48 protein-coding genes and 1 pseudogene are annotated in these 57671 nt (G+C 38.3%); 29 read left to right on the top strand and 20 right to left on the bottom strand.

The annotated features are described in order from the left end of the window. Positions 1-6 precede the first annotated feature (6 nt). The 3 genes from GAB14E_RS11750 to GAB14E_RS11760 all read left to right on the top strand — a co-directional run bounded on the left by GAB14E_RS11750 (position 7) and on the right by GAB14E_RS11760 (position 7683). A complete protein-coding gene (locus tag GAB14E_RS11750) occupies positions 7-1134 on the top strand; it encodes an efflux RND transporter periplasmic adaptor subunit (protein WP_033082341.1) in 1128 nt (375 codons plus the stop codon). A gap of 128 nt (positions 1135-1262) precedes the next feature. Beyond that, on the top strand, positions 1263-4541 hold the full coding sequence (locus GAB14E_RS11755) for an efflux RND transporter permease subunit (protein ID WP_033082340.1): 3279 nt from the start codon (positions 1263-1265) through the stop codon (positions 4539-4541). 7 nt (positions 4542-4548) lie between these two features. Beyond that, the gene (locus GAB14E_RS11760) at positions 4549-7683 is read left to right on the top strand and encodes an efflux RND transporter permease subunit (protein WP_033082356.1); all 3135 of its coding nucleotides are present in this window, start codon (positions 4549-4551) and stop codon (positions 7681-7683) included. Between the two features lie 105 nt (positions 7684-7788). On the opposite strand, the gene GAB14E_RS24535 is transcribed toward GAB14E_RS11760, so the two are convergent. The 4 genes from GAB14E_RS24535 to aroQ all read right to left on the bottom strand — a co-directional run bounded on the left by GAB14E_RS24535 (position 7789) and on the right by aroQ (position 10489). Then, entirely contained in the window at positions 7789-7956 is a 168-nt protein-coding gene (locus GAB14E_RS24535) for an oxidoreductase-like domain-containing protein (protein ID WP_081967806.1), read from the bottom strand. A gap of 150 nt (positions 7957-8106) precedes the next feature. Beyond that, entirely contained in the window at positions 8107-9453 is a 1347-nt protein-coding gene (gene accC / locus GAB14E_RS11765) for an acetyl-CoA carboxylase biotin carboxylase subunit (protein WP_033082339.1), read from the bottom strand. A 45-nt stretch (positions 9454-9498) separates the two neighbouring features. Further along, complete coding sequence (gene accB / locus GAB14E_RS11770) at positions 9499-9939, bottom strand: acetyl-CoA carboxylase biotin carboxyl carrier protein (RefSeq protein WP_033082338.1); 441 nt, start codon at positions 9937-9939, stop codon at positions 9499-9501. 100 nt (positions 9940-10039) lie between these two features. Then, complete coding sequence (gene aroQ / locus GAB14E_RS11775) at positions 10040-10489, bottom strand: type II 3-dehydroquinate dehydratase (protein ID WP_033082337.1); 450 nt, start codon at positions 10487-10489, stop codon at positions 10040-10042. Between the two features lie 328 nt (positions 10490-10817). Between aroQ and GAB14E_RS0122985 the strand changes: the two genes are divergently transcribed. From GAB14E_RS0122985 to GAB14E_RS11785, 3 genes are read left to right on the top strand one after another with little or no spacing between them, the layout of a single operon-like run. Continuing rightward, a complete protein-coding gene (locus GAB14E_RS0122985) occupies positions 10818-11291 on the top strand; it encodes a hypothetical protein (protein ID WP_197061201.1) in 474 nt (157 codons plus the stop codon). Next, a complete protein-coding gene (locus tag GAB14E_RS11780) occupies positions 11269-12561 on the top strand; it encodes a hypothetical protein (protein ID WP_033082336.1) in 1293 nt (430 codons plus the stop codon). The genes GAB14E_RS0122985 and GAB14E_RS11780 overlap by 23 nt, the downstream gene beginning before the upstream one ends. A gap of 13 nt (positions 12562-12574) precedes the next feature. After that, complete coding sequence (locus tag GAB14E_RS11785) at positions 12575-15046, top strand: putative bifunctional diguanylate cyclase/phosphodiesterase (RefSeq protein WP_052093671.1); 2472 nt, start codon at positions 12575-12577, stop codon at positions 15044-15046. A 171-nt stretch (positions 15047-15217) separates the two neighbouring features. On the opposite strand, the gene GAB14E_RS11790 is transcribed toward GAB14E_RS11785, so the two are convergent. Together GAB14E_RS11790 and cutA are read right to left on the bottom strand one after the other, a co-directional pair. After that, positions 15218-17047 carry a protein-disulfide reductase DsbD gene (locus GAB14E_RS11790; RefSeq protein ID WP_033082335.1) on the bottom strand — a complete coding sequence of 610 codons (1830 nt, stop codon included), beginning with the start codon at positions 17045-17047 and terminating at the stop codon, positions 15218-15220. Between the two features lie 5 nt (positions 17048-17052). Beyond that, positions 17053-17364: a divalent-cation tolerance protein CutA gene (gene cutA, locus GAB14E_RS11795; RefSeq protein WP_033082334.1), complete on the bottom strand. Its 312-nt coding sequence runs from the start codon at positions 17362-17364 to the stop codon at positions 17053-17055. 144 nt (positions 17365-17508) lie between these two features. Here cutA and GAB14E_RS11800 point away from each other — a divergent pair, with 144 nt between their 5' ends. From GAB14E_RS11800 to groL, 3 genes are all read left to right on the top strand, one after another. Further along, positions 17509-18027, top strand: coding sequence for an FxsA family protein (locus tag GAB14E_RS11800; RefSeq protein WP_033082333.1), 519 nt, complete (start codon positions 17509-17511; stop codon positions 18025-18027). 155 nt (positions 18028-18182) lie between these two features. Then, complete coding sequence (locus GAB14E_RS11805) at positions 18183-18473, top strand: co-chaperone GroES (protein WP_033082332.1); 291 nt, start codon at positions 18183-18185, stop codon at positions 18471-18473. 183 nt (positions 18474-18656) lie between these two features. Continuing rightward, a complete protein-coding gene (groL, locus tag GAB14E_RS11810) occupies positions 18657-20303 on the top strand; it encodes a chaperonin GroEL (RefSeq protein WP_033082331.1) in 1647 nt (548 codons plus the stop codon). 283 nt (positions 20304-20586) lie between these two features. Here the strand turns inward: groL and GAB14E_RS11815 are convergent, their stop codons facing one another. Both GAB14E_RS11815 and GAB14E_RS24850 read right to left on the bottom strand, forming a co-directional pair. Beyond that, the gene (locus GAB14E_RS11815) at positions 20587-21384 is read right to left on the bottom strand and encodes an HNH endonuclease (protein ID WP_033082330.1); all 798 of its coding nucleotides are present in this window, start codon (positions 21382-21384) and stop codon (positions 20587-20589) included. Continuing rightward, entirely contained in the window at positions 21384-21530 is a 147-nt protein-coding gene (locus GAB14E_RS24850; RefSeq protein ID WP_156115726.1) for a helix-turn-helix domain-containing protein, read from the bottom strand. Before GAB14E_RS24850 ends, GAB14E_RS11815 begins: the two co-directional genes overlap by 1 nt. 427 nt (positions 21531-21957) lie before the next feature. Here GAB14E_RS24850 and GAB14E_RS11820 point away from each other — a divergent pair, with 427 nt between their 5' ends. Next, positions 21958-22500, top strand: coding sequence for a recombinase family protein (locus tag GAB14E_RS11820; protein ID WP_033082329.1), 543 nt, complete (start codon positions 21958-21960; stop codon positions 22498-22500). 187 nt (positions 22501-22687) lie between these two features. Then, positions 22688-24511: an AAA family ATPase gene (locus GAB14E_RS11825; protein WP_033082328.1), complete on the top strand. Its 1824-nt coding sequence runs from the start codon at positions 22688-22690 to the stop codon at positions 24509-24511. A gap of 406 nt (positions 24512-24917) precedes the next feature. Here GAB14E_RS11825 and GAB14E_RS11830 read toward each other — a convergent pair whose 3' ends face one another. Continuing rightward, positions 24918-26210: a tyrosine-type recombinase/integrase gene (locus GAB14E_RS11830; RefSeq protein WP_033082326.1), complete on the bottom strand. Its 1293-nt coding sequence runs from the start codon at positions 26208-26210 to the stop codon at positions 24918-24920. 334 nt (positions 26211-26544) lie between these two features. On the opposite strand from GAB14E_RS11830, the pseudogene GAB14E_RS24845 reads away from it, so the two are divergent. From GAB14E_RS24845 to GAB14E_RS11840, 3 genes and pseudogenes are all read left to right on the top strand, one after another. Then, positions 26545-26703, top strand: a pseudogene (locus GAB14E_RS24845) (recombinase family protein); the annotation flags it as partial. 395 nt (positions 26704-27098) lie between these two features. Continuing rightward, the gene (locus GAB14E_RS11835; RefSeq protein ID WP_033082325.1) at positions 27099-27446 is read left to right on the top strand and encodes a hypothetical protein; all 348 of its coding nucleotides are present in this window, start codon (positions 27099-27101) and stop codon (positions 27444-27446) included. A 947-nt stretch (positions 27447-28393) separates the two neighbouring features. Then, on the top strand, positions 28394-28828 hold the full coding sequence (locus GAB14E_RS11840; RefSeq protein WP_033082324.1) for a hypothetical protein: 435 nt from the start codon (positions 28394-28396) through the stop codon (positions 28826-28828). A gap of 113 nt (positions 28829-28941) precedes the next feature. On the opposite strand, the gene GAB14E_RS11845 is transcribed toward GAB14E_RS11840, so the two are convergent. Together GAB14E_RS11845 and GAB14E_RS11850 are read right to left on the bottom strand one after the other, a co-directional pair. Beyond that, positions 28942-29505, bottom strand: coding sequence for a hypothetical protein (locus GAB14E_RS11845; protein ID WP_033082323.1), 564 nt, complete (start codon positions 29503-29505; stop codon positions 28942-28944). Between the two features lie 121 nt (positions 29506-29626). Beyond that, entirely contained in the window at positions 29627-31384 is a 1758-nt protein-coding gene (locus tag GAB14E_RS11850) for a substrate-binding domain-containing protein (RefSeq protein WP_231562036.1), read from the bottom strand. 291 nt (positions 31385-31675) lie between these two features. Between GAB14E_RS11850 and GAB14E_RS11855 the strand changes: the two genes are divergently transcribed. The 3 genes from GAB14E_RS11855 (at position 31676) to GAB14E_RS11865 (ending at position 34636) form a co-directional block, all read left to right on the top strand. Then, on the top strand, positions 31676-32242 hold the full coding sequence (locus GAB14E_RS11855; RefSeq protein WP_033082322.1) for a DUF4136 domain-containing protein: 567 nt from the start codon (positions 31676-31678) through the stop codon (positions 32240-32242). A gap of 83 nt (positions 32243-32325) precedes the next feature. Beyond that, entirely contained in the window at positions 32326-32829 is a 504-nt protein-coding gene (locus GAB14E_RS11860) for a DUF3016 domain-containing protein (RefSeq protein WP_033082321.1), read from the top strand. A 139-nt stretch (positions 32830-32968) separates the two neighbouring features. After that, on the top strand, positions 32969-34636 hold the full coding sequence (locus GAB14E_RS11865; RefSeq protein ID WP_033082352.1) for a mechanosensitive ion channel family protein: 1668 nt from the start codon (positions 32969-32971) through the stop codon (positions 34634-34636). A gap of 110 nt (positions 34637-34746) precedes the next feature. Here the strand turns inward: GAB14E_RS11865 and GAB14E_RS11870 are convergent, their stop codons facing one another. Beyond that, the gene (locus tag GAB14E_RS11870; protein WP_033082320.1) at positions 34747-35052 is read right to left on the bottom strand and encodes a hypothetical protein; all 306 of its coding nucleotides are present in this window, start codon (positions 35050-35052) and stop codon (positions 34747-34749) included. Positions 35053-35091: 39 nt separating this feature from the next. Beyond that, the gene (gene epmB, locus GAB14E_RS11875) at positions 35092-36132 is read right to left on the bottom strand and encodes an EF-P beta-lysylation protein EpmB (RefSeq protein WP_231562035.1); all 1041 of its coding nucleotides are present in this window, start codon (positions 36130-36132) and stop codon (positions 35092-35094) included. A gap of 98 nt (positions 36133-36230) precedes the next feature. On the opposite strand from epmB, the gene efp reads away from it, so the two are divergent. The 3 genes from efp to GAB14E_RS11890 all read left to right on the top strand — a co-directional run bounded on the left by efp (position 36231) and on the right by GAB14E_RS11890 (position 38825). After that, positions 36231-36806, top strand: coding sequence for an elongation factor P (efp, locus tag GAB14E_RS11880; RefSeq protein WP_033082319.1), 576 nt, complete (start codon positions 36231-36233; stop codon positions 36804-36806). A gap of 63 nt (positions 36807-36869) precedes the next feature. Further along, positions 36870-37535: an outer membrane beta-barrel protein gene (locus tag GAB14E_RS11885; protein ID WP_231562034.1), complete on the top strand. Its 666-nt coding sequence runs from the start codon at positions 36870-36872 to the stop codon at positions 37533-37535. A 267-nt stretch (positions 37536-37802) separates the two neighbouring features. Then, on the top strand, positions 37803-38825 hold the full coding sequence (locus tag GAB14E_RS11890; protein ID WP_033082317.1) for a LacI family DNA-binding transcriptional regulator: 1023 nt from the start codon (positions 37803-37805) through the stop codon (positions 38823-38825). A 108-nt stretch (positions 38826-38933) separates the two neighbouring features. Here the strand turns inward: GAB14E_RS11890 and GAB14E_RS11895 are convergent, their stop codons facing one another. The 3 genes from GAB14E_RS11895 to GAB14E_RS11905 form a co-directional block, all read right to left on the bottom strand. Further along, positions 38934-40415, bottom strand: coding sequence for an MFS transporter (locus GAB14E_RS11895; RefSeq protein WP_033082316.1), 1482 nt, complete (start codon positions 40413-40415; stop codon positions 38934-38936). A gap of 230 nt (positions 40416-40645) precedes the next feature. Next, on the bottom strand, positions 40646-41698 hold the full coding sequence (locus GAB14E_RS11900; protein WP_033082315.1) for a glucokinase: 1053 nt from the start codon (positions 41696-41698) through the stop codon (positions 40646-40648). A gap of 3 nt (positions 41699-41701) precedes the next feature. Beyond that, positions 41702-44242, bottom strand: a complete 2541-nt coding sequence (locus GAB14E_RS11905) for a glycoside hydrolase family 31 protein (protein ID WP_033082314.1) — start codon at positions 44240-44242, stop codon at positions 41702-41704. A gap of 280 nt (positions 44243-44522) precedes the next feature. On the opposite strand from GAB14E_RS11905, the gene GAB14E_RS11910 reads away from it, so the two are divergent. Both GAB14E_RS11910 and GAB14E_RS11915 read left to right on the top strand, forming a co-directional pair. Continuing rightward, positions 44523-46175, top strand: a complete 1653-nt coding sequence (locus GAB14E_RS11910) for an alpha-glucosidase family protein (protein ID WP_033082350.1) — start codon at positions 44523-44525, stop codon at positions 46173-46175. A 60-nt stretch (positions 46176-46235) separates the two neighbouring features. Next, complete coding sequence (locus tag GAB14E_RS11915; protein ID WP_033082313.1) at positions 46236-48068, top strand: alpha-amylase family glycosyl hydrolase; 1833 nt, start codon at positions 46236-46238, stop codon at positions 48066-48068. A 171-nt stretch (positions 48069-48239) separates the two neighbouring features. On the opposite strand, the gene GAB14E_RS11920 is transcribed toward GAB14E_RS11915, so the two are convergent. From GAB14E_RS11920 to GAB14E_RS11930, 3 genes are all read right to left on the bottom strand, one after another. Then, entirely contained in the window at positions 48240-48626 is a 387-nt protein-coding gene (locus tag GAB14E_RS11920) for a RidA family protein (RefSeq protein ID WP_033082312.1), read from the bottom strand. Between the two features lie 64 nt (positions 48627-48690). Then, a complete protein-coding gene (locus GAB14E_RS11925; protein WP_197061198.1) occupies positions 48691-49545 on the bottom strand; it encodes an alpha/beta hydrolase in 855 nt (284 codons plus the stop codon). A 19-nt stretch (positions 49546-49564) separates the two neighbouring features. After that, positions 49565-49942 carry a nuclear transport factor 2 family protein gene (locus tag GAB14E_RS11930; protein ID WP_033082311.1) on the bottom strand — a complete coding sequence of 126 codons (378 nt, stop codon included), beginning with the start codon at positions 49940-49942 and terminating at the stop codon, positions 49565-49567. Between the two features lie 88 nt (positions 49943-50030). On the opposite strand from GAB14E_RS11930, the gene GAB14E_RS11935 reads away from it, so the two are divergent. Further along, on the top strand, positions 50031-50936 hold the full coding sequence (locus tag GAB14E_RS11935; protein ID WP_033082310.1) for a LysR family transcriptional regulator: 906 nt from the start codon (positions 50031-50033) through the stop codon (positions 50934-50936). Between the two features lie 219 nt (positions 50937-51155). Here the strand turns inward: GAB14E_RS11935 and GAB14E_RS11940 are convergent, their stop codons facing one another. Then, complete coding sequence (locus GAB14E_RS11940) at positions 51156-52811, bottom strand: AMP-binding protein (RefSeq protein ID WP_231562033.1); 1656 nt, start codon at positions 52809-52811, stop codon at positions 51156-51158. Positions 52812-53388: 577 nt separating this feature from the next. On the opposite strand from GAB14E_RS11940, the gene GAB14E_RS11945 reads away from it, so the two are divergent. The 6 genes from GAB14E_RS11945 (at position 53389) to GAB14E_RS11970 (ending at position 57637) form a co-directional block, all read left to right on the top strand. Continuing rightward, complete coding sequence (locus GAB14E_RS11945) at positions 53389-53829, top strand: hypothetical protein (protein ID WP_033082309.1); 441 nt, start codon at positions 53389-53391, stop codon at positions 53827-53829. Between the two features lie 140 nt (positions 53830-53969). Continuing rightward, entirely contained in the window at positions 53970-54563 is a 594-nt protein-coding gene (locus GAB14E_RS11950) for an SMI1/KNR4 family protein (protein ID WP_033082308.1), read from the top strand. Positions 54564-54709: 146 nt separating this feature from the next. Continuing rightward, entirely contained in the window at positions 54710-55186 is a 477-nt protein-coding gene (locus GAB14E_RS11955; protein WP_156115725.1) for a hypothetical protein, read from the top strand. A 13-nt stretch (positions 55187-55199) separates the two neighbouring features. After that, a complete protein-coding gene (locus GAB14E_RS0122975) occupies positions 55200-55763 on the top strand; it encodes a hypothetical protein (protein ID WP_156115724.1) in 564 nt (187 codons plus the stop codon). A gap of 120 nt (positions 55764-55883) precedes the next feature. Further along, positions 55884-56381 (top strand): P-loop nucleotide/nucleoside kinase family protein, encoded by a 498-nt coding sequence (locus GAB14E_RS11960; RefSeq protein ID WP_033082305.1) that lies wholly within the window; start codon positions 55884-55886, stop codon positions 56379-56381. Between the two features lie 75 nt (positions 56382-56456). Beyond that, a protein-coding gene (locus GAB14E_RS11970; RefSeq protein WP_156115705.1) for an IS3 family transposase occupies positions 56457-57637 on the top strand; the annotation gives its coding sequence in 2 pieces (ribosomal slippage) (positions 56457-56742 and positions 56742-57637; 1182 coding nt in all). Positions 57638-57671: the final 34 nt, after the last annotated feature.

Genomic DNA, 57671 nt, shown 5'->3' with positions numbered 1-57671 from the left:
TACCCCATGTTTACTTTTTCTAAAACATTATTACTCTCTACTACTATACTTGCCGCTGCTTTTTTAACAGCATGCTCTGAACCAGAGGCTAAGGAAGAAGACAAAGAAGTTGCCGAATTTGCCATACCTGTGATGGTGGCCAGTATTGAACGTAAAGATATCTCATCAAATTTTCATACTACGGCGACGTTAGAGTCTCGAAATGAAGCTGATATTATTACGCGTGTTACCGGCATTATTGAAGAGTTGAGTGTTGAAGAAGGCGACTTTGTTGAAAAAGGTCAACTGCTTGCTAAAGTTGATGCCAGACGTTATCAATTAGCACTTGATAAAGCAGAGGCCGAACTAGCGGGCCTTGATCAAGAGTTAAAACGTTTATCTTTAATGGCTGAAAAACAATTAGTGAGTGCACAAGCGTCAGATAAGTTGAAATACCAACATAGAGCTGCAGTCGCGGCAAAGGAATTAGCCGCACTAGATTTAAAAGATAGCCAAATCGTTGCACCTATTTCGGGTTACATCGCTAAGCGCCATATTAAAACCGGCTACTTTACTCAAGGTTATCAAAAATTATTTCATATTGTTGACCAGTCAAGTTTACAAGCTGTGGTTTATTTACCTGAACATAAACTGAGTTATGTTGAATTAGGACAGCAGGCAGTATTACAATTTAGTGCACGCCAAGATAAGCAGTTTGTTGCGAAAATACGCTCAATTTCCCCTGTAATCGATAGTCGTAGTGGTACCTTCAAAGTTATTTTATCTATTGCCAATGACCAGTTGCAATTAAAGCCAGGGATGTTTGCCCAAATAGCACTGACTTTTGATACTCATAAAGACACGTTAACTATTCCAACGGATGCAATCATTACCCTTGATAACATAAGTAAAATCTACTTAGTAAAAGAGAATAAAGCGATAGAAGTGTTAATCAACAAAGGTTTTGTACAAGAGCAACTCACCGAGATAAGCGGAGAGCTGCAAGAAGGTGATAGCGTGGTGGTTAATGGTCATCATAACCTCAAAGAAAATGCCTTGGTTGAAATATTAAATGCTAAAACAAGCGATGAAGACAGTCTTAATAATGATGAATTAGCTGAGACAGAAACAGCCATAGCAAAAACCACTAAATAGAGAATCGTAAACATGAATATTTTGATTGATAGTCTGTTCTTTGTGGTTGTAAAACACCCAGTAGTCACCGTAATTTTGATCTGTACCGTATTGCTAATGAGTAATGTAAATACTAATGGAGCTTTATCATGAGCATTGTTGATGTGGCAATAAAACGTCCTGTGACGGTATGGATGTTTACTTTTGCGGTAATGCTGTTCGGTTTAGTTGGTTTATCTCGCCTTGCAGTGAATTTATTACCTGAACTTAGCTACCCAACGTTAACTGTACGAACCAACTATACTGGCGCAGCGCCCGCTGAAATAGAACAGTTAATTACTAAACCCATTGAAGAAGCTGTGGGTGTGGTAAAAGGTTTAAGAAAAATCAGTTCAGTATCTAAAGCAGGCCAGTCAGACGTATTACTGGAGTTTGAGTGGGATGTTGCTATGGACATCACCAGTTTAGAAGTCAGGGAAAAACTCGATCTTATTCGTCTACCCTTAGATGTGCAAAAACCACTGATTTTAAAATTTAATCCGTCTTTAGATCCCATTATTCGCTTGGGTTTACAAACATCGGACAACTCGGTTGCTGGCTTAACTCAGCTTCGAACATTTGCAGAATACGATGTTAAACGCCAGTTAGAGTCATTGCTTGGTGTTGCATCGGTTAAGCTAGGTGGTGGTCTTGAACAAGAATATCAAGTGGTTATTGATCAACATAAATTGGCGCAACTTAATTTAAGTAGCCAAGAGATCATTAATCGCATCAATGCTGAAAACATTAATATCTCTGCGGGTAAATTAATTGAAGGTAATACCCAATATCTAGTTCGTACACTAAACCAATTTACCAATATTAATCAAATTGGCGAATTGGTGGTTTATCGGGAAAATGAGCAAATTATTACGCTAAACGATATTGCTACCATTGTTGATGGTTACAAAGAGCGTACTGATGTAACTCGTATTAATGCTGTTGAAGCCGTTGAATTAGCCATATATAAGGAAGGGGATGCTAATACGGTACAAGTGGCTAAATTAATTAATAAGAAATTAGACGCGATTAATAAATTATTGGGGGATCGTTATCAATTAACCGTAGTCTATGACCAATCGACTTTTATTAGTAATGCCATTAGTGAAGTGAAATCTGCAGCAATTATTGGTGGCTTGCTAGCTATGTTTATTTTGTACCTTTTCTTACGATCAATTATCCCGACGTTGATCATTTCACTGTCAATTCCAGTCTCTGTGATTGCTACTTTTAATATGATGTATGGTAACGGCATAAGTCTTAATATTATGTCTCTTGGCGGCATTGCGCTTGCAACAGGTCTACTGGTCGATAATGCCATTGTGGTGCTTGAGAATATTGCCCGCTATAAAGAACAAGGACTTAATGTTGTTGAAGCTGCGAGAAAAGGCACTAAAGAAGTCAGCGGCGCTATTATTGCTTCAACGTTAACTACGCTGGCGGTTTTTGTGCCGTTAATCTTTGTTGAAGGTGTTGCTGGTCAGTTATTTGCAGATCAAGCGATGACCGTTGCCTTTGCTTTAGTTGCTTCATTAGTTGTCGCGTTAACATTGATTCCAATGTTGGCTTCAAGGCAGGCTTCTCAAGAATTAGAGCCAAACAGTCAAGAACCCGCGCAAGAGCGTATTGGTTTTAAAGCCTTGGTTTGGTATAAAAAAATTAGCTTTATATTAACCTTACCGTTTAAAGCCATTTTTATTTGGTTACCAATGCTGATCATGCGTATTGTACTTTTGGCTTTTCATGGTGTGAGTAAAATCACCTCTTTTGTGATGAAACCACTTACGGCAGGTTTTAACTTTATCTTTGATAAATTAGCCGCGCTTTATTCGACATTGTTATCACTCTCTTTGAAACACAGCATTAGTACTTTATTGATAAGTTTGAGCTTTGCTGGCTCTGCTTTTTTCATCTTACCTAAAATTGGCGTAGAACTATTACCGCCTCTTGCTCAAGGAGAGTTTTATCTTGAACTGGAGCTTGCGCCAGGTACACCACTGGCAGTAACTGATAGCACTATCAATAAAATAGCGCTGCAATTACAAAGTGATGAGCGTATTAAAAGCAGCTATTCATTAACTGGACGAGGCAGTTTGATGACCAGTAATGCCGATAAAGGTGGTGAACATCAGGCTAGGTTACAAATAATGTTGCATGATAGCCAAGATGAACAACAAGTGATGGCTGATATTCGTCAATATACACAAAAACTTGTTGGCGCAACAACACAGTTAAACCAACCTGAGTTATTTACTTTTAGTAAACCAATCAGCATAGAATTGGCAAGTTATGATCTTAATTTACTAACAACTTACTCTAAGCAACTAACTCAGTTGATGGAACAAGATGCTCAATTTGTTGATGTTGCCAATAGCCAAAGGAAAGGGCAACCAGAGTTAGCCATTCATTTTAATCAGCAAAAAATTGCTCAGTTAGGTTTAAATGCTCCGGATATAGCACAGCTTGTTGCTGTTAAAATAGGCGGTAATATAGCCAGCAAATATACCCTACTTGATCGCAAGATAGATATATTGGTACGTAGCGATGAAAAGCAACGCGACTCAATTGGTGATTTACGAGAGCTGGTGGTTAACCCTAATGATGACTTCCCCATTACCTTAGATAGCATCAGTAATATAGTTGAAACTGTTGGCCCAGCGCAAATCAATCGCATTAACCAACAGCGTGTTGCCGTTATCAGTGCCAACATAGCTATAGGTGATCAAAATAGCGCTTTGGCCAAGGCAAATGAGTTAATAAAACAATTAAAACTGCCTTTAACTGTTATACCAACTTTTGGCGGCCAAAGTGAAGAGATGCAGCAGTCATTTAACTCTATGTTAATGGCATTAACCTTGGCGGTATTTTTAGTTTATTTGGTGATGGCATCTCAGTTTGAGTCATTATTACAGCCATTATTAATTTTGTTCAGTGTGCCGTTAGCAGGCGTAGGCTCTATTTATGGTTTATATTTTTTCGGCAGTAATATTAGTGTCATTGTCTTCATTGGTTTGATTATGTTAGCGGGTATTGTCGTTAATAATGCCATTGTTTTATTGGATAGAATTAACCAATTACGCGAACAAGGTTTGGATAAGAGTGCCTCGATAAAGCAGGCTGCCGAGTCTCGATTACGGCCAATAATTATGACAACACTAACTACGGCACTTGGTTTATTACCAATGGCTTTAGGCATGGGCGAGGGCGCTGAATTAAGAACGCCAATGGCGATCACCGTCATTAGTGGTTTACTGTGTTCAACATTATTAACCTTGGTTGTACTACCTGTACTATATCAGTTGTTTGATCATAAGAAGTTTGCATCAAAGACCGCTGAAGATGAAAAATCGTCTGCAATAAGCTCATTACCGGAGCCACAAAATGTCTAATAGCAAGTTGAACTTAACTGCGCTGGCTATTAAAAAGCCGGTAACAACATTTATGCTTTGTTTGACTATGTTGATGATGGGCGTGGCTGCAACTCAGCTATTGCCTCTAGAGAAATGGCCAGGTATCGACATTCCTGAAATGATGATCAGTGCTCCATATCAAGCATCTACCCCTGCTGAAGTTGAGCGTTTAGTGACCAAGCCACTTGAAGAAGCACTGGCAACAATGGGCGGAATACAACGATTGAGTTCTACCTCAACAGAGCATGGCGCCGAAATAGGTATCGAGGTTGAATGGGAAAGTAGTTTAACCGGTAAAGCGATTGAAGCGCGGGAAAAAATAGATGCAGTTCGACACTTATTGCCAGAAGATTTACAACGGGTTTTTGTTTATCAATTCTCAACCGCGGATATGCCTATTTTAACACTGCGTATTTCGAGTGAACGTGAATTACAAAATAGCTTTCAACTACTTAATAATTATTTGAAAAAGCCACTTGAACGCATGCAAGGGGTGTCAAAAGTTGAACTTTATGGCGTTGACCAAAGGCAAATATCTATCCGTTTATTAAGTGAACGCGTGGCAAGTCATAATGTTGATATTCTGCAGTTAACCAAGTTACTGCAAGCACATAATTTTACTATTAATGCTGGTTCATTGAAATCAGCGACCAATACCATTCGTATTAGCCCTAAAGGAGAATATACCCAGCTAAAAGATATCAGAGAGCTGATGGTTAAAGATAATGTTTACCTTGGTGATATCGCTCAGGTGTTATTTGAGCAACCTGAAAGAATCGACGGTCGACATTTAGATAGAAGTTACGCTATTGGCGTTAATATATTTAAAGAATCAAGTGCTAACTTAGTTGATGTTGCTGGTCGAGTTGTTACTGCTGTTGATGAAATATCGCAAAGCCCCCAGTTTGATGGCATCAATATCTTTATGATGGAAGATCAAGCGAAAGGTGTGACCGATTCTTTGGCTGATTTGTTAATGGCCGGTGGTATTGGTGCTGTTTTATCATTCATTGTGTTATTTCTATTTCTTCGAAATACTACCGCAACAATTCTTGTGGTTGCTTCAGTTCCTTTTTCAATTTGTATCACCTTAGCGGTTATGTACTTTTTAGGCTACTCACTTAATATTTTATCCATGATGGGTTTGTTATTAGCAGTAGGTATGTTAGTTGATAACTCGGTGGTGATTACTGAGTCAATTGCCGCCGAGCACCGCAATAATCCGGCGAGTACTAAACAAGAAAAAATTAGAAACATATTGAATGGTGTTGATAAAGTATCACTAGCGGTAATGACGGGTACGTTAACAACTATGATAGTCTTTTTGCCTAATATCATTGGTGAAAAGGTACAGCTGACTGTTTTCTTAGAACATGTTGCTATTGCCATTTGTATTTCATTAGCGGCATCGTTATTAATTGCCAAAACCTTATTACCGTTATGTTTATCTAGAATGTCACTAGAAAGTCTTGCCGCAAAACCTAGTAAAGCAACAGCAAAAAAACTAGCGAATGCAGCGAATAATATAACGAGTAGTACAATGCCCAATAAAGACGGAGGGGACACGACTCAAAAAGGCATGCGCTATAAAAAAAGCCTTTCCTGGGTACTTGCTCACCCAAAAATTACTAGCTTTGTCGCTTTGCTAATTTTAGCAAGTTCTGCAATTCCTATGGGAGTCATTACTTCTGATAATAATGACAATCAAGACGGCACACGCTTGTTTATGCGTTATCACGTTGAAGGGCAGTTCCCTGTTGAACATGTTGAAGCTATGGTTAATCGTATGGAAGACTACCTGTATAAAAACAAGGAAGAATTTTATATTGAGTCTGTTTATAGCTACTACAGTGGTGAACGTGCATCTTCTACTTTGTTACTGAAAGAAAGTCGCGATATTTCAATGAACGACTTAAAAGAGCGCATTAGAAAAAACCTACCGGTATTTGCTGAAGCTAAGCCAGACTTTGGTTGGCAGAGTGCTAAAAGTGGTGGTGTTAGTGTCACTTTATTGGGCGCTTCAACAGAAATGTTAATGACTCTATCTGAGCAAATTGTACCTGTGCTTGCCCATGTTGATGGCTTAACGGATGTAAAAAGTGATATATCTCAACATCAAAAAGAAATGGTGGTAGTGATAGACCGTTTTAAAGCGAATCAATTGGGACTCGACTCACGGCAAGTGGCACAAATAGTAGGTACGGCATTGCGAGGTCTTGAACTACGTAGTTTCCGTCATGATCCCAATGGTGAAGTAAATATTCGTTTGCTTTATGATGAAAGGCTGAAGTACTCGTTAGATCAATTGAAAAAACTACCTATTACTGAAATTGATGGGCAAAGCATTAGCCTAGAAAGTGTGGCTCAATTTCATGTTCAGCCAAGACTCTCGGCAATTTATCGTGAAGAACGACAAACCGCTTTGACCATAGGGGCAAACATGAATGATATAACCATGGAGCAAGCCCAAGAACGTATTGAGCAAGCCATGGATACTTTGAACTTACCAGCAGGTTACACTTGGAAATTAGGGCGTGGTTTTAATCGTCAACAACAAGAGCAAGATATTATGCTAGTGAATATGCTGTTGGCTTTAGCAATGATATATATAGTGATGGCGGCTTTATTTGAATCGTTACTGTTACCCGCGGCAATCATCAGCTCTATTCTCTATTCAATTGTTGGTGTCTTTTGGTTTTTCTTACTTACCGGTAGCAGCATGTCGGTCATGGGTATGATTGGCATATTGATACTGATGGGCATAGTGGTTAACAATGGCATTGTGCTCATTGATCAAATAAACCAGATGTCGCCAAAAATCGAAGAGTTAGAGACAGTGATCGCTGATATATGTATAACTCGATTGCGCCCTGTGTTGATGACTGTGGCTACTACTGTGTTGGGTATGGTGCCACTGGCACTCGGTTCTACACAAATTGGTGGTGATGGTCCATCTTATGCACCGCTGGCAGTGGCAATTATCGGCGGTTTAACTTTCTCAACCGTGACGAGTTTATATCTAGTACCTTGGTGTTATTTGATGTTTAGCAGGTTGGCTAGGAATTCTAGTATTGGTTTTAATAAAGCAAATACTTTTGCCAAGCGTATCGTCAAGGTGTAATGAAAATCTGAGATGTTCTTCATAGAAAATAGTGGGAAATAAAAAGCCAGTAATAGCTTAATATTACTGGCTTTTTACTATACTTCTTTTAGCTGAAGTAAGGAACTATTCTGACTTTATCTCAGCTTCCGCTTGTTCCCTGCGCTTTGCTTCCTCAATACGCCATGATTGTAATTTAGCGTAGTAGCCATCCCATACACAAGGATTACAGGCACCACCGCCACAGCAATCATCGTCGGCAGGAGCAATCGGTTTTACATGGGGGTCTGACATAACTTTTTAACTCAAAATAAGTGAAAGGTTTTCTAAAATATACTTAGGCTTAGAATAACAAAAAAGCCCTGCAATTGCAGGGCTTTTAATAGCTAGGCTAGCTCAAACAGACAAGATGTCTAGGGAGAGCAATGCTAGTTTCTAGCAAAACTAATCAAGTTCAGCTAATTTGTGCTCTAAATAATGAATGTTAGCGCCGCCATTAACAAAACCTTGATCACTTAAAATATCTTGATGCAAAGTAATATTAGTTTTAATACCATCAATCACTAGCTCAGATAAAGCGTTACGCATACGCGCAATTGCTACATCACGGTTATCACCCCAAGTGATTAGTTTACCAATCATAGAGTCGTAATGTGGTGGTACTGAGTAACCAGCATAAATATGAGAGTCCCAACGTACACCTAAACCACCTGGTGGGTGGAAACGGGTGATTTTACCCGGTGAAGGGATAAATGAACGAGGGTCTTCAGCATTAATACGACATTCAATAGAATGACCTGAAACTTTAATGTCTTCTTGCGTATAAGATAACGGTTGACCAGCAGCAACACGAAGTTGCTCTTTGATCAAATCAACACCAGTGATCATTTCAGTTACTGGATGCTCAACCTGAATACGGGTATTCATTTCAATGAAGTAGAATTCACCATTTTCATACAAGAATTCAAATGTACCCGCGCCGCGGTAGTTAATGTCAATACAAGCTTTACAACAACGTTCACCAATTTTAGCGCGCATTTCAGGAGTAATACCTGGTGCAGGAGCTTCTTCAACTACTTTTTGATGACGACGTTGCATTGAACAATCACGTTCACCTAAATGAATTGCCGCGCCTTTGCCGTCAGCCATTATTTGAATTTCAACATGACGTGGGTTTTCAAGGAATTTTTCCATGTAAACCATGTCATTCTTGAAAATAGTGCCGGCTTCTTTTTTGGTTAAGGCAATAGAGTCAACTAATTCTTCTTCGCTGCGCACTACGCGCATACCACGACCACCGCCGCCGCCAGCAGCTTTAACTATAATAGGGTAACCTATACGTTTAGCATGGGCCTTGTTTACTGCATCATCGTCATCTAATGGTCCATCTGAGCCCGGTACACATGGCACACCGGCAATTTTCATTGCTTTGATAGCTTGAACTTTATCACCCATGATACGGATGCTTTCTGCTTTTGGACCAATAAAGGCAAAACCAGAATTTTCAACTTGTTCAGCAAAATCAGCATTTTCAGCTAAAAAACCATAACCAGGATGAATGGCTACGGCATTAGTTACTTCTGCAGCAGTAATGATTGCAGGAATATTAAGGTAGCTATCAGGTGCAGGTGCTTTACCAATACAAATGGTTTCATCGGCCAATAAAACGTGTTTCAAGTTTTTATCAGCAGTTGAATGAACAGCTACTGTTTTGACACCAAGCTCTTTACAAGCTCGTAGTATTCTTAAGGCAATTTCGCCACGGTTGGCGATAACAACTTTCTCTAACATGGAATAACCCTTATGTTTGAAATCTTTTATTTAAGATCAGTGGGTTTATTCAATGATGAATAGCGGTTGGTCAAATTCAATGGCATCTTCGTTTTGCGCTAAAATTTCTTTAATAACGCCAGACTTGTCTGCTTCAATTTGGTTCATCATTTTCATTGCTTCAACAATGCATAATGTATCGCCAGCATTAACATGTTTACCTACTTCAGCAAATGCTGGAGCATCAGGTGAAGCGGATGCATAGTAAGTACCAACCATAGGAGAACGAACAATATGGCCAGAAATTACAGGAGCAGCGGCTTCAGCAGGAGCTGCGGCAACTGGAGCTGCGGCAACAGCGATAGGAGCAGCTTGCATTACTGGGGCAGCAACGACAGTACCACCACGACATATGCGTACTGACTCTTCACCTTCAGAGATCTCTAGTTCATTGATACCAGACTCTTCAACAAGCTCGATAAGTTTTTTTATTTTACGAATATCCATGGGACACCTTAATTTGGGTTGTTAAAATTATATTTTTCAATATAGGTTAATGATCAGTCATTAACTGTAATGCTTTGTTATTTGTTTTGATAAGCTAGTGTTAGCTTTTATTTAGATAGCAATAAGCTGAGTCAAGTGCAAAGCTATAACCTTGCGCGCCAAACCCACTAATAACGCCAATGGCAATATCAGATAAATAAGAGTGTTTTCTAAACTCTTCGCGAGCATGTACGTTTGATAAATGCACTTCTATAAAAGGTATAGAGACAGAAAGTAAGGCATCTCTTAAAGCGACACTCGTATGAGTGAATGCAGCAGGGTTTATGATGATAAAATCTACTTTTTGGAAACTGTGATGTATTGCATCGATTAATTCATGCTCAGCATTTGATTGCAGGTGTTGTAGCTCAATACCTTTTTCGGCAGCTTGTAAACTAAGTTCATCGATAATATCTGATAAGCTTTGCTTACCATAAATTGTCGGTTCCCGTTTACCAAGCATATTTAAGTTTGGACCATTTAACACTAAAACCGTAAACTTTGCGCTCATCTTCTGCTAAATCACTACTAAATAATAATTGGCGCTAATAATTACATAAAATAGCGTCACTGTGAACCCAAAAAGTTACTTTTTAGCTTTTTTTTTCTTATTGACGACAATGCCTGTGTTTTCGTGGAATATAGCAGCAAAGTACTGGTCAAACCTCTTTAGGGCTAATGTAGATGTTGATCTTTTAGTGATTTGGGCTATCATTATCACGTTAGAGTTATTACTTTATTGATTTTTAAAAGTTTTTTTACATTTGTTCAGCTTTATTATATAGGGCCTCCTTATTAAACACTATTCCCTAATTATTATGCTCATACTTGCTTGTCTTGTGAATCCACAAGCTTTAGCAATTGAGATAGTAACTCACCCGCAAGTTGCTGAAAGTAGTTTAACTAAATCACAGTTACGGCGTATCTATACTATGCGTCAATTACGCTGGAGTGATAACCGCGCTATTACCGTATTTGTATTACCAAGCCAGCACTCACTGCACCAGCGTTTTGCTAAAGAACGTTTGCAAATTTTTCCTTATCAACTAAATCGTGTTTGGCATAAATTGACCTATTCAGGCTTAGGCGTGGCACCAACAATTGTTCAATCTGAACAGGAACTCATTCAAGCCGTTATCAATACACCAGGTGCTATTGGTTATGTCGGCGATAAGACATTAATAAAACTAAGGCAACAGCACGAACAAGGCTTAATTTCGGCCTTTAAAATCAGTCAAAAAGTTACAAATATGGAAGAAGAACAGAAGGTTAGTCGTAAAGGAGTAGTGAATGTTGTTAAAATTAAAGACTAATGCTGCAGTAGAGCTAACTAGCAGGGTTAATAATTTGTATTGTTCTCGAAGTTTGCTTTCTAGAACACTTTTATGCACTTTTTTAGTGGTTGCTTGTTTTGCTACTAAAGTTCAAGCAGAAGAGGGGAAGACTTATGCTAACTCGAAAGACTTTCAATTGCATGGCTTTATTTCTCAAGGCCTTATTGATGTAAACGGTAGTGATTTTGTTAATGATGATGGTGAACTGTCGACGGAATTAACTGAAATTGGTCTTAATGCCACTTACCAATTAACTGATACATTTCGCTTGGCTGGCCAGGTGGTTTATTTAGACGGTGGTAATCGTTATGCGCAAGGCGCTCGGGTAGATTATGCACTGTTAGACTGGTCAGCGTTTACAGACGAGCAGTGGCAAGCGAATATTTATTTAGGCCGCTTTAAAAACAATCACTGGCTTTATTCAAGTTCTCGAGATATCCCTTTTGCTAGACCAAGTATTATTCTGCCGCAATCTGTTTATTTTGATGGCTTTAGAGATATTGCCGTAGGTAGTGACGGTATCGCGGCGAAATTAAGCCACAGTACCGATGAATATGGTAATTTTGATTTGCAACTTAGCTATGGTTCATCGCCAATCTCTGATGAACAGACGAAGAATATATTGAGTGAACATGCCCAAGGTAGTGCCGAGCAAGATTACGATGCACAAGCTAGTTTATATTGGCAACCAGCGTTTTCACCATGGCGTTTTGGTGTGTCTCTGCTTGAGGCTGGTTTCACCTATGACAGTGCTGGTCAAGCGAATGGTGACTTCTTTTTTGATAGTGACTTTACCTTTCAATTTTATACCATGAATGCGATCTATGAAGGTGAGGCGTGGGAATTTAGTGGTGAGATTTATCAGCAACGTTTTACCATCGATGGTTTCTATTTTCCTGCTTTTCAGCTTGATAATGTCGGCCAAGGTTTTTACTTACAATCGCGTTACAAGCTAACTCAACAATTAACTTTGTTAGCTCGATATGAAGATTTCTACCTAGATAAAGATGATAAAGACGGAAAAGAAATGGAAGAAAGCACAGGAGGAGCTATTCCATATTATTTTGGTTTTCATAAAGATACCACTATTGGTGTTAATTATGATATTACCAGTAACTTTAGTGTTCGGGCGGAATATCACTGGGTCAGAGGTGCTGGTAGGTTAACGCCTGTGGTTGCTCCAAACCCTGCGATTAATGACTCCGAAGATTGGCAAATGTGGGCCGTGCAATTGATGTACTGGTTCTAGAAGTAGTATTGTAATGAATAAAAAATTTATCGGTGTGCCAACTAAGTTGTTGATATTAATTGTATCGACGTTGCTCTTTTTAGCAGTGGGGTTTTCCTCTTTATCCTATTGGCGTTTGCAGCAAGACTATAGTGAATTTCAGCAAAACAATACAGTGCAAGGTCAGCTGCAAGTCAACCTACACAATGATATATTACGCACTAAGTTGACTGTTTGGTTAGAGTCTTTTACTGACTTGATCCAATTATCTGAGCAAGATGATTTTTCTACGCTAACCAAACAGCTTGAAAAGCAATACGATGCCTTGCAATTACACCTCAATGTAGAAGATATTTGGCTGGTAGATGACAATCAAAATATCTTGTTCGCAACTAATGACTTCCCGCAAGCTGTACGAAATAACATCACACAAGTATTTAGACTACAAGAGCCAGAGCACCGGATTTATTGTCCGAAAAGCTGCAAGTTGTTACTGAGTTTACCTTTACTCAATAAAAATGGTGATATGGTTGTTGTCACTATGAGTACTTCACTAGTTGATATGCTGTTTGCCCTAAAGACAACCTTAGATCGCGATGTGGCGGTTATTCGACTCGCTAGCAAAGTTGATAGTGGCATGAATACTTCTGATGCGCAGGTTATTTCTGCGTCTAATATGACACTAACAGAATCATTGTTAGCATTAGGCAAGCCAACTGACACACTGAGTGCAATGTTGGAGCAGGGACTGCAAATAGATAGTGACAATAATAGCTACTTGTTAAATTTACTTGAGCTGGCAAAGCAAGGGAATCAGGGTTTTTTTCTAGTACTTATTGATGATGTAACGGCATTTAGAGCTAAAAATGATGCTTATCAGTTACGGTTTATTTTATCTTTAAGCCTTATTTTTAGCTTGTTGGCAGGTTTTGTTTATTTTATCTCTAGTCCGTTTACCAAACGACTATTATTACTTTCTAATGCATTACCTCTGTTAGCGCAAAAAAAGTTTGATGAATTTCGCCAAGTCGATTTGAAAAGGCCACGAATGTTTGCTGATGAGCTAGATGTGTTAGCGCGTTCATCACAAGAGCTTAGTTTTGAATTAGAGCAACTCAACTTAGTGGTTGAGCAAAAGACCAAAGAGCTAGAAAATATCGCCATGTATGATCTGCTGACAGGCCTACCTAATAGAAATATGCTCAACTATCAGTTACGTAAATCTCTTGCCAATATTGCTCGCCATAAAAGTGGCGTTGCAGTGTTGTTTCTCGATTTAGATGATTTCAAAAAGGTTAATGATAGTAACGGTCATAATATTGGCGATAAGCTTCTCATTCAAGCAGCTGAGCGTGTCAGGGTGAGTGTTGGTGAAATAGATTTAGCTAGTCGTTTTGGTGGTGATGAATTTGTCATTGTACTAAGTCATCTTAAAAGTATTGACGAGGCTATAGAAGTTGCTGAGAGGGTACTGTTACAGTTCAAAGAATCTATTAAGCTCGGCTCAAATATTTTTTATGTCTCAACCAGTATCGGCATTGCTTATACAGAGTCAGTAACTGAGAAGTCTGATGATTTGATTAGTCATGCAGATATAGCTATGTATGAAGCAAAAGATAATGGTGGTGGTCAATATCATGTTTATCATCAAGAAATGTTTCAACGTGTTGCTCATCGAGTTATGCTCGAAGGTGAAGTAAGGCAAGCCCTAGCCAAACAACAATTTAGTTTAAGCCTGCAACCACAAATATGTGCTAAAACTAAAAAACTTTATGGTTTTGAAGCGCTATTACGCTGGCAGCATCCTGATAGAGGCATGATCTCTCCTGAGGACTTCATTCCTATATTAGAAAACTCACAACACATGATTGAGTTAGGGTATTGGATTATCCGACGATGTTTTGAATTAACCAAAGCAATTAATAAATACGGATTAGCTGATATACGCATAGCTATCAACTTATCTGCGGGACAATTTATTGATGCAAATCTTCCTCATTTTTTACGTGAGCTTTTGTCAGAGTTTTCTTTGTCGGCACATAGTTTTGAATTAGAGTTAACCGAGCAAACGTTGGTTAAAGATATGGATCATACTATTGCCATGATGCAGACTCTAAAAAAGATTGGTTTTAGTTTTGCTATTGATGATTTTGGCACAGGTTACTCTTCTTTAGCTTACTTAAAGAAAATGCCAGTTGATGTTATAAAAATAGATAAAAGCTTTGTCTTTGGCATGCTTGAAAATCACTCAGACTTTCAAATTATTACTTCAACTATTGCCATGGTTAAAAACCTAGGTTTAATGGTGGTAGCTGAAGGGGTTGAAACTAAGGCGCAATTACGTAGTTTGAGTGAAAATGATTGCGATATCATTCAAGGTTATTATTACTCTAAGCCAATCCCAGAAAAAGAATTATTCGTTATGTTAGATAAACAAACTACGGAAGGGTATTGGCGAGTAGCCAAGGAACTCCCTGATAATTTATCAGCAGGTAAGTCAGCTTAGTTATATAGTGACAGTTGATCTTAATAAGTCAGCCTTACTAGGCTAGAAAAGCTGACTACTCTCTATTCCTCTCTAGGTAAAAGCTAAGTTACCAGCACCTAAGTAGCTATACCTAGGTGACTATCATTTAAGTCATTATCTACCGTAGTTATCTTAGTAAGTCTGCAAAGATTATTTGAATATAGCTTGAACATGGGCGCTAAACTCACTAGCACCCATAAATCCAGTTGTACGTTGCTTGGTTAATTCATTACCTTGTAAATCAAAAAATAAAATGGATGGTAAGCCTAAGATTGTATATTTCTGCACAAGCTCATCGTTATCGACTGAGTCAAAGTCTGTCATATCGATTTGTAACCACACACTGTTGCTGAGGGCTTGTTGTACCTGAGCATCAACAAAAGTGTATTTTTCAAACTCTTTACAAGCAATACACCAGTCAGCATACAAATCTACCATCACGGTTTTCCCCTGATTATTGGCATTTTTCACTTCTTCTTCCAGTTGCGTTAAAGAAGATACTTGTTTAAAGCTGGGATGCTGAGTGTCATCGGTAACAATGGTACTGTTTGGGAATACCAGCTGGTAGGTAAGATTAGCGCCAAAAAATAACATTAGAAATATCACTAACGAACGTAAACCATACCAAAATCCTTTAACTTGCTGAGGGTTTTGCGCAGCAGCATGGTTTTGGTTGGCAACATAAAAATAACTAGCACTCGCTAATATCAGTATTGCCCACAGCGCTTGACTAGCTACTTCAGGAATGAAACGTTCCAGTAAAAATATTGGTACCGCCAGTAATAGTAAACCGAAGATGTTTTTGATGATATTCATCCATGCGCCAGCTTTAGGCAGTAACTTGCCGCCTGAACTGCCTAGTACTAATAAAGGTAAACCCATACCTAAACTTAAAGCATATAAAGCAGAGGCACCAAGTACAACATCACCTGTTTGTGAAATGTATAATAACGCGCCAGTTAAAGGTGCGGTAGTACAAGGAGAGGCGACTAACCCAGAAATAACCCCCATCATTAAAACGCCGGTAATTGAGCCACCCTTTTGCTGGTTACTCATGTTATTGAGCTTAGTTTGCCAGCTAGCGGGTAATGCTAAATTAAAGACACCGAACATAGACAAGGCTAGAAAAATGAATAATACACTTAAACTAATCAGTACAATGGGGTGTTGAAATACGGCTTGAAACTTGGCGCCAGCTAAAGCAACGACAATGCCAAGTAAAGTATAAGTAACGGCCATACCTTGTACGTAAATAAAAGATAGGGTAAAAGCTTTCTTTGTGGTTAGTGGCGTGCCTTGTTTACTTTGGCCAACAATAATTCCGGTCAAAATAGGGTACATCGGAAAAACACATGGCGTGAATGACAATAATAAACCACCGACAAAAAAAGCAATAAGGGTTAATAGTAAACTCTCTTGCTTAAGCATATCAGATAGCTGATGTTGTTCACTTTTTTGAACAGGCTCTTGAATTTCTAGTGTATTGCCCATGTCGCTTGCAGCTGTCGCAGCTGGCGTGATTTTACTTAACTCGACTACTTTACTTGTTGGTGGGTAACATAGACCTTTTTCAGCACAGCCTTGATAGGTGATTTTGATGCTTGCATCACTGGATACTTGTTCCAGGTCTATCTTAAAGGTTAACTGCTCAGTAAATACTTTCTGTATGCCAAAAAACTCATCTTCATGGTCTATACCTACAGGAAGTGTAACAGGGGTAAAATTGATGTTTTTACCTTTAAACTTAAATTGATGGCGGTAAAGGTAATATTCGGGAGCAATATCAAAACTAATTTCCAATTGGTTATTTTGCTGATAAAAGTTAAAGCTGAATGCTTGGTCGACCTTTAAAAACTCGTCGTCATTGCTGAATAAGCTGCTATTAGAAACATCAAAAATCGATTGTTTTTCTTGTGCCTCAGCAGGAAGAAAAACACTCAGTGTTAACATTATTAAGCAAAGGGAAAGTAAATTTTTCATTAAGCCTACTTCAAAGAATTGGTGATCCAGTTTAAATAATGTTTATCACCTTGCTGGATATTCAAGGCAATAACTTCCACCACATCATACGGGTGTAATTGATTAATTCGCTTGTTTAACGCGGCGAATTTATTTTCATCGGTTTTAATCAGTAATTGTACTTCACTGTCGCATTGCAACTCATCTTGCCAACAATATACCGAGGTAACATTAGCGATGATATTAACGCAGGCAGCAAGTTTTTCAGTAACCAAGTGCTGAGCAATATTTTGGGCTACGGTATCATCTGGGCATGTTGTTAATACTAATTGATACAATTTTGTTACCTTCTCGCAGTGCTCTTGTTGATAGTATACCCTGAGTATTGAGGAAAACTTAGGGTTAATATTACTACAAAACTTCAGACCTTGAAAAAGACCTGTTTAGCCCAATATAAGTTTCATAGAAAATAAGGAATCATTATGTTTCAACTATTGTTTGTACTTTTTATCATCATCCCTATCATCGAAATAGCTGTAATTATGCAAGTGGGCGCGCTTCTTGGGATTTGGCCAACTGTGGCGATTGTTATTTTGAGTGCGTGGCTGGGGGCTAAATATGTCCGCCAACAAGGCTTAGCTACTTTACAGTCTGTTCAAGCTAGAATGGCACAAGGCGAGATGCCATCGGGCGAAATAGTTACCGGTTTAATGTTATTAGTGGCGGGTGTTTTATTGGTTACTCCTGGATTTGTTACCGATATTTTCGGTTTATTGTTATTGGTGCCTGCGGTACGTACTGCTATAGCCCAGCAAGTACAAAAGCATATCAAGGTCAATCAACTTGGTGCAGGCGCAGCATTTCATCATGACGCTCAAGGTAATGTTTATCAGCATGAAACTACCAGCGAGCCATTTTCTTCGTCGAGAGCTTCAGCCAATGAGCCACTTTCGCATCACCAAGGTGAGACCTTAGAAGGTGAGTTCAAGCGTAAAGATTAAATGTAAAGTAAACAAAGAGTACAAATAAGTTAAAGCTGACCTTGTGTCGGCTTTTTTTATCCCCATTTCTATTAGCAACAACGATTAGTGTTAAATGCTTGTTCGTTAATTTAATCACTACTTTATACAACAGAATCATTTTTGGAGAAATACACATGGCTATTCGCCCACTACACGATCGTGTAATCGTAAAACGTAAAGACGCAGAGACAAAATCAGAAGGCGGTATCGTATTAATGGGTAGTGCAGCTGAAAAGTCTACCCGCGGTGAAGTTATTGCAGTAGGTAATGGCCGTATTTTAGAAAACGGTGAAGTACGTGCATTAGACGTAAAAATTGGCGACCAAGTGATCTTCTCTGAAGGTTACGGCGTTAAAACAGAAAAAATTGATGGTGATGAAGTACTTATCCTTTCTGAATCAGACATTCTTGCAATAGTAGAATAGTCGCAGAAATTTTCAATGTCGCTCTTTCATCTTAAGGTCGGCATCAGAAGTACTCACTGACTAGCGTCAGCTCCGTGCTTCTTCTTTGCTCTTAAGCGAATTAGCTTAATGAAAAAGCTGCTTGAGTGCATAGATTCAACATTAATTATTTTATAAATAAACAAAATTATAGGAATAAATAACATGGCTGCAAAAGACGTATTATTTGGAAATGACGCACGAGCAAAAATGCTACGTGGTGTAAATGTATTAGCAGACGCGGTAAAAGTAACTTTAGGTCCTAAAGGCCGTAATGTTGTACTTGATAAATCTTTTGGTGGTCCAACAATTACTAAAGATGGCGTTACTGTTGCTAAAGAAATTGAACTTGAAGACAAGTTTGAGAACATGGGCGCACAAATGGTGAAAGAAGTAGCTTCTAAAGCCAATGACGAAGCCGGTGACGGTACTACTACTGCAACTGTTTTAGCACAAGCCATTGTTAACGAAGGTCTAAAATCTATTGCAGCTGGCATGAACCCAATGGATATTAAACGTGGTATCGACAAAGCTGTAGTTGCAGCAGTTGCTGCATTAAAAGATAACTCTACACCAGTAACTGACAACAAAGCGATTGAGCAAGTAGGTACTATCTCTGCTAACTCAGATGAAACTGTTGGTCAAATCATTGCTACAGCAATGGATAAAGTTGGCACTGAAGGAGTTATTACTGTTGAAGAAGGTCAAGCGCTTACAGATGAGCTTGACGTTGTTGAAGGTATGCAATTCGACCGTGGTTATTTATCTCCATATTTCATCAATAATCAAGAAAATGGTAGTGTTGAATTAGAAAATCCTTTCATTCTTTTGGTTGATAAGAAAGTATCTAACATTCGTGAATTATTAACCACGCTTGAAGGTGTTGCTAAAGCAGGCAAGCCATTATTAATTATTGCTGAAGATGTTGAAGGCGAAGCCTTAGCTACACTAGTAGTTAACAACATGCGCGGTATAGTTAAAGTTGCTGCTGTTAAAGCACCTGGCTTTGGCGACCGTCGTAAAGCAATGCTACAAGATGTTGCCACTTTAACTGCTGGTACGGTAATTTCTGAAGAAATAGGCATGGAGCTTGAAAAAACTACTTTAGAAGATTTAGGTCAAGCTAAACGTGTAGTTATCTCTAAAGACACCACTATCATTATTGATGGTATTGGTGAAGATGCTGACATTAAAGCACGTGTTAGCCAAATTCGTGGTCAAATTGAAGATTCATCTTCAGATTACGATAAAGAAAAACTACAAGAGCGTCTAGCTAAGTTAGCTGGCGGTGTTGCCGTTATCAAAATCGGTGCTGCCACTGAAATTGAAATGAAAGAGAAAAAATTCCGCGTTGAAGATGCACTACATGCAACACGTGCTGCAGTAGAAGAAGGTGTTGTTGCCGGTGGTGGTGTTGCCTTAGTTCGTGTTGCAGAAGCAATTAAAGATTTAGAAGGTGCTAACGAAGACCAAACTCACGGTATTAACGTTGCTATCCGCGCGATGGAAGCACCACTTCGTCAAATCGTAGCTAACTGTGGTGATGAATCATCAGTAGTGCTTAACGAAGTACGTAACGGTAAAGGTAACTTCGGTTACAATGCTGGTAACAGCACTTACGGTGATATGTTAGAAATGGGGATTTTAGACCCAACTAAAGTAACACGTAGCGCACTACAATTTGCAGCGTCAATTGCTGGCTTAATGCTAACTACTGAAGCTATGATTACTGATGCTCCTCAAGATGCTTCTCCAGCTATGCCTGATATGGGCGGCATGGGTGGTATGGGTGGCATGGGCGGTATGATGTAAGCCACCTATTAAGCTTTCAGCCCTTTAAAATCAAAGGGTTGTAGAACTTTGTAGACACAGATGTAGACAGGAAAGGGTGCTTAGTTGAAGACTACGGCACCTTTTTTTATGTCTTAAATACTTTGATGCGTTACAAAGTTACAGCAAGTTCCAAGTTTGTAACAGCCTTAGCACTAGGTTTGAAAAGGGCTAGAGGTGATTTGTAACTTTGTGACGTAATTTTTTAGGGTTACACACATATATATATAGACACCTATGGTGGGTAACTTAAAAAAGGTGATAATTAATCATCATCTTCGTACTTAGCGATAAAAGAATCGTAAAAAGACTTCGCCCAGTGTTGCTGTTTTAGCCACTCTATACCATCATCAATCTGTTTTTGGCAAATCCATCCCATGTAGCCATCATAGTCCCTAGCAGCATCGGATGTAACACTGCGTTCTTCGGGTTCAAAGTTCCAGTTGATGAAGTTTAAAGTGAACCACTGTCCATCATGGTATTTTCCCATGAAAAAACACTCGAAACGCTCATCTCTAAATTGGGCTGCTTCATGTTCACAAGTAAACTTGTCAGGATAAAAGCCGTCAATTGGGTGTACTACCATATAGATAGCGGGTTCATCGCTTTCTTCATTGAGATGGGAAACACCAATTAAGCCAGTATTTAATACTCTGTTGATTCTACTATTTCGCTTAGCAATATTATTTTGCTTGGCAGAGCATTCCCTTAGGTTACTCAGTCTATTATCAAGCGGACAGTGGTTGATATGGTCGACTTGTAGCGTATTGCTAGGTTTAACTATAAGACGGTGTAAATAAGCTCTGCTTTCCCCATTTGCTCTAGCGCAAAGTTGACCATCATTTCTTCTGTGGGCAATGAAGGCGTTTGATTCAAGCAAAGTAAGACTAGCGATGTCGATTACCGTAAAATTTATGTCATCGAGGTAGACTTCGACAACAGGTTCACACTGGTAAACGGTTAGCACTACCTTTTTCTTATGCTTGCCATAACCGTTAGGGTATTCGTAACGAATGTCATTATCTTTGTTAAAGCCATAGTGTTTAAGTGCTTTATTTATCATTACGCTAAGCCCTCTTGCTTAAGAATCTTGCCAACGGTGTTGCGGTGACAGCCAACCTTCTCAGCTATGTACTTATGTGCGTAATTCTTATCTCTTAGTGAGATGATTTGCTGGCGCTTTTGCCTAGTAATCCTTTTCGTGAACATGGTGAACTCCTTGTATGTGTTTGTTCACATATATTTTAATGTCTGTTGAACAGTAACGACCTTTAAAGAAACCTGATGCACACGATCGGTAGTGTTAATTCAACTTATTACAACAACTTAGCTATAAGTTACATGAGGTGGATTTACCTAAGTTTGCAGTTGAAAGGTGAGCGAACACTCGAAAGTAGCAAGCAGGCGTTGAACATAAATAAACGACCAGTTTGTAAGTCGAACACTAATAAAAATAGGATACAGATATGAATGAATCATTAATCAAAATAGTTGTTGCAGCAGTAATATCAGCATTAGCCATCGTGATAGAAATACTGGTTAATTATCAAAGCCAATGACAGTAAGTAATTGTTAGCAACATAACTAATATCAAATGGGAACACTAACCAGCCAAGGGCTGGTTTAAGGGGAATGTATGACAGTCGTAGGCTATGCACGAGTAAGTACAGCAGGACAGTCTCTAGAGGCACAGATGGTCGCTCTAGATGCTTGCGATAAGATCTTTAAGGAAAAGGAGTCAGGTGCTAAAACTGAACGTATAGAGCTTGATAGGATGCTCGATTATGTTCGTGATGGCGATATCGTCAAAGTGACTAAGTTATGTAGGCTGGCGCGGAACACAAAGCATTTACTTGAAATAGTAGAGTACCTTGATGACAAAAAGGTATCACTTCAGGTGTTAAACCTCGGCATTGATACCTCATCACCGACAGGCAGGTTGATGCTAACCATGATAGGTGCAGTTGCTAGTTTTGAGCGCCAGCTTCTGCTAGAACGTCAGGCTGAAGGTATTGCTCTGGCTAAGCAAAAGGGTAAGTACTTAGGACGAAAGCCAACGGCAGTAGCTAAGGCAACCGAAGTGCATAGCTTGATTGCTGAAGGTCTCTCTAAGAGCAAAATAGCTGATAAATTAAGTATTAGCCTATCAAGCATATATAGAATCGTTAAAAAGGGTTAGTTGCTCTTTTTTAATGTGCTTTTATTATGTTACCTTGTTGTCATACTTGCTAAAAATGGATTAAACAAGGCTAAATATTTTGAAGTTAACTTTTAAGTCACATCACCTATCAATAACCCAATTTCCTGAAGTTAATCTTCCTAAATTTTCATTGGTTACTGGGCGTAATGGCTCAGGGAAAAGTCATATGCTTCAAGCTATCAATACAGGGAAGATAGCTATAGATATTGCCCCGCAGTTTCAACAAAATATTGCCTTATTTGATTGGAATACATTGATTCCTAATAAGGCAAACACTGCTAATAGCCAAGCTATATTTCAAGGCATTACGAATATTTCTACACGAAAGAAGCAGATGCTAGATGCTCACAGGCCGCAGCTTTTAGGTATTGCTTCTCAGTTTGGTTTAACTGACAGGGTTGAAGGAGATATATGGGAACTTGCTCATTTAGATAAAGATGAATTGGGGGAGTTATTACTTGGTACAAGCCATGACAAAGAGCAGGTGTTCAATCAGATCAACTCTACCACTTCAGCTGTAGTTAATAATATTATACAAAGTGATGGTGGGCTTTCTAAACTTGCGAAGTTAGCTCCTAGTCAATTTCTCAAGTTAACAGAAGAAGATTTATTCAGCCATTTTCTTAACTTCAATGGTGGAAGTTTATTTCAGCAGACATTTTCAGAGGTTTTTCTTAGATACCATGAACTTGTAAAGCTTAATAAATTAAAAGAGTTAGACCATAAAGATGGTGTAAAGGGGGTTAGATATTTAAGTAATGAGAAATTCATAGAAACATACGGGAAACCGCCATGGGACTTTGTTAACCGCTTACTCGAAGATGCAGAATTAGACTTTGAAATCAGCAAACCAGAAGGGTATGTTACTTCAACTTTCTCAACTGTTCTAACTAAGAAAAGCTCTGGAAATGAAGTTAATTTTGCTCAGTTGTCATCAGGTGAAAAAATCCTAATGTCATTTGCTTTTTGTATCTACAATGCAAAAGGCTCCCTAAATGCCCCTAATCAGCCTAAAGTTCTTCTTTTTGATGAGGTGGATGCAACATTGCATCCGTCAATGTCAAAACAACTAATGAAAGTCATTATAAATACTTTAGTGGGGGAGCTGGGAATTCATGTCATTATGACCACACACTCGCCATCTACAGTAGCAGTTGCTCCAGAAGAAGCTGTTTACTTACTGAACTCAGGTAATTTAGGTCTTGAGAAGGTCAATAAGAGGCAAGCAATTTCCTCTTTAACTGCTGAAGTCCCTACGTTGGCTATTAGTTTTGATGGACGAAGGCAGGTTTTTGTTGAAAGCCACCTTGATGCAGAGCGCTATGATCTGTTATACCGAACATTATCAAAAATTCTTAACAGTGAACGTTCCTTGATATTCATGGGGGTAGGCCGCAAAAAGAGTGATGGTCGAGAGGATAATGGGGGTTGTGATAAAGTTAAGGCAATAGTGAAGTCGTTACGCGATGGCGGTAATGAGTCTGTGTATGGTCTTCTGGATTGGGACACAACAAACGAACCTCAAGAGCGATTATATATTCTTGGTCAAGGTAAGCGATATGCTATTGAGAATTTATTATTAGACCCACTACTCTTAATGTCACTGCTTATTAGAGATAATAGGGGGCTATATCAAAATTATGGCTTAATAAGTGAGGTAGCTCATAGCCAGCTTGTGAATTTAGATAATGCTACACTTCAAGAAGCGGTCAACAAGGTTCAGCAAAAAATTATTGGTAAGAACGTTAATTTAGAAGATAGCATCGACGTTACTTATTATGGCGGAATCCAGCTTAGCATTTCAAAGAGTTACCTTCACATGCAAGGCCATGAACTTGAAGGTATGGTCAGGGCTGCTTTTCCAGAACTAGGTAGGTACAACAATAGTATTAAGCTATTAAAGGCTATAATTGACCCTATCATGTTTGAGTCACCTGAGTTTATTCCTTTGGAAATAATCAAGTGCTTTGAATCTTTACTCAATGATTAATTCAATTGGTTAGCTGTTGCACCAAAAGGCTATACCCTTGTGATAAATATAAAACCCACCTTAAAGCATGTCTTTAGAGTGGGTTTTGTTGTTTTGGCAAGGTATTATCACTAGGTAGACCCTATTGAGAACCTCAAGTTGTGCAATGGCCAATCCTTTCCTAAACTTTAGATTACTTATATTAAGGGGGGGAATTACGGTATGGCTTATACACGTGAAGAAGGCGCTATTTTTGAATCTCAAGGTCTGTGTAGCGACTGTGGTGGAAGCGGGTGCAGTTACTGCGAGGGGACAGGAAATTCTGACTCTGTTAACTCAGATAGTGATGACGATGACGAGTAAAGTTTAACAATATTGGCTTTATATTTTGTAACTGCTAACACTAGGGGGTCAGCTGACCCCCATTCTACCAAATAATATGCGCTATACCTTGGTCGTAAAACGCTTTGAGTTGTGGCAGCGTATATCCATCAGAATAATAACCATAAGTCATACAATTACCTCGTGAATGCCCTAGAATTGGCGCAGCATCCGCTTCAAGGACTCCTGACCTTTGCATTGCAGTGGTAAACATTTTACGAAATGAATGAAAGGTTTTAGCTGAATCAGTTGATATATGAGCTGTTTTAATTCGTGAAAACCATCGGCTCATTTTCTTTCCGTCTAGGCCAAGTAACAACTCGTTTCCACCTTTAGTTTCAGCTATTGCTCTTAGCCTTTGACCAAGTTCATCTGTTAGTGGCACTATCCGTGTTGCAGCATCGGTCTTCCCCTTCTCAATGAAAATAGCGTGGACTCCTTGCTTATATTCAACGTGTCTCGCTTGTAAGTTGCATAACTCTGATATTCGACAGCCAGTAAATACAGCCAATTTAACTAGTAATTGCCTTATAGGTTCCTCATCAGCCATGAGCACCCTTATCTGTCTTACTTCTTGTTCATTAAAAGGTAGTTTTTTTTGTTTTTCAGTACCACCAGCGAATGAATGGCCATCGAATGGACATGCTGTCGTTACTTCACTTAATTGTTCGCAGTAATTCCAGATTGAGCGTAAGCGACTGATGTAGCTTCTTGCCGTTGAGGTGGCGTGCTTACTCATCAGTAGTCCAATATAGTTATAAACTTGTCTTTTTGATATGTCTTCAAGTTGAATGTCATATAACTTGAGAGACTTTAAAAATTCATCAACAGATTTATTAGCCTTGAGTTTGCTATCTGCTGAAATAGCCTTCCTCTTTTGGCGGCTCCAGTTTGTCAGGGCTTCTTTTAAAGTAATTCGGTACTTATGGCTTTGGTTTTTGTATTCGCTTACCGTTGTATAGGCATTAATAAATATTTCACCACTATTCTCTTGTTGTTCATTATCACTCAGGAGTGGGTCTTTTCCTGTTTTAAGCACTTCATCTATATCGTAAGGTTCGTCCCAGTATTCAGGGTCGTTTTTCTTGCGCTCAGCCATGGACTGAACGAGCTCAAGGAATCGATGCCTATTTTTATTAGGGGCATTAAATTTACGCTCCTGAAGCTTTCCGTTAATAATGTCTCGTTGAAGTCTTGCATCTCGTATATCACCAGTACCAAGGCTTTCAGAGATAGTGGTCTCGCCATCAAACTGGTCTAAAAGGTCTTTTGGGATGCGCCTTTGGTAGTGCCAAACATTACCGCGTAGTTTTAGATATTTAGTGTCAGTTGATGGCATGTAGTCAGCTTTGTAGTCAGGAATGTAGACAGATATAATGCCATAAAGCCTTATGTAACGCTATCTTAGGGGCTTGGTGGGATATGGGCGGTATGATGTAATTTATGCTGGTCTAAATTGCTAACTTCTTCGTTGCTTTATAGCTCGTTTAAGAAAAATTAAACGTCACTAAAAAGCGCCTTGAATTAAACAATTTATCCTACGCATAAAGCATTAACTGCTTATAGCACATACTTGAAAAAGCTCGCCTCGGCGGGCTTTTTTGTTTCTGGAAGTTATTTGAGTACTAAGGCTTAGTGCTTGATGATTGTTTTTCTAAGTAGTTGATTATCTTGATAGCAAAGGTGTTTCGTTAGTGGTGCTTAATCTTGGTATTGATACAAAATCACCAACGGGTAGGTTGATGTTAACAATGATAGGTGCCATTGCTAGTTTGAACGCCAGCTACTTCTTGAAAGACAGGCAGAGGACTAAAGCCGACAGCAATGGTTAGGGCCGATGATGTGAACTTGTTAGTTGCTGATGGGATATCTAATCAATTGATATCGAAGCACTTGTGGAAAAGCCTATCAGTATTCATAAAGATATTAAGAAGGTCAGATAAGCCATTATTAACTGTGTGATTATGGCAACTTCGTGCGCTTTTCTGACGTTGGCTTCAAAATATTAACGATATTTTTTCTAATGGATAAACCTCTACTGTTAATAATACACTGACTAAGAATTTGGCACGATATGTAAATTTATAAATGAAGTTGAATGCAATCAAACTAACTGGTAAATTACTAAAAATATTGTGTAAAACCGCTTTAAACAGAAGTTTTCGACGGTTTAATTCGAGATGTGCACTAAGACATTGTTAGCTTTATCATCACTTTGGAGGGTTTTATGAGAATATTGGCATTATTAATTTTACTTATTTCTACTAGTAGTAACGCAGAGGTAGACTGTAAAGGGAAGATATCTCGCCTCGCTCTACAGATTAATAACGGGGTAGTGATTTTGGGGCTCGTCGGTGGCCCAAATGCAGCACAGCTTTGCTCTATAAAAGATACCGAAAATTATAATGGTGTTGCTAGTGAAGTTTGTCGAACCTTGTACGGTACACTTCTAGCAGCTAAAGCATCAGACAAAAATACAACAATACGCTTTTATTCACATGATAGCTGTACTACGCCAGAATTATCATGGAAAGCTGCTGGTACTTTAGGTTACTCTGCTCATATGCAGGACTAAAAGCTATAAGTCGTTTAAAAGAATAAAAAATAGTTGGCTTTTGCTCCATCGTTACTAATTTTAGCCAACAATTATTTACCTCTTAAAAAGGCGTTATTGATAAAAAATCTAATATAACCTATCCAAATGGCTATAAAAGCTAATGTCTGAAAAGTGGTAAAAGTGATCGTTAAATAAATGAGGGAATAGTCAATTTAAATAATTTTTTGCGGTGGCGACAGCACCCAAAGGAAGTTAAACACCGAGCCCCCCTTTGGAATCCCCCAGTGCTGCTGCATCAAACGTATTCCTAAATTCAGCACAATATCTCCGACGTAACAGCAATGAAGGCACATCCATGTGCCACATTACTTTTGCCATCATCCCTGATGGAAATACGTGAATATTGTATTTCACTCCAGCGTTTGAAGAAGCAGACTTAGTGTTTTTTGAGGTACTATCATTTCTAACGGGTCAAAAATTCTTTGTCTGGAATTAGTCTGATCAGTTGACAAAATCAACTATTCCCATTTCAGCAATTCAATCTCCAACTAGCAATGGTAGACGTCGAGGGCTGCCGTTGTTCATGGACGATAAATCGGCAGGAATAGTGGTTTACGCTAGTTGGTGATTGAATGTTCTGCTGAGTAGAGCGCCACGGGGATTCCAAAGGGGGATTTGGCGTGTAACGCCCCTTTGGGTGTGGTCGCCACTGCGACGCCAAGCAGGAAATACAAACTATAAGTTGTTAAATAAGGAAAAATTGATTAAGTACAAAAAAAACATCACGTTGGTGAGTGATTTTTTTTTCAATAAAACAGCAGTGAAAATACTTAAATATTTTATTTATAACGCATTTGCTCTTACAGAAACCGTACACTTTCTTAACAATTATCAACTAGGCAGTTTGCATTGTTATTAGTAGATTAGCTTTAATGTTATTAAGCTAAATCAATAAGGATATGTTTATGAAAATGTTATTAGTTATGATTACCTTTATTTTGATGGGCTGCGCCACACAAGGAGTGGATCGAGCAAGTCAGAACAAAATAATAAAGGAGTTTTATGCTTCGGTTGAGTCTAGGGATCAGGTAGAACTTTCATCTGAAGTTAAAACCGGCATTGTCGGCGGGGCTGCTGTTGGCGTTATCGATAACTTAGATGGAAATCACGAGGATATGATTGCAGGCGCATTAGCAGGTGCTCTAGTGGGAGGAATATTTACTGCGATGTTTGAAGGCAGTAATACCGCCTATGAGTACTCTTTACATTCAGCTGATCAGGGCGATTTTTCAGTTATACAAAAAGATAAGTTTGATTTGCAAAGTAACTGCGTCAAAGTCAGGGTTGCTGCAGAAGTTGTGGTCTCTCCAGCATCAACAGAAAAGTGTCAATTTAACTAGCTACTTTATCGTGTAAACCAATTTGATAGTTAAATTACTGAGTATTAATCGTAGCAAAAATTATAGCTGAATAGTCTCCATCATAACCATTGAATATTGAAGTCATGGTTGTCTTATGCTTGTTTATTGGCGCCAGTTGATGAAGTGGTTGTTGGCTGAGTGAGTAAGTTATTTAATTTGTTTTTTATTTGAACTTGCTTATCGGTCGGCGATTTAACCGCTTGGCTCAAGCGTTGTTTAATTTCAGTTAAGCGAATAGGGGAAACATTACTTTTCCCAACATTAGCTGACAGCTGCGGTTTATCGATCTTTATTATGGGCACTGTCGCCAGACTCTGTTCAGCAACAAAGTCTAAACAATTGTTGAAGTTATTTCGAACGATAACGGCTTCAGTTAAACAAAAAGTATTGAGCACTTTTATGAGAGTATTCGGATTCAACAATGTTTGTTCATAGTTTAATGCTTGTAGATTCACAGCATCAAGATCCTCTGTTAGCACCTCTACTTGCGGCAATAAAACACCGTAATTACGACGGTTTTCTAATAACTCTGTCGTGCTTAGGTTAAGCAATTTGATGGTCATCTTTAAATTATTACAAACAATTTGAAGTTCTTGACTAGAATATTTGCTAAGCAGTATTAACATTCTTGTTTGGCTAGATAATAGATTAAACATCCTTAACTCCTTTTATGAAACTGACTGTCTATGCCCGTTATCAATCAATCGAGCACTGCACTGATTAGTAATAGGCATAATTGTAATCACTAAATATTGCAGAATTATTAAAGCTGCAATATTAAAGAAGCCAAACTTCTACACGACGATTTCGTTTTCGACCATCTTCAGTATCATTGTTGGCTATAGGTAGTGCTTCACCCATACCTTCAACCGCTAAGACAGCGATACCACGAGAAGTGAGCGCTAGCTCCACTGATTTTGCTCGTTTAAAAGATAAGCTGCTGTTTTTGGCTTGGGCACCAATGCTATCTGAAAACCCCATAAGAACGATACGACGGCTTTGCTGCTCTTCCATAAAATCAACAAGGCGTAATAAATCACGCTTGCCTTTGTTATCAAGATCCTTGGTGGCATAGTCAAATCTAAAGTTTAATGAAAGTCGCTTAGCCGTGTTGGCATAATGCTGATATTTTTTCGGGGCCCCGGCTAAAGGGTAAACCTGCTCTAATTTTATATTTTGTGAAATCAGTCCTGCTTGTGAAACTACCTGCTGGCCTTGGGTTGATAACGCATATTGAGCAAAGTCTTTGACCATAGTTGATGCAGATGTTGGCGTATAAAAGTATAGACGTCTTGAAAGTGCATAATCTTCGGTGCCCACGGTAAAACGGGTTGGGAAAATCGCATTGGTATTTTTACTAGCAGAAATCGCTAGGGCTTTATTGTGCAATACATAGTTCAGACCAATAAAACCAATGGCGCCTTCATTTTGTGATACCAAAGTAGACAACTGTGAACTAGACTCGAATCGTTGAGCTTTTGGGGATAGCTTTTTGTTATGCTTTTTTAATACTAGGTTTTTAAAAGTATCCCAAGTACCTGAATGTTGATCTCTGGCATACAAGTTAATAGGTAAGGAAGTCCCCCCAATTTGTGACCAGTTGCTGATTTCACCAGAAAATATCTTCGCCAGTGTAATACCTGACAGTTGCTTAACAGAATTATTTTGATTAACAATTACCGCTAAGCCATCTAAACCAATAATATGTTCATTACCGAGCTTATTTAACAACCCTGAGGTATTACTAAGTTGCGCAACTTCACTTTTTTTAATTCGACGAGAAGACATACCTATATCGGCAGTGTTGTTTTTTAGCCCAGAAAAAGCGGTACTCGAGCCATGAGAATTTAATTCAATAGCATAATCTTTATCATCAACGCTGTAGTTTAATACTCGTTCTAATGGTGTATTTTGACTCCAAGTGAAGTTATTAATGTTCTGTTGTTTTAAAAAACCTTCCAGCAACATGGGGGCTAGCTTTTCCCCAATAGTATTTGAACCATGCAAACGAAACACTGTTTTACTTGCTAGCTTAACCATAGGTTTAATTTTCGGTTCTATTATCGCTTCATCAATGGGAGGTGAAACGATAGTTGATTGCTCTGAATTGTTATGTGTAGCGTCAGCACCCAAAACTTCAATAGTTTTCTTATTATCTGGTAATTGTGCGACCTGTGGTTGCTCTGATAATTCAACAGTGTTGCCGTACCAAAAAGTGCCACCAGCCAATATCAACAAAGTAAAAATGAGCAGTGAAACTAAAGCTCCTTTGTTCGAATGTGACCATTTTTCGCTTACTGATTTTTCTGAAACAACTTCAGTGACACTTAACCAAGTGGTGATGAAGTTAATGTCTTGATGTCCAAGTTGGCTTAATTCACTAATAACTAACTGACGATAATCTTCTTGGACCAGCATTTTTCTTATTGATATTTCAATATCAAACTCTTCCTGCGCCAGTATGACTAATTGCTCTAGTTGCACCATCAGAGGCTTATTGTTTGATTGCCATGTTCCTGAAAAATTGATTGTCATTAAAACTACCCCAAATGTTAAAAGTATGTTTAATAAGCTTAATCTTTTAAAGTTACACTTTTATGACGATTGTAAATGCTTTCGTTCTACTTCTTGTTTCATTTTAGCTTTAACTACTAACGTTTTTAGCTATAAAAGTTAAACTAATAGTAATTCTGGCTGCTTTAAAGCCGAACATATTAGAATGATTTAATTACATACTGTTGCAGATTTTAATTTAATCTATTTATATACTTAATTATAGAATTAGGTCAGTATTGAAACGTTAATACATATTTCTAGGATTGAATAATGAAGAAAAATATTACTTTAGCCATAGCCTTACTTAGTGGTTTTTTAGTCAGCGCTTGTGTGACTGTACCTCAAGAGCCACAGGCAAAGAAAAATCAATTAGCCATCTCAAGTGTGCGAGATATTCCTATCTCATACTCCACGGGTAGCCAGTTCTCTTTAGCTCCTAAATATGTAACAGAAACATCATTAAAAGTAAGTCAAACTCAAGCTGTATATAAGCTTTACGCAGATGCCATAATCGCTGATTTAAAGAGCCATGGTTTTAAAAACTCCAGCGATGGCACAGCCTCAGCTTTTCATGTCGGTTTTGGTATTGCTTTAGCGAGTGATTTATCCGACCAAACTATCAATGATGAATTTGGGATTTCACCGGGTTTACCAAGCAGAGATGATTTAACAAAAGGCAGCTTTTTAATTTATATTGAAGATGCTAATACTGGCAAAAAGGTTTGGCGCGGCGCGGCACAAGGTTTTGCCCATGAAGATAGTAATGAAGCAGAAAGAGCACAACGTACCGCAGCAATTGTAAGTCGAGTAATGAAGCAGTTCTACGCTACAAATTAGTACTGTTAGGTATCAAATTGACACGGTTTAGCTCGCTAATTTCTGCTTTACTGATGTTGAAAAAATAATTTTAGGGGCTGTATATGAAACAATCTATCTTAATGGTTACACTATTAACATCAGTTTTATTACTTACACCGAATGCTTTTGCGGCAAGTAGTGAAGTGACTTGGAAGGATTATGAAAGCTATCGTGATATCGATTCAGGCAATGAAAACCGTAAGTCATTTAGAGAACGCACTTTTAGGAAGCTTGAAGAGCACTTTGCAAAATTAGCTACTAGCTTACCAGACGGACAAGTCTTAAAAATTGAGGTGACTGATGTTGATTTAGCCGGTGACACACATGTCGGAGGCATTAATCAAACTCGTATTATCAAACAAATTTTTATGCCTCGAATGAATTTTTCATATCAGCTACTTGATGCTGATGGTAAGGTTATTCAAACCGAAGCAGTTGTAGTAAAAGATATGAATTTCATGTCAGGTATAAATTTGAAGTACCGCAATGATTCATTAGGTTATGAAAAGAAAATGCTTGATGACTGGTTCAAAAAAACTTTTAAAGAATTGATTGTTAGCAAATAATTGGCTAGTAAATTAAAAAGTAAACAAATAAAAAAGTCACTATGGTGACTTTTTTATTGCCGCTAATTGTATTTTCAAGGAAGTAATTAAGTTATTATCATTGCTCAATTACTTTATGTTATCGCAAGGAAAAGGCGCAATGAAGCCCGCCCAATATTCAATATCTTTTTACCGTTTATTAGCCTCCCTTACCGTTTTAGTTTTTCTGTTCCTTTTTAGCCAAAATGCATATAGTGCACAATCATCAAATCATAATGGCGAAGATATCTCCATTAAAAGCATGCTTGATAGAAAAGAAGCAGCGCAAAAAAGTGCGAGTCAGTACGATAACTTTGATGAATATAATGTTCCAAAAGATGATTTCGAGCGGGGACAGCCTCGTAGTGCTATTGCCGGTTATTTACGTGCTATGCGCTCAGGTGATTTAGCGTTAGCTACTAATTATTTAGATTACCGTAATCTATCGGAGAAAACCCTTAAGGTTGGTAAAGAAGAATTAGCGAGGCAGTTAGGTGTGGTGTTAAATCGAACTTTATGGGTTGATTTAAATAGTATTAGTGCCCGACAAGAAGGGCGAAGAAATGATAATCTACCCTCCTATAGAGATCTGGTTGGGCAAGTTGAATACCAAGGTAATGACGTAGATATTTTATTACAGCACATTCCCCGCGCTGAAGATAAAGTTAAAATTTGGAAAATATCAAATGCTACCGTTGAGAAAATCCCACGTTTATTTAAGCGCTATTCATATTCGCCTTTAGGGGAGTTTTTAGCTAAAAAATTACCAGCCATTGATCTTTTTGGAGTCATGCTTTGGCAGTGGCTTTATTTTACCTTGATGATGGTTATCTATTACTTCATCGCTAAAGTTTTTACGTGGTTGACAGCCTTTACACTCAAAAGAGTTTACAAGAAAGTATCTGATGACGTTTTAACCTTTATTAAAGAGCCAGTAGCGTTATTAATTGCGGTGATTTTAGCGCGAAGCTTTCGTGATGAAGCCAATATCACCATTGCTGTTAGGGCGGTAACAGAAGGCAGTACTTTATTAATTATTGCTTGGTGCTGGGTATGTTTTAGATTTATTGATTTAATGAAAACTATACTGGCAGAAAAATTCATCACTCAAGACAAGCCTTTAGCTGTGTATTTGCTAAGACCAGCAGGTACAGTAATAAAGATTATTATATTCAGTATTGCCGCTTTAAATTGGCTGGAAAACTTAGGTTTTAATGCTTCGACATTATTAGCAGGGTTAGGTATAGGTGGTTTAGCTATTGCTTTGGCCGCACAAAAAACGGTAGAAAACATTATTGGTGCAATTACCTTATATACCTCAGCACCTATTAAAATTGGTAACTTTTGTCGTTTTGGTAATAGTTTTGGTGTGGTAGAAGAAATAGGTTTACGTTCCACGCGGATACGCACCTTAGAAAGAACCGTAATTTATGTTGCCAATGCCAAGTTTATTGATATGAATATTGAAAACTACTCTGAGCGAGAAAAAATTGCCTTTAGGCCTAAGATATTTTTAGCGGCAGACACCCCTAAGGAAAATATTGATGCATTATTAGTGGCAGTAAGGGCAATGCTTAGTACAACAGAAATGATAGCTGAATCGCCGCTACGTACTCATTTTAAAGCATATACCATTTATGGATTAGAGTTGGATATTCTGGCTTACGTAAAAACTACTGATTTTGATGTGTTTCTTGATGAAATCAACCAACTAAACTTGAATATATTGGCTTTACTCAATGAACATGATTGTAAAGTACAGGTCATGGCAGAAAGAGTTGCACAGTAGGGCTTGAGTAATTTTATTCAAAGTATGCAGCGGTATAGGATAAATTATTAATAAAGTAATCAATCAAATAATTGCTTACTTTATTAACTGTGCTGCTATTTATTGAAGGGTTACTGAGTATAACTTTGCTCAAAGTTAGCCAATACTGTGAAAAGTTGTTCAATCTTTTTAACTAAAGCGATTAATTGGCTTTGATCTTTATTCGCTTGCCATGCTAATAGGTCATCGGCCATCTCTTCAACGTAAGGTTGGAAAGTATCAGCAGTACTTTTGAATGGTGAATCAGTGGTGAAAATAGCTTTAAAGCTAGCTTTTTTCTGCTCGCGCAAATCAGCTAAGGTTGCATCAGCCGTCATCGATTTTTTTAAGATAACAGATATATTTTCAATTAGTTGTTGTTCAATTGCTTTAGTCATAAATCTTCTAATGTTGATAATAGGGCTTTAATGAGGCAATTATGCCAGATTGATTGGTGTTTTGTTAGCTTGGCCGGCAATTTCTCTGACCAATTTGGGCATCATAAAGCCGGGTAAACTAGCCAACATATCTTTTACAATAGCTACAGCATCGGCTTCTGTTACATCAAAATGGGCAGCACCTTGTACCGCATCAAACAGGTGTAGATAGTAAGGTTGAATGCCAGCATCAAATAAACTCTCACATAAGTTATTTAATATTTCAGCGTTATCATTTACTCCGCGTAACAGTACACTTTGGTTAAAAAGCGGAATACGTGCCTCGCGTAGTGGTTCAATTGCTTGTCTTAGTTCATCATTAATTTCATTGGCATGGTTGATATGTAAAACCATAGTGGCTTTTAAGCGTGAATTTTTTAATAGCGCAACAAGGTTTGCGGTAATGCGATTAGGAATTACCACAGGCAAGCGAGTATGAAGTCGTAGGCGTGTCACATGGGGAATTTGTTCTATTTTATCGATCAGCCAAGCTAGGTGAACATCATTAGCCATTAATGGATCGCCGCCACTAAAAATGACTTCACTGATTTCACCATGGGCCGAAATATAATCAAGGGCACTTTGCCAGCGCTTCTTATTAGGGCTGTTATCTTGATAGGGAAAGTGACGGCGAAAGCAATAACGACAATTTACCGCACAGGCAGATTTTACTATCATCAATACGCGGTTTTTATACTTGTGCAGTAAACCTTCTGCGACGGTTTCATGTTCCTCTAGGGGATCTGAAGAGTAACCCTCTGTTATTAAGAACTCGCTAGACAGCGGCATAACTTGTTTGAGCAGAGGATCGTTAAAGTCACCTTTTTTCATGCGCTTAATAAAAGGAAGAGGAACACGAACAGGAAATAACTTACGGGCTTTGAAGTGTTGTAAATAGTCATCAGGAGAAATATTAAGTAGAGCTAATAGTTGTTCTGGCTCGGTCACAACATCACGTAAATCTTTTTGCCATGATTTTTCATCACAAAGATGCAAATCGTGATCAATTTGGGTTATTATCTGCGGCAATTCTAATTTCAATTGAACATCTCTTACTAGCTACTTATGCCATTATAACGGTTATAGCCCAGTGAAGATCAATTAAATAACTAAGTAATCAATAAAAGAGCACTCTTATTATGGCTAATTACAGTACCAACCAGTTCAAAGCTGGACTTAAAATCATGCTTGATGGCGAACCTTGTAACATTCTTGAAAATGAATTGGTTAAGCCAGGTAAAGGCCAAGCCTTTAGCCGGGTTAAAATTCGTAAACTAGTTTCTGGTAAAGTATTAGAGAAAACCTTTAAGTCAGGCGAGACTGTTGAAGGTGCTGACGTAATGGAAGTGGAACTTGCTTATTTATACGCGGATGGCGAGTTCTGGCACTTTATGAACAACGAAACTTTTGAGCAAATTGGTGCAGAAGAAAAAGCTGTAGCCGATACAATGAAGTGGTTAGTTGAAGGTGATATTTGTACCATTACTTTATGGAATGGCACGCCAATTACCGTAACACCAGCAAACTTTGTTGAAATCGATATCACTGAAACTGATCCAGGCTTAAAAGGCGATACTGCAGGTACTGGTGGCAAGCCAGCAACTTTAGCTACAGGCGCTGTGGTTCGTGTGCCGTTGTTTGTACAAATTGGTGAGAAAGTTCGTATTGATACACGCTCTGGCGAATATGTATCTCGTGCAACAAAAGCACAATAAACTTAAAGTAGTAACGCATAAGAATAAAATAAGGGAATAATAATGTTTTTTAACAAGGTGCTAATGTCAAAAATAATGATAGTTAGCTGTGTTGTTGGTCTATTAGCAGGTACGGTTAGTACTGATGTTAATGCTAAATATACCAAGCGTAGTGATAAGTGGGAAGCGAGCTTTAAAGTGTTAAACAACCAATCAAGTGTTGTAGATGGCCAAAATGGTGCTAAAACAGACATTGAGAGTGATTATGGTTGGGGTTTTACTTTAGGTTATAATGTAAACCCACATATTTTAGTTAACTTTGATTTTTCTTCATCAACACCAAGTTATCAAGCAACATTAATTGATGCTGACGATGGTAGTAGTCATCAAATAAACCATAAAATGGACTTGTTAGAAAGTCAATTTAACGTAGTTTATAGTGTCTTTGCATCACAATTTACTCCTTATTTCCAGGCCGGTGCTGGTTGGGCTTTTGTCGATAGTAATATTGCTAAAGGACCGCCAGGTTCAATTTGTTGGTGGGATCCGTGGTGGGGTTACGTCTGTGATAGTTATCAAAATACTTATAATGATGAGCGATTTTCATACAATGTTGCAGCAGGTTTTCGTTATGAGTTAGATAACAGCTTATTTTTCCGTGCTAGTTATAAGCAAGCTTGGATTGACTTTAGCAGCTCAGATGATGCCAGTATTGGTTCATACCATTTAGAAATAGGCTCTATTTTTTAAGTGAAATAAGAAAAAAGTATTTAAAACTATTGGTGAAGCATTTTCCATTATTCGATAGTAATTTAATAATAAAACCCAGCAAGCAGCACTTCTGTTTACTGGGTTTTTTATTGCTTAGAAATCTATGTCATAACACTGCTTTAGTTGGCTACTCTTTTTGAACAGCCTGTCAGTGTTTTAATCTAGTTTACATCGCTGCTAGCTATACATAAGACAGTGGCTCAGGTATATTCAATATTGTTATTTTTACTTGTTTAAGTAGGCCACGTGAAAGAAAAATCAACGTCATTTGATATTGCTTATAAGGCTGGGGTTTCTCAGTCAACTGTCTCAAGAGCTTTGCGAAATAGTCCATTAGTTAATGAGGCAACACGAGAAAAAATCCAAGCCATCGCTAAAGAGTTAAATTACAAGGTTGATAAAAATGCCAGTAATTTACGCTCACAACAAAGTGATACTATTGCTCTGTTGTTATTTGAAGACCCTACCAATGATGACTCCGCAATAAACCCTTTTTTCCTCTCTATGTTGGGTAGTATCACTCGGGCTTGTTCACAAAAAGGCTATGACTTATTAGTATCTTTTCAACAAGCAAGTGATGACTGGCACGCAGATTTTGAAGATAGTAATAAAGCCGATGGCTTGATTTTGCTAGGTTATGGCGACTATGTTGACTACGAAGAGAAACTAGTTAAATTGCTTGAGCAAGGCACTCACTTTGTTCGCTGGGGGGCTGAAGTTAAAAACTTACCCCTTATCTCGGTAGGTTGTGATAACTACCAAGGTGGCAAAGAAATGACTGAACATCTCATTAAAAAAGGCCGTAAGAATATTGCTTTTTTAGGCAGCGCTTCTACCCATGCGCCAGAATTCTTTGAACGTTACAAAGGCTATTGTCAGTCGTTAAAAGCTAATGGCATCGTGGTGAATCCACTGTTGCAGTTTAATGCGCTTTATACCGAAGAAGCGGGTTATCAGGCTGCATGCCAATTAATATCAAATGGTGAATATTTTGACGCCATATGTTGTGCATGTGATTTGATTGCCATCGGTACTATGCGCGCATTACAAGAGCATAACCTAGACATTCCAGAACAAGTTGCTTTGGTAGGTTTTGATGATATTGCCATTGCCAGTTTTACTTTCCCACCACTAACAACGGTGAAGCAAGATACCCAATTAGCGGGTGAGTTATTAGTAAATACTTTACTGACGATGATTAGTGGTGAAGAAGCTAAAACAACCTTAATTCCACCTGAATTGGTTATACGTAAATCTTGTGGTAGTTAGTTAGTTAGCTAGTTGAGTTTTACTTTAAAACAAACTTAACGGAACAAACTAAATAGGCGCTTTAAGCGCCTTTTTAGTTTGTTCCGTTAAGTTATTGTGGTACAGGTATTAAGCGGTAACTTCTGAATGATGATTTTCAGTTTTTTCTTCAACACCATCTTTAACAAAGTAAACCGATAGTGCCGCTAAAATCATTGAACCACCGGCTAGCATAATGATATAGATGGCTTGATTGTCGAACACCGCAGTTAAAATCCAACCGGCAAAAATACCTGACACTATTTGTGGCGCGGCAATGGTGAAGTTAAATATACCCATATAAACACCGGTTTGTTTTACTGGCAGTGAGCCAGCTAAAATAGCATAAGGCATTGCCAATATTGCAGCCCAAGCCATGCCAACACCGATCATTGGCAAAAATAGTGATACCGCACCTTGTGGTACTGTAATTTCAGTAATGGCTAAATTAACTAATGTTGGCTCTGTGCTTTGGATAAACATAATACTGATATAACCAATGCCACCAGCGAGTAGTGATAACGAATAAGTTAATTTACGGCCAATGGTATTAGCAACTTTTGCCATAAAAATGGAAGCGATAGCGGCAAACAAAGAATAAGCAGCAAAGATAATACCCACCCAATCACCGGCAGTACCTTTTGCTTTAGCAATGTGCTCAGGTATAGCGCCAACTGATGTTAAATAACTTGGGTCAAACCACTTAGCATCAATGCCCCATATATGCTGGGCAATGGCTGGCATGGTATATACCCACATAATAAATAACGCAAACCAAGAGAAAAATTGCACCAAGGCAAGTTGTCTCATGGTGGTTGGCATAGTTTTCATTAGACCAAAAAATCCTGCTAATTTCTCACTAAGTGGGCTATTTGTATCACTCTTTTCTAATATTGCTAAACCATTAGTACCCGGCGTATATTCTTTGGTTCTAAAAACAGTCCATAATACTGAACCTAACATAACTGTGGCACCAATATAAAACGCCCAAATAACCGATGGCGCGACAGTGCCAGCCTCTGCAGTATTTTCTAAGCCAATAACATTAGTTAAAACAAAAGGTAAAATAGAACCAAAAACGGCGCCAATATTAATTAAAAAAGATTGAATAGAATAACCGACAGTTCGTTGTTCACTTGGTACCATGTCAGACACAAGCGCACGAAAGGGCTGAAAAGCTAAATTAAAAGAAGCATCCATCAGGGCTAACATCATAGCGCCAAAAAATAATGGTGTGATAAAACTCGCTAACGTTGCTGAATTTGGCATTAATAACATGCCAATAGCGGCGGCAATACCACCGGCTAAAATATAAGGATTACGACGACCTAATTTGTTCCAGGTCTTATCTGAAGCAGAGCCAACGATAGGTTGAATAAGCAGACCCATAATAGGGGCAACTAACCAAAATAGTGATAATGAGTGTAAGTCAGCACCTAAATCGGAGAGTATCCTACTGGCATTGGCATTTTGTAAGGCAAAACCAAACTGTACACCGAGAAAACCAAAACTGACATTCCAAATTTGCCAAAAACTCAAACGTGGTTTTTGCTGATTATCTTTACTGCTCATATCAAAAACTCTTATTGTTATGTTTTGCGTTACTTGTTTTAAAAAAAAGCACATTATTATTTTAGAAAAACTCAATAATAATGTGCAATACCAATCAGGCATAAACAAGGTGTGTATTGAAATACTTTTTATGTGCACATGGCCAACAAAGCTACAGCAATGAATTTAATATACGCAGTTTCATCAACAACCACTAGCTGTTACATACGTATTCAGCAATATGCTTAGTCCTAGTTATTTTGCTTCTGCAGTACAAAAGCGGCAGCGCCAAGTAAGCCCGGTTGCTGCTCTGTTATCACGTAAGTAGGGGCTTGCTCAGTAATCGATGACAAGCGACCTTTTGTTTCAAACCGTGCTCTAAAGTCGCTATTTTTTAAATAATCTATAAAACGCGGCACTATTCCACCAGCGATATATACACCGCCTTGGCTATTCATTATTAAGGCAAGGTTACCAGCGAAGCTACCTAGTACATTACAAAAAAGTGTCAGAGTTTTCTCGCAAGTCGCACAAGTACCGGTAAGGGCTTTAGTGGTGATATCTTTAGCTGAAAGCTTATCGTTCACCGTGATAATTTCTTTACCTTCATCAATGAATAATAACGCTTGATAAACTTGCTCTAAGCCATAACCTGACAGTAATTGCTCGTATGAAACACGTTTTTTAATGCCTTGGATGAAGCTTCGCACTTGCTGCTCAGTGTCATTAATGGCGGCGAAATCAATATGGCCACCTTCACCACTAATACAGTGCCATTGGCTCTTACCTGAAACAGTTAGTGGGACTAAATTAGCTACCCCTAAGCCTGTTCCCGGACCACAGACTGAAATTGGTTTACCAGCAACACATACACCGCCACCAATTTTTACTTTTTGATTATCTGATAAAAGTGGAATTGCCATAGCTATCGCTGTGTAGTCATTAATAAAGCTTAACGAATTAAGTTTTAATGCCTGTTTGAGATCTTTCTGGGAAAACTGCCAAGGTAAGTTGGTCATGCTAATTAAGTCTTTATCTACTGGACAGGCAATGGCAAAACAAGCGTTAATTGTAAACTTATCAAGTTTTTTAGCTTCAAGGTAATGGGCAACCACTTCAGCTAAGCTAGTGAAGTCTTTGCATTGGTAAGTTTCAATATCACTGATATCTATGCCCGTAGTATCAATATCAGCATGTTCAGCTTCAGAGCTTGTCGTTGCTTGTGCTAACCTAATATTAGTGCCACCTATATCGGCTATGAGGTTAATCGTTTTTGTTGGTGAGCTAGGTAAGTTTGTATTCATTACTTATTGTATCGTTAAGGTTAGAGGTTGATGTTGCCAAGTAAAAGTGACCGTTAAGGTATTGCTTTTGTTTTGCCACATAGCATTATTTATCACTTTATTGTTCAAGCTAATTTTATTGGGGGGTTGCGCTATATTATGAATAACCAAGGTCATGATGCGCGCTTGTGGCATACCGTTATAACCCTTGCCGGTACGATTAATATTTATGGTTAATTGCTTTTTTTGCTGCTTAGCTGAAAATTTTAATAATTCAAATAAACCTTTTTCAATAGCTTGATAAGTTTCGCCATCATCTTCATACATTTCATAATCAGCGGAAGAGACTGAACTATCAGCATAATAATGTACGGTTAATTTGCAGGGGTCATAATCTTGGGTAGACTGAATATCATCAATCATAGGAATGAATGCACCGCCGCGTACAAGTACGGGTAGCGTTTCTAAGCGTGTTGCTAAGTTTATCGTTTGATTGCCCTGATACTTTTTAGCGGGTTTATTGTCACTGGTGAAATAGTCAAACCAAACACCGGCAGGTAAGTTAACATCTACAGAGCTGACATTAGCTGATACTACAGGCGTTACTAAAAATGCATCTCCCCAAAGGTAACTACTAACGTTATCAAATGAAGCTGAGTCGCTTTCTTGCTTAAATTCTTGCTCAAAGAAAAGCGGGCGCATTAATGGCATACCCGTAAGGCTATTTTGATAAGCTAAGCTGTAATTATATGGCAGTAGTTTATATCTTAGTTTGATGAATTTTCGAAGAATGTCTTGGGTTTGTTTGTCATGAAAAACAACTTCAGGAGCAATGTTATCTTGAGCGTGAGGGCGATAAATAGGCTGAAAAACACCGTACTGTAACCAGCGTATATACATTTCTTGATCAAAGGTCTCGCCACCAGCAAAACCGCCTAAATCAGAGTGAGTATAAGCCATGCCAAGCAAGCTCATCTGTAAGCTCAATTCTACTTGCGGCTTTAAGCCATCCCACGAACGACTAACATCACCAGTCCAAGGGATCATGCCATAACGCTGTGAACCAGAAAAACCTGAGCGCATTAGGATAAAGGGTCTCTGGTCTGGACTCATCTTAAGTTGATTGTCAAAAACCATTTTGGCCCATTGATGGCCGTAAACATTATGAATAGCGTCAGCATTAACTACGCTGCCATCGCTGAGGGTATGTAAGGTATCGCTTGGGTGAACTTCTGGCTCACCTAAATCACCCCACCAACCAGTGACGCCTTGTTGGTAAAGCTGCTGGTAAATATCGTTAAACCATTGTTGACCTTTGCCACTAAAGACATCAACCAAACCGGTATTGCCAAAGTAAAAATCAAATTGTTTAGCCTTTCCCTGTGCATCTGTCGCTAATGCTTGTTGCTTAACCGCATCCTGCCACTTACTGGAGGTGCTCAGTACAAAGGGTTCAGTGATCAAAATAGTTTTTACGCCTTGATCTTTAATATCACTGATCATTTTCTCAGGCTCAGGGAAGGCGTTTTTATCCCATGCTAAATTGCCCATATGACCTTTAATATCTTTACCAAACCAATATAAATCTAAAATCAGCGCATCAAGAGGGAAGTCTAAATCAATAAATTTATTTACCGTTGCTCTAACTTCTGCTTCTGAGCGATAGCCAAAACGTGAAGCATAATTACCTAAAGACCAGCGCGGTGGTAAAGGCTGTTTGCCGGTAACATCAACATAGTTATTGAGTAATTTAGGGTAAGTATCAGCGGAAAAAACAATATAAGCCATACGACCCGCAACGGCAGAAAACTCGAGGGTGTTTTTTTCCTTTTTAGCTAAATCCATATAACCCTTAGCGGAGTTATCGAATAACACTATGTATTTTTCACTCGACATTACCGCAGGTATAGAGAAGTTCATTTGCTGGGAGTGAGTGGTATAGCCGTAATGCGCACGATTATAAAGAGGGAAGCTATGGCCGCGCCTGTCCATGCCTAATACACGTTCGCCACCCCCGAGTAGTTTTTCCTTGTCGTTTAAGTGAAAGCGAAAACCTTGCACCGGCGATTCTTTGATTATTTTGCTTACAGTACTGCCTTCGCTAGCAGGAATTTCTTTGACTTCATTTACAGTACCGCTAAAAAATCCTTGCTGTTCGGCGATGAGTAACCTGTTTTTTTGGCTGTTATCTTTCTGGTAGTAGCTAATAGAAAAAGGGGTTTTGTTGATAACAGCGCTCAGTTTGTTCGAAGTCAGTGTCAGCTGTTTATTATCTTCTGTAATAACAAAGCTGCTATTCATCGCCTGTTCCTTGATAGCAAACGAGGGTAGCTGACTTGCAGGAAGTTTTTTATCCAGTGGTTGATAGTGTGCTGCTATGGCGCCTTCGCCATAAGCATCTAAAGTGACTGTCGCTAAATTCGTGGTGATAACAACCGTATTACCTTTTAACTTGTGACTTAGATAATTTGTATTACTTGCCAATGATTGGGGTGAGATGAGTAAGCAGCTTATTAAACTTGTTAATAAGTAAGCTGTGCAGTGTTTCAAGGTGAATAGACGCAAAACAATACCCTTAAAGTTGATGTGAAGACGATAGTGCTGTTGATAATAACCTTAGTATAAGCTGTGCAACATCTTGAATACGTATGCAAACCAGAGTAAAGATTGAATAAGCATTACATACGTATGTATTTTTTAACAAAGGCAATACATACGTATGCAAAGCCTTTCAGCTGAGTTTTTAATTGCGTATTCTTATTTGAAAGAATTATTAAGTGCTTGAATAATGACTGTTGATAAAAGCTGTCAGCAAACGAGCAAGTATCAGTGTTGGGGTTTTCAAATGAATGAACAAATGTGGTGGCGTGGCGCGGTAATTTATCAGATTTATCCGCGTAGCTTCTATGATGCTAATCAGGACGGTATAGGCGATTTGCCAGGAATCATTAGTAAGTTAGATTATATTGCTAGCTTAGGCGTTGATGCTATTTGGATCTCGCCTTTTTTCAAATCTCCAATGAAAGACTTTGGTTATGATATTAGCGACTATCGTGATATCGATCCTATCTTTGGTACCCTAGCGGACTTTGATGAACTTGTGCTTAAAGCACATGCGCTTGGCATTAAAATCATGATTGATCAGGTGCTTAGTCATACCTCTGATCAACATCAATGGTTTGTTGATTCACGTGAAGATCAAAGTAACGATAAAGCTGACTGGTATGTATGGAGTGATGCCAAAGAAGATGGCACTGCACCGAACAATTGGTTATCTATATTTGGTGGAACAGGCTGGACTTGGGATCCTAGGCGTCAACAATATTACCTGCATAACTTTCTAACTAGCCAGCCAGACTTAAACTTCCATAACCCAGATGTGCGTCAAGCCGTGTTAGACAATATTGAGTTTTGGCTTAAACGTGGTGTTGATGGTTTCCGTCTTGATGCTATTAACTTTTGTTACCATGATGCTCAATTACGTGATAACCCAGCTAAGCCTAAAGCATTAAGAACAAGCATAGGTTTTGATGAGAAAAATCCATACGCGTATCAGTATCATTACTTTAATAATACCCAAGATGAAAACCTCGGTTTCATGGAGGATATTCGCACTCTGCTTGACCAGTATCCAGGTACTGTGGCATTAGGTGAAATATCTTCAGAAGACTCCTTAAAAACCATGGCAGAATATACCCAAGGCGATCACCGTTTGCATATGGGTTATAGCTTTGATTTATTAACCGATAACTTCAGTGCGAGTTATATTAAACAAGTAGTAGAGACGCTTGAATCGCGTGTTTCAGATGGGTGGCCATGCTGGTCTATTTCAAATCACGATGTAGCGCGTGTTGTTACAAGGTGGGGCGGCTTTAACAGTAAAGATTTTGCTAAAATGCTTTTTGCGATGATTTCATCATTACGCGGTAGTATTTGTAGCTATCAAGGTGAAGAGTTAGGTTTAACAGAAGCAGATATTGCCTTTGAAGATATTCAAGACCCTTATGGCATAACCTTTTGGCCACAGTTCAAAGGTCGAGATGGTTGCAGAACGCCGCATCCATGGCAGAAAAACGCTGTTAATGCCGGTTTTAGTGAAGGTAAACCTTGGTTACCAGTAGCAAGCGAACATTTTTCTAAATCAGTAGATGTTCAAGATGAAGCGATTGATTCAGTGTTAAATAGCTACCGTCACTTTAATCGCTGGCGCAAAGAGCAACCTGCTTTGCGTTATGGTGATATCAAATTTATTGATATCCCTGAGCCTAACCTTGCCTTTATCCGTCAATACCAAGGTGAGCAGTTATTAGTCTGTTTTAACTTTAGTGAGCAAAGCCAAACAGTGGCTTTATCTTCTCTAACTCAACAAAGCGATAGCCTAGTTGCGGTATCAGGGCATAAGCTAACAAGTGCAACCACTGTTGATGGCGAATTACAGTTACCTGCTTTTGGCTGCTTTTACTGCAAATTAGAGCCGAAGACTAGAACAGTAAGCTAAATGATTTAGCATCAGTAATGTCAGTAACGTAATTACGGTAAATGCACAAAGAGAATTTATATGAATTTTTTCAGTAAATGTACGGCACTAGCAGCAATAAGCTTGGCATGTTTCACATCAGGAGTAAGCCAGGCAAGCGAAGCTAAGCTAATACCAAAGCTATCAGAAAAATTAACTGCAAAAGCAGCAACGTTAGCACCTTATCAACAACGTGATTTTCAAGAAGAAGTCTTTTACTTTGTTTTACCGGATCGTTTTTATAATGGTGATAGCAGCAATGATTTAGGTGCTGCAGCCAATGATATAAAACGTAGCGTTTCTCACGGAGGTTTTGATAAAAGTCATAAAGGTATGTATCACGGCGGTGACTTAGCAGGGCTAACTGAAAAATTACCTTACCTTGATAATATGGGCGTAAGTGCTATTTGGTTAACGCCAGTATTGCGTAATCGTGCGATGCAAGCAGGGACTTCAGGATATCATGGTTATTGGATATTAGATTTTACTGAAATTGACCCTCATCTTGGCAGTAACGCAGAGCTGAAAAATTTTATTGAGCAAGCACACAAGCGCAATATTAAAGTATTTTTCGATATTATTACCAACCATACTGCTGACGTGATCAAGTACAAAGAATGTCACGGCGAAGATGGCTTAGGTTGGATTGTTGATGGTGGTAAAAATAAAGGCAATGATTGTCCCTTTATTTCAATGGCACAACTTGCGATAGGCAAACATTACACGCCATTAATTCCAACGGGCGATGAAACAATAAAATTTCCCAACTGGCTTAATGACATGGGTGTCTATCACAACCAAGGTGATTCATTTTGGCGTGGTGAAAGCTCAGTACGTGGTGACTTCGCTGGTCTTGATGACTTATATACTCAAAAAGCCAGTGTTGTTCATGGCATGGTCGATATTTACAAAGATATCATTGATGAGTTTAAGCCTGATGGCTTTCGTATTGATACCGTTAAACATGTCAATATAGAGTTTTGGCAACAATTCTCACCAGCATTAATGCAGCATGCTAAAACACAAGGAATAGATAATTTTTTCATGTTTGGTGAGGTGTATAGTTTTGAACCTGAGAATTTAAGTCGCTTTACCACTGAAGCCAAAATCCCATCCGTATTAGACTTTGCTTTTCAAGGCGCAATGACAAAAAGCTTGGTTGAACAGCAGGGCACAGACGTATTGGCGCAATTATTTGCAAAAGATCATTTTTATCAAACTGAACATAAAGACCTTGGCCTTAAAAGTATGCGCAATGCCAATGCCAATCAATTAGTTAACTTTACTGGTAATCATGACATGGGGCGCTTTGCTTACTCACTTAAACAAAGCCCTTATAACTATAATGAACAAGCACAAATTCAACGTAACTTGTTAGCGCATGCGATGATGTTCTTTAGTCGCGGTGTTCCGGTTATTTATTATGGAGATGAGCAAGGTTTTGTTGGTGATGGTGGTGATCAAGCTTCACGCCAAGATATGATGCCGTCTCTTGTTGGCAGTTATAATGATGATGATTTATTAGCAACGGATAGCACCACAGCAGACGATAACTTTGATATCAATCATCCGCTTTATCAAAGTTTTGCTAAGTATTCTCAGCTATATCAGCAGTACCCAGCGTTACGTTTTGGTGAACAGTCGGTTGTTTATTCGCAAGATAAACCGGGGGTTTTTGCTATTACACGTCAAATGAAAGCGACAAATTCGAGCAAGACACAAAATTTATTAGTTGTGTTTAATACCGCGACTGATGTGAAAAATTTGAATGTGTTAACAGAGCAAGCAAAGGCAAAGTTGCTGTATCGTTCAGACCAAGCTGGAAAAATTGATGAAATATCAGGGTTGAGCTTTGCCATTTATCAGCTGAAGTAGTTATTAGTCATATAACTTCAGCTGTTAATTTTCAGTAAATATTATTAAAAGTACTTGATACTTAGTTAACCATAACCAAAGTATCAAGTGGCTTCTTAGTGCAATACATGTAAGGAAAATATGGCCCTAAGTTTGTTAATTACTAAGTTCTCATTGCCTTAGCCAACAGGTTTATCTTTTTGCCGCCTGCGCTTCAATCTCAACCTTCCAGAGTGGATCAAATAAACCCGCAACAAAAATTAAGGTGATTGGCAATCCACTGATATCAAATAGTCTTTGCTTGGCTTTAGCGTAACTAGCTAGGCTTTCTCTGTCTGTTAGGTAAAGTCTGACGCTAACGAGATCTTTAAGCTTCATATCGTTGGCAATTAATACTGCTTGAACATTTTTCCAAGCCTGAACAACTTGATCTTCGACACTAGTCAATAATTCACCACTGGGGGTGATACCTAATTGGCCGGCAATATGTAGCGTTTGACTGCCAGCTTCAACTAATACGCAATGATTATAATCAGCTTTAGGCGGGTGAACGCTATTGGGGTTCCAGGTTTTATTCATGTATATATCCGGTTTTATAATAAATAAACATCAATGAAAATGGGTCCAATGGACCCATTTTTAACTATTTATCGCTTGTTAAGTCTTCAGAAATTGAAAGTAAAATTGATGCTAGCTTTCTGGGTTGTGAAAAGTTAGGAGTATGGCTACTCGCAATACTATAACTTTTCTTAACTTTTCCAGTGTACATAGCACGTTGAACAGCAATGGGTATTGCTCTATCTTGAGTACACTCAATATAATACTTGGCTAGCTTGCCAAAATTCTGTTTTGTAATTTCAAGCTCATACATTAGAGGAGCAGCGGGCTCCGCTACTATATAAGGCTTGGCTGTGGCGAAAGCTTCTTCAGGAATATCATGGGCAAAAGCATTTTGAATTTCATCTTCTTTAACCAGAGCATAAGATTCATCCTCTGAAAGATAAAAGTTATCTACTGCTGTGGAGCCTTCAACACCTTGTACTGCCTTAATAAATGAGCCACCTTCAGGTAATAAAAAAGCACTCAGATAAACAACGCCTTTTACTTTATTTGGTCTTAACTCTGCTGCACGACTAACCGTGATACCATTAAAGCTATGGCCAACAAGAATAACGGGTCGATCTTGTTTGTCTAAAATATCCGTTAACGTTCTCACATAGGAATCCATGGTGATTTCTGCTGCTGGCGTGTTATCACTGCCATGACCGGGTAAGTCAGGGGCGATAACTTGATGACCTTCTTCTGTTAGTGCTGCAGTAACCCCTTGCCATTGCCAGCCACCTAACCAAGCTGAGTGGACTAATAAATAAGTTTCTTTTGTTGGTTTCATCACGTTACTCTCTATTTTTATTGAATTATTCGGTTGTGCATTGATTGGTAAACTACTTATTAAAGTAATTATCAGGCTGCAAAATACTACTGATAACTGTTTTCTCATTGCTTCACCCTTATTAGTTTTAAAATTGCTCTTCAACGGTAAAATCATCTTCAGAGAAACGCCAAACACCGTCTTTTTTGACCCAAAATTCTTTAGTGATAAACCCCTTACCAACATTCATTGACCACTTTGCAGATAACTTAGCGCTATCCTTATCAATTACTTCAATATGCACGTCTGTGTAAATGAGGTTAGTTGCCCCTGTACTCGTGACAAAGTTTTGCCAGAAATCATAAATCTCCGTACGACCTTTATATTGCCCCATTGGTCTGGCATCCATAACGGCTTGCTCTAGATATTGCTCAGAGCAATAATTAATGTCACCTATGTTAAATGCCGCTATCCATTTTTTACTGGCCGTTAATATTTCTGCTTTAGTGTTATCTATTGTCATCATTGTTTTTTCTTGTCGTTAAATGAGCCGAAAGACAAGTTTATAGTTAAATAAATTGTCAATAAACATAGGTTTTGTTAACTTATTGTTTATGAAAATTAAACAAAAGAACCTGTATCATTTATTAATGGTATTTAGGGAAGTCGTAAAGCAAGGTAGTTTTACAGCAGCGGCTGAGACGTTAGAGCTAACAAAGTCAGCCATTAGCCAATATATCACTCGGTTAGAGCAACACCTTGGGGTGCAGCTATTGATCCGCTCAACAAGGGCATTGAGCTTAACGAGTGTCGGATACAAATTATTGGAGCGAAGCGATGAGTTAAAGACCTTACTTGATATAACAATTGATGAAATTAATAACATCAAACAGCAACCAACAGGCAGTTTGAGCATTACCGTACCTCAGGCGTTAGCTCAACCCATTGTGTTACCCGCACTTAAACGCTTTAATAAGCAGTTTCCACAAGTTGAACCCAAGCTTATTGTTGATGATGGTAATTTAGATATTATTAAACAAGGTATCGATATTGCTGTTCGTGTCGGGGACCTTCAAGACAGTGAGTTAAAAGCCAGTAAAATTGGTGAGCACCAAGAAATATTAGTTGCCTCAACTAGCTATTTATCTTCGTTGGAAAAAGCGGTTACTTTAGATAATATTAAAGAGCAGCCCTTTATAGCTACTAGTTGGCAAACAACGAATCTGACCCACTACTTTAAAGATAACAAGGGTGCAGAGTATGAAGTTTTTTTAAAACCAAAGTTTGAAGTTAATAGTGCAAATATTGCTCTAGATCTAGTTTCACTTGGCTTGGGAATAGCTTTGTTACCTGATGTTTTTGTGAAACAGCATATTAATGAAGGAAAAATACAAGCTGTTTTAGGGCAATTAACAGGAAAAAAGCACAACATCTATTATGTCCATGCATACAAAGAAAAAGTACCGTTAAAAGTTAAATGGTTAATAGAGTTTTTAAAGGAAGCTATGACTAATCAATAGAATAAGAGGCTTGGTTATTATTGTATGTAACGAATATTGTAACTTGGCGTACATTGCTGGCGTTAGCGCTAGTTTCACTAACGCCAGCAATGTACGATAAAACGAACATTAGCTCAATACTTAGATTATGACTTCTGTTTGTAACAGCGGGACAGTTTTAGCTATGCTAAAACTGTCCCGCTGATGCGAATTAGACTAAATAATATAGCCTTTAAATATTTATCTTTGCACTATAATTTTATCTTCAACTATCTCAGGCAGTAACTTAAAGTAATGTTGTTCAATACTCTCGCGTTTTAGTTTCAGCGTTGGTGTTAATAGTTCATTTTCACATGTCCATGACTCGGCGCAAATAAAGATATAATCAAGTTTTTGATGGCTTTCTACTTCGATATTGACCTGTGTAAGAGTCGCTAATATATCCTGACGTATACGGCTATCAAACCGATCTTTCCCTTCAGCTAATACAACTAAAGCTATAGGTTGTTTCATGCCTAGGCCCATCACACATACTTGCTCAATATCGCTATTACGACATAACATTTGCTCGATTGGACCTGGCGCCACATACTTACCCTTTGAGGTTTTAAATTCCTCTTTAATTCGACCAATAATTTTATAAGCACCATCGATAGTTAATTCCCCTTTATCGCCAGTATGGAACCAACCATCCGTAAATGCGACTTCAGTTAAATCGGCATTTAAATAATACTCTTCAAATACAGCATCACCGCGGATCATTACTTCTTGTTGCTCTGACAATTTCATTTCAACACAAGCAATAGGTCGACCTATGGTTCCTAAGGAATCAGCGTTAAATGGAAAATTTCCGCATGATAAACCAGAGGTTTCAGTCATGCCCCAACCTTCACCAATTTTAACGCCAATCTTTTGAAACCATTGCAATAGTGATAGTGAAATGGGGGCCGAACCCGAGGCAAAAACTGTGGCACTATTGAGGCCAAGTTTAGTGCGGATTTTTTTCGCGATAATACTGCCAATAAAGGGCAATTTTAATAAGAAGTTTAATTTCTTTTCTGGTATTTGTTGTAAAACTTGTGCTTGAAATTTTGCCCATAAACGTGGAACAGACATAAAAAGAGTTGGCGATGCATAGCGCAAGTCATCGATAAAACTTGCTAAATTTTCAACAAAGTAAATTTGGCATCCTGAATAGTAAGCAACACTTTCAACGACAGAACGCTCAGTTATATGAGCTAGTGGTAAATAAGACAAAATTTTATCTTTACGGGTGGTTTTATTGGTATTGGCGGTACATTGAGCTGCCGATGCTAAATTTAAGTGACTGATCACAGCCCCTTTCGGGTTTCCCGTAGTACCTGAGGTATAAATAATCGACATACAATCATTAAGTTTAGGCTGATGAATAGTTGCTAAGGGTTGATAATCAGTCAGCCACGCTTGCCAGGTGTGCGAACAAGTAACCGTTGGATATGGAAAAGAAATACTCAATACCGAAGTGGGAATACTTGCCATTGCTGCGTCTAACGAGTCTAGCTTACCAACAAATATAGCCTTCATTTGGCTATGCTCAATCACATAGCTAATCGTGTTTTCACCTGCGGTTGCATAAATAGGAACACTTACCAGTCCTGCCATCATTATTGCCAAATCAGCGATAAACCATTGCGCACAATTTTTGGATAGTATGCCTATTCGATCGCCTTGCTGATAACCTTGAGCAAGTAAACCTGCCGCTATAGTTCGTGCTTGTTGTTCGACATCAGTAAAAGAGAATACATGCCATTGACCGTCAACGGGTTGATGTAGGAAAGGTTGTTGTTGGTATTTACCACTATTGGCGATAAAGTTTTGCAGTGTAGTTTGATAACCCATGCTTTTTATTTTAATCATTATGAATAATCGAACCAGAGTGAACGTGATTTTACTAATTAGCAAATTTTTATGCTGATTTTCAGTTATGTCAGTATTCGTAACTAAGTGATAGTTATCAGGGGATATTTTGACTCGTAAGCAAGGGCTGCTTCAAGCCTTGAGTTAAAATGGTAAATGCAAAGCTACCTTAATGCGATAATAATTTATGTCAGCTATAGGGTACACAGTGAGTCTTAGCTTATAAATAGTTCTCCGCTAACGACTTCTTGGTGCGCTAAGGCGACATTAGAAATAAATATTTTGCCATATATTTTCTAATGAATTATTCATCTGATGTTGCTGAGACGTCTTAGTAACACAACTCAACCAGTATGATTATTTTATAACTACTTGAAATTATGAAGATAAACCTATTTTTTCGTTAGCTTATTACTGATACCTCTTAGTAACACCCAACCATTTATAAAAAAATTATCGTTTACTGCTTCTAATATATTGATACCATAGGATATTAATATAAATTATTTAATATTTATGGTACGGACATTACTAAGACGTATCCATAGTAAGCTGTTATATTGCACAAGGAGGTTAGGTGAATTTCGTCAATAATATCGAAAACTCTTTTTATCCTGAGATATACTCCCAATCACTTTCACTAAATACTGATTTGAGTTTATGTCTGTTTAAAAAGGTTAAATTAGCCAGATACGTTTTAGCTGTTAAAGGTTTTGATTCAAACCTAGATATTAAAACTCAAATCGCAAACGCTCGTAAATCAATTAGGCAGCAAACTTCAGCTATGTGGCTCTTTAAAGAAATTGGTGCTTACATTGTATTTATTTGCGATGAACTCCCTGATTTAAAAGAGTCCCAATTAGAAATAGATCGTACAGGGTTTCACGCAGTTATAGTTCAAGGAGTTCACTTGGTTTCAAAGTCCGGCGTTCACTTATTTAACCACACTAAGTGGCGAAATTATTCGTTCGGAGATACTGAAAGTATTGCTTCAAGGCTAGTGAGTAGTGCAATATAACAAGCCATTCAAGCAGGACTTTTAACAGTTGGCTAGGTTCCGCTTCGCTTCACATTTTAGCCAACAATTAAAAGCCTCTTAATGGGGCGTTATATGTGTAGTCATTGGCAGAGTTTGTATTCATCAAATTAGGTTTAAAAATGAACGTAGTTGAAAATATAATTAAAAAATTATTTAGACCTAAAACTAGATTAGAAAAAATACCTGATTTACATACTATTGCTAGGAAGCAGCAAAAAAAGAAAGTGAATTCAATAATAAGTTCTGAAGAATTAATAAGTTTTGAACAACGTTTTGGAGTTACTCTACCTGATGAGTATAGAGAATATATTCAAAGAGTTAGTAACGGTGGTGTTGGCCCTTTATACGGTTTATTAACTTTGAAAGAAAGTATCGAGGTAACTAATAGGCTTGGTAAAGGTCTCCCAAATGATATTTTTTCAACTGAGTTTCCGCATGTGAAACCTTACAATCCAGCTGAAGACCCTTATTGGGAAAACCTATCGGATCAAGTAGATAGAAAAGAAATTTCATATGAAGACTATATTGTACAATATCGTTACGTAAGTGCAGGAACACTTCCTATCTCATCTGGAGGCTGCGGTACATATGCCCGACTTGTAATAACAGGGCCAGCACGCGGTCAAATCTGGGGTGATGATGTTCATAATGATAATGGTTATGTGCCTGTAGAAAACGATTTTTTCACATGGATTGAAAAGCGTTTACAATGATCAATTTTAAAGAGTAGCTAATACACATATAACAAGTCATTTAAAAGGACAAAAAAACAGTTGGTTTTTGCTCCTGCGTCGCTTATTTTAACCAACTATTTTTTGCCTCTTAATGAGGCGTTATGTTTTTCAAATGGAGTTTGGCTTTGCAATCTACAGATATAACAAAACTAATTGGAAAGCCTGTTTCAGATGAGGCTATCAATAATTGGCTAACTGTCGAAGGTCATCAACTTCCCGTCTTAGAGGAAGGTGACTATAGAACCTATATAGAATCGCCTGAACAAGGATACAGTGTAATATTTTCTGATGAATCAATGTTCCTAGGTAACGAGCAACAACCTATCGGAGCTGGTGAGCTATTTCTTAGTGGCGTATTCTTTTACTCTGATGGACTTGACGGATATGAGCAGTTTATCGATGGATTACCTAAAAGTATTAAGTTTGAAGATAATTATGAATCTTTAAATAATAAACTCGGCATTCCCGAATGGAAGCGGCATGGTGAAGATGAAGTTTTAATTTCCGAGAGGTGGGCGTACGGTAAACTCAAGATTCACGTCACTTACAATTCTTCGGGTACAATAGAGATAATATCAATTAGTGAGCCAGACAAAACATAACAAGTCGCTCAAAGTGGACACAAAACAGTTGGCTTGCGCTCATTCTTCGCTAATTTTAGCCAACAATTTTGCGCCCGTTAGCGAGGCGTTAACTGTACAGGCGATTATGGAAATTACTAAAAGTTCTAGGCATTCAAAAATAACAGGCGACTTTACAGAAAATCTTGTACTTTACTGGTTATCTAAATACGGATTTGAAAGTACTATTGTTGATCATACTGGAATAGACATCATTGCTAGAAACCCAAAAAATAACGAATTGATGGGAATATCTGTTAAAGCTCGTTCAAGAAATACGGGGAAAGAAAAGCAGTATTTGAGAATTGGAAATGATCATTTCCCTAAAGTAGAAGCTGCCTGTAATGCTTTTGGTTGTGTTCCGTATTTTGCGATCGTTATAGATGAACTAGATACGATAAAAGTGTTTATTACATCAATGCAACACTTATTAAGTCTACACCCGATGAGACAAACAAGTTCAGGGTGGAAAATGACTGATGATTGGGTCCGACAGTATGAAGGAGATCCTGAAATAAAAATGTTTGAATTTAAACATAAAACAACTGATTGGTGGTAAGTACAGTTAACAAGTCGTTCAAGCAGGACAAATAACAGTTGGCTTTTTGCTCCTGCGTCGCTTATTTTAGCCAACATATTATTTGCCTCTTAACGAGGCGTTATGCGTCAAGGAGGATTCATGTTACATCGAAGTACGTTGATATATTTTTGCGGAAAAATGGGCGCAGGAAAATCAACTGAATCTAAAAAAGTTGCAGCTGAACGTAATGCTGTACTCATTTCCGAAGATGAATGGTTATCTAAGCTTTATCCTAATCAAATCACATCTTTTGATGATTATATTAAATATTCTGCTCAGCTAAGACCTCTGATAAAGAATCATGTTCAAAACATATTAAGAACAGGCACAAGTGTAGTTATGGATTTCCCCGCTAATACAAAAAAACAGCGGGAATGGTTTAATCATTTATCCATAGAAGCAAAATCAGAATCGCTGCTTATTTACTTAAAAGTCAACAATGCATTGTGCATAAAACAAATAGTACAAAGAAGCATTGAACAACCATCAAGAGCAGCATTCGATAACGAAGAAATGTTTTATCAAGTTACTAAGTATTTTGAAGAACCAGATAAAAACGAAACAACAAACTTTGAGCTTGTAGTAAAAAACGCATAACAAGCTGTTCAAGCGGGACACTGATCTTCCCCCGATAAAACGGACACCAAAATCTAACTAAAGATGAGGTGTCTTATGCCTAAGTACAACAATCCAAGACGAACTTGGAAGTATTCAAATGACTTCAAAGTCAACGCTATTCAATTAAGTTATGTTGTTGGCGTCACAATAAAATCAGTCGCTGAAAAACTCGACATACACCCGTTTATGCTGTCACGATGGCGAAAAGAATATCGTGAAGGGATCATTGTGGCTGATAAACGAAAAAAAGTGGCTGGCCAATCAAAAGCCAAAAAAGTACTTACCAAAGAACAACAACTAGAACGTGAAAATAAACAGCTCAAGGAGGAGCTGTATATCCTAAAAAAGTGGCAACGGTTTCTTGCCGAGGAACATCAAGCCGATATCGATTCATCGAAAAACTCAGAGCCGACATAAAGGTAACGAGATTACTGAAGTTTTTTGATGTTTCTAAAAGTGGCTATTACGATTGGTGTGAACGTCAACCAAGTGCTAGAGCGATAGAGGATGTTGAACTTAAAAAGAAAATTCAGCAAATATTCACTGAGAATAAAGGACGCTATGGTAGTCCCCGCATATTTAAAGCCTTGCAAAAGCAAGGATACAGCATAGGTAAAAAACGTGTTGAACGCTTGTATCGTGCACTTGGCTTGGTCGCTCGAGTGATGCGCGTGACGACACGCTCTGCGTTTTATAAGCGCTTCCTTACGACAGGTAAAAACTTACGACCTGATGGTGAAGTGCCATTGGTTAAAAATAAAGTATGGGTAGCAGATGTCACGTATTTGAAAGTGAAAGGTATATGGCGTTATTTATCGGTAATAATGGATTTATATTCACGGCGTATTATTAGCTGGAGTTTAGATAAAAAGAGAACGATGGAAGTCACCAAACGAACACTAAAAAATGCAATAAAGAACCGAAGACCTCAAGGTGGTTTAATGCTGCATACAGACCGAGGTGTGGAATATCGAGGTAATGTTTTTCAAACGGCTTTAAAACGAGCAGGTATTACACATAGCTTAAGCCGAGCGGGTAAATGTACTGATAATGCGCATATGGAGTCATTTTTCCATTCAATGAAGACCGAAGTTATTCGCGGTAATGTATTTAATAGTGATAAAGAACTGCGCGGAACACTTGGAAGTTACATTAACAAATACTACAATGTTTCGAGGCTGCATTCAGGGATAAATTATTGTTCGCCAATAGAATATGAAGCCCTGGCAGCGTGAAAAAAAATGTGTCCGTTTTATCGGGGGAAGATCA

Origin of the sequence: Colwellia psychrerythraea (assembly GCF_000764185.1) — a bacterium.
GTDB lineage: Bacteria > Pseudomonadota > Gammaproteobacteria > Enterobacterales > Alteromonadaceae > Colwellia > Colwellia psychrerythraea_B.
Note: the sequence above shows the minus strand (reverse complement) of the source record. Positions and strands in the feature narration are given on the sequence as shown.

Bases quoted from the DNA above. Each gene is read 5' to 3' on its own strand.
- GAB14E_RS11750 (WP_033082341.1), top strand. From the start codon at position 7: ATGTTTACTTTTTCTAAAACATTATTACTCTCTACTACTATACTTGCC.
- GAB14E_RS11755 (WP_033082340.1), top strand. From the start codon at position 1,263: ATGAGCATTGTTGATGTGGCAATAAAACGTCCTGTGACGGTATGGATG.
- GAB14E_RS24535 (WP_081967806.1), bottom strand. From the start codon at position 7,956: ATGTCAGACCCCCATGTAAAACCGATTGCTCCTGCCGACGATGATTGC.
- accC (WP_033082339.1), bottom strand. From the start codon at position 9,453: ATGTTAGAGAAAGTTGTTATCGCCAACCGTGGCGAAATTGCCTTAAGA.
- accB (WP_033082338.1), bottom strand. From the start codon at position 9,939: ATGGATATTCGTAAAATAAAAAAACTTATCGAGCTTGTTGAAGAGTCT.
- aroQ (WP_033082337.1), bottom strand. From the start codon at position 10,489: ATGAGCGCAAAGTTTACGGTTTTAGTGTTAAATGGTCCAAACTTAAAT.
- GAB14E_RS11780 (WP_033082336.1), top strand. From the start codon at position 11,269: ATGTTGTTAAAATTAAAGACTAATGCTGCAGTAGAGCTAACTAGCAGG.
- GAB14E_RS11785 (WP_052093671.1), top strand. From the start codon at position 12,575: ATGAATAAAAAATTTATCGGTGTGCCAACTAAGTTGTTGATATTAATT.
- GAB14E_RS11790 (WP_033082335.1), bottom strand. From the start codon at position 17,047: ATGAAAAATTTACTTTCCCTTTGCTTAATAATGTTAACACTGAGTGTT.
- GAB14E_RS11800 (WP_033082333.1), top strand. From the start codon at position 17,509: ATGTTTCAACTATTGTTTGTACTTTTTATCATCATCCCTATCATCGAA.
- GAB14E_RS11805 (WP_033082332.1), top strand. From the start codon at position 18,183: ATGGCTATTCGCCCACTACACGATCGTGTAATCGTAAAACGTAAAGAC.
- groL (WP_033082331.1), top strand. From the start codon at position 18,657: ATGGCTGCAAAAGACGTATTATTTGGAAATGACGCACGAGCAAAAATG.
- GAB14E_RS11815 (WP_033082330.1), bottom strand. From the start codon at position 21,384: ATGATAAATAAAGCACTTAAACACTATGGCTTTAACAAAGATAATGAC.
- GAB14E_RS24850 (WP_156115726.1), bottom strand. From the start codon at position 21,530: ATGTTCACGAAAAGGATTACTAGGCAAAAGCGCCAGCAAATCATCTCA.
- GAB14E_RS11820 (WP_033082329.1), top strand. From the start codon at position 21,958: ATGACAGTCGTAGGCTATGCACGAGTAAGTACAGCAGGACAGTCTCTA.
- GAB14E_RS11825 (WP_033082328.1), top strand. From the start codon at position 22,688: ATGCTTCAAGCTATCAATACAGGGAAGATAGCTATAGATATTGCCCCG.
- GAB14E_RS11830 (WP_033082326.1), bottom strand. From the start codon at position 26,210: ATGCCATCAACTGACACTAAATATCTAAAACTACGCGGTAATGTTTGG.
- GAB14E_RS11835 (WP_033082325.1), top strand. From the start codon at position 27,099: ATGAGAATATTGGCATTATTAATTTTACTTATTTCTACTAGTAGTAAC.
- GAB14E_RS11840 (WP_033082324.1), top strand. From the start codon at position 28,394: ATGAAAATGTTATTAGTTATGATTACCTTTATTTTGATGGGCTGCGCC.
- GAB14E_RS11845 (WP_033082323.1), bottom strand. From the start codon at position 29,505: ATGTTTAATCTATTATCTAGCCAAACAAGAATGTTAATACTGCTTAGC.
- GAB14E_RS11850 (WP_231562036.1), bottom strand. From the start codon at position 31,384: ATGACAATCAATTTTTCAGGAACATGGCAATCAAACAATAAGCCTCTG.
- GAB14E_RS11855 (WP_033082322.1), top strand. From the start codon at position 31,676: ATGAAGAAAAATATTACTTTAGCCATAGCCTTACTTAGTGGTTTTTTA.
- GAB14E_RS11860 (WP_033082321.1), top strand. From the start codon at position 32,326: ATGAAACAATCTATCTTAATGGTTACACTATTAACATCAGTTTTATTA.
- GAB14E_RS11865 (WP_033082352.1), top strand. From the start codon at position 32,969: ATGAAGCCCGCCCAATATTCAATATCTTTTTACCGTTTATTAGCCTCC.
- GAB14E_RS11870 (WP_033082320.1), bottom strand. From the start codon at position 35,052: ATGACTAAAGCAATTGAACAACAACTAATTGAAAATATATCTGTTATC.
- efp (WP_033082319.1), top strand. From the start codon at position 36,231: ATGGCTAATTACAGTACCAACCAGTTCAAAGCTGGACTTAAAATCATG.
- GAB14E_RS11885 (WP_231562034.1), top strand. From the start codon at position 36,870: ATGTCAAAAATAATGATAGTTAGCTGTGTTGTTGGTCTATTAGCAGGT.
- GAB14E_RS11895 (WP_033082316.1), bottom strand. From the start codon at position 40,415: ATGAGCAGTAAAGATAATCAGCAAAAACCACGTTTGAGTTTTTGGCAA.
- GAB14E_RS11900 (WP_033082315.1), bottom strand. From the start codon at position 41,698: ATGAATACAAACTTACCTAGCTCACCAACAAAAACGATTAACCTCATA.
- GAB14E_RS11910 (WP_033082350.1), top strand. From the start codon at position 44,523: ATGAATGAACAAATGTGGTGGCGTGGCGCGGTAATTTATCAGATTTAT.
- GAB14E_RS11915 (WP_033082313.1), top strand. From the start codon at position 46,236: ATGAATTTTTTCAGTAAATGTACGGCACTAGCAGCAATAAGCTTGGCA.
- GAB14E_RS11920 (WP_033082312.1), bottom strand. From the start codon at position 48,626: ATGAATAAAACCTGGAACCCCAATAGCGTTCACCCGCCTAAAGCTGAT.
- GAB14E_RS11925 (WP_197061198.1), bottom strand. From the start codon at position 49,545: ATGAGAAAACAGTTATCAGTAGTATTTTGCAGCCTGATAATTACTTTA.
- GAB14E_RS11930 (WP_033082311.1), bottom strand. From the start codon at position 49,942: ATGATGACAATAGATAACACTAAAGCAGAAATATTAACGGCCAGTAAA.
- GAB14E_RS11935 (WP_033082310.1), top strand. From the start codon at position 50,031: ATGAAAATTAAACAAAAGAACCTGTATCATTTATTAATGGTATTTAGG.
- GAB14E_RS11940 (WP_231562033.1), bottom strand. From the start codon at position 52,811: ATGATTAAAATAAAAAGCATGGGTTATCAAACTACACTGCAAAACTTT.
- GAB14E_RS11950 (WP_033082308.1), top strand. From the start codon at position 53,970: ATGAACGTAGTTGAAAATATAATTAAAAAATTATTTAGACCTAAAACT.
- GAB14E_RS11960 (WP_033082305.1), top strand. From the start codon at position 55,884: ATGTTACATCGAAGTACGTTGATATATTTTTGCGGAAAAATGGGCGCA.